Source organism: Streptococcus infantis (genome assembly GCF_047460405.1).
GTDB classification, from domain to species: domain Bacteria; phylum Bacillota; class Bacilli; order Lactobacillales; family Streptococcaceae; genus Streptococcus; species Streptococcus infantis_Q.
The window spans coordinates 1-49,815 of sequence record NZ_JASHGH010000017.1 but is presented as its reverse complement, the minus strand read 5'-3'; the positions used below and the strand labels follow the sequence as shown (position 1 = coordinate 49,815).

At 39.9% G+C, this 49,815-nt stretch carries 47 protein-coding genes, 2 pseudogenes and 1 riboswitch; of the genes and pseudogenes, 17 read left to right on the top strand and 32 right to left on the bottom strand.

Annotated features, from left to right (window positions below):
- The first annotated feature begins 246 nt into the window (after nucleotides 1-246).
- Complete coding sequence (locus tag QM928_RS08400) at nucleotides 247-1,059, top strand: Cof-type HAD-IIB family hydrolase (protein ID WP_414295000.1); 813 nt, start codon at nucleotides 247-249, stop codon at nucleotides 1,057-1,059.
- 128 nt (nucleotides 1,060-1,187) lie between these two features.
- Here the strand turns inward: QM928_RS08400 and QM928_RS08395 are convergent, their stop codons facing one another.
- From QM928_RS08395 to uvrA, 10 genes are all read right to left on the bottom strand, one after another.
- Nucleotides 1,188-1,625, bottom strand: coding sequence for an SP_0198 family lipoprotein (locus tag QM928_RS08395; protein WP_414294999.1), 438 nt, complete (start codon nucleotides 1,623-1,625; stop codon nucleotides 1,188-1,190).
- 95 nt (nucleotides 1,626-1,720) lie between these two features.
- Nucleotides 1,721-2,962, bottom strand: coding sequence for a bifunctional folylpolyglutamate synthase/dihydrofolate synthase (locus QM928_RS08390; protein ID WP_371607902.1), 1,242 nt, complete (start codon nucleotides 2,960-2,962; stop codon nucleotides 1,721-1,723).
- A gap of 554 nt (nucleotides 2,963-3,516) precedes the next feature.
- Entirely contained in the window at nucleotides 3,517-3,822 is a 306-nt protein-coding gene (locus tag QM928_RS08385; RefSeq protein ID WP_000017624.1) for a DUF1292 domain-containing protein, read from the bottom strand.
- Between the two features lie 15 nt (nucleotides 3,823-3,837).
- Nucleotides 3,838-4,257, bottom strand: coding sequence for a Holliday junction resolvase RuvX (gene ruvX / locus QM928_RS08380; protein WP_281335272.1), 420 nt, complete (start codon nucleotides 4,255-4,257; stop codon nucleotides 3,838-3,840).
- 3 nt (nucleotides 4,258-4,260) lie between these two features.
- Nucleotides 4,261-4,527 (bottom strand): IreB family regulatory phosphoprotein, encoded by a 267-nt coding sequence (locus QM928_RS08375; protein WP_000507060.1) that lies wholly within the window; start codon nucleotides 4,525-4,527, stop codon nucleotides 4,261-4,263.
- Between the two features lie 96 nt (nucleotides 4,528-4,623).
- Nucleotides 4,624-5,196: an SP0191 family lipoprotein gene (locus QM928_RS08370; protein ID WP_281335271.1), complete on the bottom strand. Its 573-nt coding sequence runs from the start codon at nucleotides 5,194-5,196 to the stop codon at nucleotides 4,624-4,626.
- A 66-nt stretch (nucleotides 5,197-5,262) separates the two neighbouring features.
- Nucleotides 5,263-5,661 (bottom strand): transcriptional regulator Spx, encoded by a 399-nt coding sequence (spx, locus tag QM928_RS08365; RefSeq protein ID WP_000591164.1) that lies wholly within the window; start codon nucleotides 5,659-5,661, stop codon nucleotides 5,263-5,265.
- A 135-nt stretch (nucleotides 5,662-5,796) separates the two neighbouring features.
- The gene (mgtA, locus tag QM928_RS08360; protein WP_414294998.1) at nucleotides 5,797-8,457 is read right to left on the bottom strand and encodes a magnesium-translocating P-type ATPase; all 2,661 of its coding nucleotides are present in this window, start codon (nucleotides 8,455-8,457) and stop codon (nucleotides 5,797-5,799) included.
- Between the two features lie 188 nt (nucleotides 8,458-8,645).
- Nucleotides 8,646-8,799, bottom strand: a riboswitch (M-box (ykoK) riboswitch).
- A 53-nt stretch (nucleotides 8,800-8,852) separates the two neighbouring features.
- A complete protein-coding gene (locus tag QM928_RS08355) occupies nucleotides 8,853-9,914 on the bottom strand; it encodes a M24 family metallopeptidase (RefSeq protein WP_414294997.1) in 1,062 nt (353 codons plus the stop codon).
- Complete coding sequence (gene uvrA, locus QM928_RS08350) at nucleotides 9,907-12,738, bottom strand: excinuclease ABC subunit UvrA (RefSeq protein ID WP_414294996.1); 2,832 nt, start codon at nucleotides 12,736-12,738, stop codon at nucleotides 9,907-9,909. Before uvrA ends, QM928_RS08355 begins: the two co-directional genes overlap by 8 nt.
- 710 nt (nucleotides 12,739-13,448) lie before the next feature.
- Here uvrA and QM928_RS08345 point away from each other — a divergent pair.
- Together QM928_RS08345 and QM928_RS08340 are read left to right on the top strand one after the other, a co-directional pair.
- On the top strand, nucleotides 13,449-13,985 hold the full coding sequence (locus QM928_RS08345; RefSeq protein WP_414294995.1) for a Panacea domain-containing protein: 537 nt from the start codon (nucleotides 13,449-13,451) through the stop codon (nucleotides 13,983-13,985).
- On the top strand, nucleotides 13,964-14,812 hold the full coding sequence (locus tag QM928_RS08340; protein ID WP_414294994.1) for a hypothetical protein: 849 nt from the start codon (nucleotides 13,964-13,966) through the stop codon (nucleotides 14,810-14,812). The genes QM928_RS08345 and QM928_RS08340 overlap by 22 nt, the downstream gene beginning before the upstream one ends.
- A gap of 353 nt (nucleotides 14,813-15,165) precedes the next feature.
- On the opposite strand, the gene QM928_RS08335 is transcribed toward QM928_RS08340, so the two are convergent.
- A complete protein-coding gene (locus QM928_RS08335) occupies nucleotides 15,166-15,576 on the bottom strand; it encodes a DUF1492 domain-containing protein (RefSeq protein WP_414294993.1) in 411 nt (136 codons plus the stop codon).
- 47 nt (nucleotides 15,577-15,623) lie between these two features.
- On the opposite strand from QM928_RS08335, the pseudogene QM928_RS08330 reads away from it, so the two are divergent.
- From QM928_RS08330 to QM928_RS08300, 7 genes and pseudogenes are all read left to right on the top strand, one after another.
- Nucleotides 15,624-16,054: pseudogene (locus QM928_RS08330) on the top strand (helix-turn-helix domain-containing protein); the annotation flags it as partial.
- 208 nt (nucleotides 16,055-16,262) lie between these two features.
- A complete protein-coding gene (locus QM928_RS08325) occupies nucleotides 16,263-16,550 on the top strand; it encodes a hypothetical protein (RefSeq protein ID WP_414294992.1) in 288 nt (95 codons plus the stop codon).
- A gap of 173 nt (nucleotides 16,551-16,723) precedes the next feature.
- Complete coding sequence (locus QM928_RS08320) at nucleotides 16,724-17,890, top strand: tyrosine-type recombinase/integrase (RefSeq protein WP_414294991.1); 1,167 nt, start codon at nucleotides 16,724-16,726, stop codon at nucleotides 17,888-17,890.
- A gap of 171 nt (nucleotides 17,891-18,061) precedes the next feature.
- A complete protein-coding gene (locus QM928_RS08315) occupies nucleotides 18,062-19,006 on the top strand; it encodes a magnesium transporter CorA family protein (protein WP_000815631.1) in 945 nt (314 codons plus the stop codon).
- A gap of 12 nt (nucleotides 19,007-19,018) precedes the next feature.
- Complete coding sequence (locus QM928_RS08310; RefSeq protein WP_006146142.1) at nucleotides 19,019-19,693, top strand: DUF1129 domain-containing protein; 675 nt, start codon at nucleotides 19,019-19,021, stop codon at nucleotides 19,691-19,693.
- A gap of 199 nt (nucleotides 19,694-19,892) precedes the next feature.
- Entirely contained in the window at nucleotides 19,893-20,156 is a 264-nt protein-coding gene (locus QM928_RS08305) for a SemiSWEET family transporter (RefSeq protein WP_004250486.1), read from the top strand.
- Between the two features lie 148 nt (nucleotides 20,157-20,304).
- Nucleotides 20,305-21,336 carry a S66 family peptidase gene (locus QM928_RS08300; RefSeq protein ID WP_414294990.1) on the top strand — a complete coding sequence of 344 codons (1,032 nt, stop codon included), beginning with the start codon at nucleotides 20,305-20,307 and terminating at the stop codon, nucleotides 21,334-21,336.
- A gap of 58 nt (nucleotides 21,337-21,394) precedes the next feature.
- On the opposite strand, the gene QM928_RS08295 is transcribed toward QM928_RS08300, so the two are convergent.
- The 3 genes from QM928_RS08295 to mutL form a co-directional block, all read right to left on the bottom strand.
- Complete coding sequence (locus QM928_RS08295) at nucleotides 21,395-21,961, bottom strand: DNA-3-methyladenine glycosylase I (RefSeq protein WP_414294989.1); 567 nt, start codon at nucleotides 21,959-21,961, stop codon at nucleotides 21,395-21,397.
- 9 nt (nucleotides 21,962-21,970) lie between these two features.
- Nucleotides 21,971-22,564 carry a Holliday junction branch migration protein RuvA gene (gene ruvA / locus QM928_RS08290; protein ID WP_414294988.1) on the bottom strand — a complete coding sequence of 198 codons (594 nt, stop codon included), beginning with the start codon at nucleotides 22,562-22,564 and terminating at the stop codon, nucleotides 21,971-21,973.
- 120 nt (nucleotides 22,565-22,684) lie between these two features.
- Entirely contained in the window at nucleotides 22,685-24,634 is a 1,950-nt protein-coding gene (gene mutL / locus QM928_RS08285) for a DNA mismatch repair endonuclease MutL (protein ID WP_414294987.1), read from the bottom strand.
- Between the two features lie 183 nt (nucleotides 24,635-24,817).
- On the opposite strand from mutL, the gene tyrS reads away from it, so the two are divergent.
- Nucleotides 24,818-26,074 (top strand): tyrosine--tRNA ligase, encoded by a 1,257-nt coding sequence (gene tyrS, locus QM928_RS08280; RefSeq protein WP_414294986.1) that lies wholly within the window; start codon nucleotides 24,818-24,820, stop codon nucleotides 26,072-26,074.
- 77 nt (nucleotides 26,075-26,151) lie between these two features.
- Here tyrS and QM928_RS08275 read toward each other — a convergent pair whose 3' ends face one another.
- Nucleotides 26,152-28,212, bottom strand: a complete 2,061-nt coding sequence (locus QM928_RS08275; protein WP_414294985.1) for a heavy metal translocating P-type ATPase — start codon at nucleotides 28,210-28,212, stop codon at nucleotides 26,152-26,154.
- Between the two features lies 1 nt (nucleotide 28,213).
- A complete protein-coding gene (locus tag QM928_RS08270; RefSeq protein ID WP_000910910.1) occupies nucleotides 28,214-28,492 on the bottom strand; it encodes a DUF6110 family protein in 279 nt (92 codons plus the stop codon).
- A 150-nt stretch (nucleotides 28,493-28,642) separates the two neighbouring features.
- Between QM928_RS08270 and QM928_RS08265 the strand changes: the two genes are divergently transcribed.
- Entirely contained in the window at nucleotides 28,643-29,491 is an 849-nt protein-coding gene (locus QM928_RS08265) for a putative RNA methyltransferase (RefSeq protein WP_414294984.1), read from the top strand.
- 108 nt (nucleotides 29,492-29,599) lie between these two features.
- Here QM928_RS08265 and QM928_RS08260 read toward each other — a convergent pair whose 3' ends face one another.
- From QM928_RS08260 to malQ, 3 genes are all read right to left on the bottom strand, one after another.
- Nucleotides 29,600-29,806, bottom strand: a complete 207-nt coding sequence (locus tag QM928_RS08260) for a hypothetical protein (protein WP_414294983.1) — start codon at nucleotides 29,804-29,806, stop codon at nucleotides 29,600-29,602.
- Nucleotides 29,807-30,066: 260 nt separating this feature from the next.
- On the bottom strand, nucleotides 30,067-32,325 hold the full coding sequence (gene glgP / locus QM928_RS08255; RefSeq protein WP_414273096.1) for a glycogen/starch/alpha-glucan family phosphorylase: 2,259 nt from the start codon (nucleotides 32,323-32,325) through the stop codon (nucleotides 30,067-30,069).
- A gap of 25 nt (nucleotides 32,326-32,350) precedes the next feature.
- Nucleotides 32,351-33,868, bottom strand: coding sequence for a 4-alpha-glucanotransferase (gene malQ / locus QM928_RS08250; RefSeq protein ID WP_075232328.1), 1,518 nt, complete (start codon nucleotides 33,866-33,868; stop codon nucleotides 32,351-32,353).
- 417 nt (nucleotides 33,869-34,285) lie between these two features.
- Here malQ and QM928_RS08245 point away from each other — a divergent pair, with 417 nt between their 5' ends.
- From QM928_RS08245 to QM928_RS08225, 5 genes are all read left to right on the top strand, one after another.
- Nucleotides 34,286-35,554 (top strand): extracellular solute-binding protein, encoded by a 1,269-nt coding sequence (locus tag QM928_RS08245; protein WP_075232327.1) that lies wholly within the window; start codon nucleotides 34,286-34,288, stop codon nucleotides 35,552-35,554.
- 96 nt (nucleotides 35,555-35,650) lie between these two features.
- A complete protein-coding gene (locus tag QM928_RS08240) occupies nucleotides 35,651-36,940 on the top strand; it encodes a carbohydrate ABC transporter permease (RefSeq protein ID WP_282434658.1) in 1,290 nt (429 codons plus the stop codon).
- A gap of 1 nt (nucleotide 36,941) precedes the next feature.
- Complete coding sequence (locus QM928_RS08235; protein ID WP_045613887.1) at nucleotides 36,942-37,784, top strand: sugar ABC transporter permease; 843 nt, start codon at nucleotides 36,942-36,944, stop codon at nucleotides 37,782-37,784.
- 204 nt (nucleotides 37,785-37,988) lie between these two features.
- The gene (locus QM928_RS08230; RefSeq protein ID WP_414273095.1) at nucleotides 37,989-38,789 is read left to right on the top strand and encodes a DUF1189 domain-containing protein; all 801 of its coding nucleotides are present in this window, start codon (nucleotides 37,989-37,991) and stop codon (nucleotides 38,787-38,789) included.
- 9 nt (nucleotides 38,790-38,798) lie between these two features.
- Nucleotides 38,799-39,785, top strand: coding sequence for a LacI family DNA-binding transcriptional regulator (locus QM928_RS08225; protein WP_414294982.1), 987 nt, complete (start codon nucleotides 38,799-38,801; stop codon nucleotides 39,783-39,785).
- Between the two features lie 123 nt (nucleotides 39,786-39,908).
- On the opposite strand, the gene QM928_RS08220 is transcribed toward QM928_RS08225, so the two are convergent.
- From QM928_RS08220 to QM928_RS08160, 13 genes and pseudogenes are all read right to left on the bottom strand, one after another.
- Complete coding sequence (locus QM928_RS08220) at nucleotides 39,909-40,850, bottom strand: YitT family protein (protein WP_414294981.1); 942 nt, start codon at nucleotides 40,848-40,850, stop codon at nucleotides 39,909-39,911.
- On the bottom strand, nucleotides 40,828-42,591 hold the full coding sequence (aspS, locus tag QM928_RS08215) for an aspartate--tRNA ligase (protein ID WP_414294980.1): 1,764 nt from the start codon (nucleotides 42,589-42,591) through the stop codon (nucleotides 40,828-40,830). Before aspS ends, QM928_RS08220 begins: the two co-directional genes overlap by 23 nt.
- A gap of 132 nt (nucleotides 42,592-42,723) precedes the next feature.
- Entirely contained in the window at nucleotides 42,724-42,954 is a 231-nt protein-coding gene (locus QM928_RS08210) for a hypothetical protein (protein ID WP_075229654.1), read from the bottom strand.
- Nucleotides 42,955-42,972: 18 nt separating this feature from the next.
- Nucleotides 42,973-43,614 (bottom strand): lysostaphin resistance A-like protein, encoded by a 642-nt coding sequence (locus QM928_RS08205; protein ID WP_414294979.1) that lies wholly within the window; start codon nucleotides 43,612-43,614, stop codon nucleotides 42,973-42,975.
- A gap of 9 nt (nucleotides 43,615-43,623) precedes the next feature.
- Nucleotides 43,624-44,337: a DUF3169 family protein gene (locus QM928_RS08200; RefSeq protein ID WP_414294978.1), complete on the bottom strand. Its 714-nt coding sequence runs from the start codon at nucleotides 44,335-44,337 to the stop codon at nucleotides 43,624-43,626.
- Between the two features lie 55 nt (nucleotides 44,338-44,392).
- A complete protein-coding gene (locus QM928_RS08195) occupies nucleotides 44,393-45,130 on the bottom strand; it encodes a DUF3169 family protein (RefSeq protein WP_414285451.1) in 738 nt (245 codons plus the stop codon).
- A gap of 12 nt (nucleotides 45,131-45,142) precedes the next feature.
- Entirely contained in the window at nucleotides 45,143-45,493 is a 351-nt protein-coding gene (locus tag QM928_RS08190; RefSeq protein WP_295498334.1) for a PspC domain-containing protein, read from the bottom strand.
- Nucleotides 45,490-45,693, bottom strand: coding sequence for a hypothetical protein (locus QM928_RS08185; protein WP_414294977.1), 204 nt, complete (start codon nucleotides 45,691-45,693; stop codon nucleotides 45,490-45,492). The genes QM928_RS08190 and QM928_RS08185 overlap by 4 nt, the downstream gene beginning before the upstream one ends.
- The gene (locus tag QM928_RS08180) at nucleotides 45,693-45,899 is read right to left on the bottom strand and encodes a helix-turn-helix transcriptional regulator (protein WP_049508780.1); all 207 of its coding nucleotides are present in this window, start codon (nucleotides 45,897-45,899) and stop codon (nucleotides 45,693-45,695) included. The genes QM928_RS08185 and QM928_RS08180 overlap by 1 nt, the downstream gene beginning before the upstream one ends.
- 9 nt (nucleotides 45,900-45,908) lie before the next feature.
- Nucleotides 45,909-46,373 (bottom strand): hypothetical protein, encoded by a 465-nt coding sequence (locus QM928_RS08175; protein WP_414295001.1) that lies wholly within the window; start codon nucleotides 46,371-46,373, stop codon nucleotides 45,909-45,911.
- Nucleotides 46,373-47,653: a histidine--tRNA ligase gene (gene hisS, locus QM928_RS08170; protein WP_371559629.1), complete on the bottom strand. Its 1,281-nt coding sequence runs from the start codon at nucleotides 47,651-47,653 to the stop codon at nucleotides 46,373-46,375. Before hisS ends, QM928_RS08175 begins: the two co-directional genes overlap by 1 nt.
- Nucleotides 47,654-47,733: 80 nt before the next feature.
- Nucleotides 47,734-48,981, bottom strand: coding sequence for a transporter (locus QM928_RS08165; RefSeq protein ID WP_315640296.1), 1,248 nt, complete (start codon nucleotides 48,979-48,981; stop codon nucleotides 47,734-47,736).
- 188 nt (nucleotides 48,982-49,169) lie between these two features.
- A pseudogene (locus tag QM928_RS08160) lies at nucleotides 49,170-49,688 on the bottom strand (Rgg/GadR/MutR family transcriptional regulator); the annotation flags it as partial.
- Nucleotides 49,689-49,815: the final 127 nt, after the last annotated feature.

Sequence of the window (49,815 nt, the reverse complement as noted above, 5' to 3'; positions counted from 1 at the left end):
CCCTTATATATCAAGAAAAAGAAAACCAGTGGAAGTTAGTCTAAGACGAATTTCCACTGATTTCACGCGTTTTTCTCATACTAAAAGCTAGGTTGTAGGAAACTGGAAGTTAGTTTTAGAAGTTACCAAAAATTAAAAAACACTAATAGATATTGTTCTCCCGCATTTCACTTAGAGTCAGCTTTTCTCTCCGCTTTTTGATATAATAGAAAACATCTTATCTGAAACTAGATTCGGGAGGATCTTATGACCCAAAAAATGATTGCCGTCGACTTGGACGGAACCTTACTTAATGGCGAAAGCAAATTATCGGATTTTACCAAGGATACTATCAAACAAATATCTAAAAAGGGCCACCATGTCGTGATTGCAACAGGTCGCCCTTATCGTATGGCTAAAGATTTTTATGACCAGCTTGAACTTGAAACGCCTATGATCAATTTCAATGGTTCACTCACTCACTTGCCTGGTAAGGTTTGGGAGCATGAAAAATGCCTGACTGTTGATAAAAAGTATCTCTTAGATATGGTTCAACGAAAAGAGGAAATCGAGGCCGACTTTATCGCAGGTGAATACCGTAAAAAGTTTTACATTACAGCTCCAGACAAGGACATTGCCGACCCTAGGCTATTTGGTGTTGAAAACTTCAGACCTGAAAATCAGTTTAATTCTGAACTTGTCACCAAGGATCCTAACTGCATTTTATTGCAGACTCGCGCAAGTGACAAATATGCCCTAGCAGAAGAGATGAATCAGTTTTACAAGCACCAACTCAATATTAACACTTGGGGTGGTCCTTTAAACATCCTCGAATGTACTCCCAAAGGAGTTCACAAGGCCTTTGCCCTTGAATATCTTCTCACGGTCATGAATATAGACAAACAGAATTTGATTGCCTTTGGTGACGAACACAATGACCAAGAGATGCTTTCTTTTGCAGGTAAAGGCTATGCCATGAAAAATGCTAATCCTGCTCTGTTACCTTTCGCAGACGAGCAATTACCATTGACCAATGAAGAAGATGGCGTCGCTCAGTTTTTACAAGAACGATTTCTTTAATTTCACTCATTCTATACTTTTGTGGTAGACATTAGCTACCTTAAAAGTATGGAATTTTTTTGAGCTCAAAGTCAACGAAAAAGGATTTGAATCCGTCTTTTACAGATCCAAATCCCTACAAATGATGTCTATTTCTTTAAAACGATACGATCTGAAGCCTCGCGGTCCATGTCATCGATAATAATCTGTTTCTCTTCTGCCACATAAATCTTGATATCGTCTCCAATAAAGACTCTCTGATTTTCTGGTTCGAAGGTCACCTTCTTAACCTCTTGATCTCCGTCCGCTTCAACTTCTGTCCACGTTCCGGTATTTCCAGTGACTATAAGAGTAATGCTATCACCCTCGTCTTGCCCCTTGTAGGTCCCATCTATATTAGTAGTTGTGTCAGTCTTTGCACTAGTAGTAGAACTAGAAGCACTGGTTTCTGATACTTGACTAGTGCTCGCTTCAGAGCTAGTGCTTGCTTGGGATGAAGGTGTCGACTTAGTTGTTGACGAGCAAGCAACTAAAAGACTAAGACTTGCTACAGTAGCAAGAGAAAGTGTAAATATTTTTAGTGACATAATGTCTCCTTTCTTTCAGGAGATAAAGGCAGAAAAACTGCAGAACTATTCTACTTATACTATATCAAATAAAGGAAACAAGGTCTATCAAGCAACTATGTTTTTATAAGGTAGGCACGAACTTCAGATATAAAATAGAGGGAACCTGTAACAAACAGTATGTCTTTCTCCCCTGCAGACTTTTCAAAATCATCTATAAAGTCTCGATAGGAAGCAACTCTATGATAGCCGCTCAAATCCTGCTCCTCCAAAGATCCCTGATAGTCAAAACTCGTCACATAGAGAGCTGTATCAGGTAAATGATCTGTCAGATAAGCAAGCATGCCACTGTAATCTTTACGCTTTAAAGCTCCAAAAAGGATTTGGGGATGATAACCTTGCTGAATTTTTTCCTGGATAAATTCAACCAATCGTTCTAAAGCCGGTAGATTATGGGCACCATCTAGATAAATGTGCTCCGTAACAGCTTCTAGACGCCCAGCCCATCTGGTTGTTTTCAAAGCACACCGGACAACTTCCTCATTGATCTTTTCACCTCTCGCTGCCATAAACAACAGAAATGCCTGCAAAGCTAAAGCAGCATTCTCCTCTTGATAAGCTCCTTCCAAACCCAGTTTTAGTCGGGTCAAATCCGCTAGAGAAGAAGAAGAAAAATGTCCTGATTTGAAAGAAAAATCTCGGTCAGCTTGATAGAGAGTGACATCTAAATCTTCTGCTATCTTTTGACAAACGAGCTGGGCTTCAGGAGCTAAGTTTGCAATCACTGATACCTTTCCTGGCTTAAAAATCCCTGCCTTCTGTTCTGCGATTTCTTCCAGACTATTGCCCAAGGTCTCCTGATGATCTAGGCCGATTGATGTAATAACTGCGATCTCTCCAGTCACCACATTGGTCGTGTCAAGCAAGCCACCAATTCCAACTTCCAATAGAACTAGGTCCACCTCTTGTTCTTTAAAATAAAGCAAAGCAATCACAGTTAACAATTCAAAAAAAGATAGCTGATCGTGGGTTTCTAGAAGTCTTTGCTCCATTTCCTTAACTTGATTTGCTAAACGGATAAAGTCTACGTCCGATATGGGTTGACCATTGATACAAATCCGATCATGAATGCTAACAATGTGAGGGGAAGTAAAGGTTCCCACATTCTTACCATGAGAAACAAAGAGCTCTCTCATAAAGGCAATGGTTGAACCTTTTCCATTTGTCCCTGTCACATGGATAATAGGATAGGCTTGCTCAGGATTTCCCAGCAAGTTTACCGCACTCTGCATCCGCCCCAAACCTGATCTAAAATTCAAACCGATTCGACTATGAAGCCATTTTTCTACTTCAAACACGCTTAATCTCCTTAATCCTTAACAAAAAAGCGAAGATTCTCTTCGCTTTTTACTTCATTAGCTAGTATTTAATTCTAGTGTGGGAGAAAAATGTCCCCCGGACGTTCCAACTCTCTCCAGTTTCTAGGAGTTGGGCTAAAAACGTTCCCCGAAATTACCAGTTCTCTCTTATTTTAAGGAACTGGGCTGATACAGTCTCCCAGACTGCCTGCGTTTCCAATTTCTAGCGCGGGGCTAAAAACCATCCCCGAACTCGCCAGCTCTCTCTTGTTTCAAGGAGCTGGGCTGATACAGTCTCCCAGACTTACTTACGGTCTTTATTTTTAGCGTAAGGATAAAAATGTTCACTGGACTGCCTGCGTTTCTAATTTCTAGAAGCAGGGGTAAAAACATCCACTGGATGTTCCTGCGTTTCTAATTTCTAGCGCAGGGCTGATACAGTCTCCCAGACTTACTTACGATCTTTATTTTTAGCGTAAGGGTAAAAATGTTCCCCAGACTACCAGCTCTCTCTTAATTCAAGGAGCTGGGCTAAAAACATCCCCCGGATGTTTTTACTCCTCCATAAAGCTGTTGAAGACTTCTTCAATCATGTTCCATTCATCTTCTGAATCTTCAGGGATTGGTTGCAATTCACCTTCTGTTCCATCTTCATTTTCGATGAATGAGTATGCTTGGATTTCAACTTCACCGTTTTCATCTTCTTCTGCATTAACTGGTACAAGAAGAACATAGTTTTTACCGAATTCTTCTTTTCCGTCAATAGTCAAAAGGATTTCAAATAAAGTTTCGTTTCCTTGCTCATCTACAAGTGTAATAAGTTCACGTTCTTCGTGATCGTGGTTGTGATCGTGTGACATAGTTTCTCCTCTGTCTTAAAATTTTCTATCTAAATAATTTTGCAAAATCAATTGAGCGGCTAATTTATCAATAACTTTTTTACGCTTATTGCGACTAATATCCGCTTGCTCAATCAACATACGCTCTGCAGCGACCGTAGTTAGGCGTTCATCTTGATACTCTACCGGTAGACCAAAGAGTTCTTCTAGTTTGTCTCCATAGGCTTGACTGGCTTCCACGCGCGGTCCGCTGGTATTGTTCATGTTTTTAGGCAAACCAACAACAAAACGGTCTACCTTATAAGTATCAACCAGTTCCTTGAGGCGTTCAAAACCAAACTCTCCCTGTTCTTCATTGATTTGGATGATTTCAAGCCCTTGAGCCGTAAATCCAAGTGGATCACTAATCGCTACGCCTACCGTTTTTGAACCAACGTCCAATCCCATAATTCTCATAGATTATAGATCGACTCCTTGTCCTTTTAGGTAGTAGCGGACCAATTCTTCAACGATTTCATCTCGCTCATACTTACGGATTTGATTTCGTGCATTGTTATAACGAGGAACGTAAGCTGGGTCTCCACTGAGAACATAGCCCACGATCTGGTTAATAGGGTTATAGCCCTTTTCATTCAAAGAAGCATAGACATCTGTCAATGTTTCACTGATTTCTTTTTTATTGGAATCGTCCAATTTAAAACGTACGGTTTCTTCAGTAAATCCCATTCTAACACCCTCTTTCCTTAGAATAGTACTATTATAGCACATTCGCGGTCGTTCTACAAATCACACAGTCTGATTCTGCTGATTTTCTCTGACTTTTTACTGGACTGTTGCCCCATTTGCAACACGATTAGAAATATAGTCCTCTGGTTCGTTTTTCAATAGATTTTCCAGTCCAACATTCTTCAAGTATTCGTTTTCACTGGCTTTTTTAATATCCATCGTTTGGAAATCATAGCTAGTCTTGGTTTCCATTTCTTTCTCATTTAAAAGAGTCGTTTCGATGGTAAAGCCTGAAATTTTTCGAGCTGCTTGCACAGACTCATCCTTATCCTCAGCTTCTTTAAGAGCTTTTTTAGCTTCATCTAATCCACGTTCAGAAATATACGTTTTTAAATCTTCTGATACAGGACGCTTTTGCTGAATGGTCAAGCTTAAAAATTGATTGCCTTTGTAAGTAATGATTTGAGTTTGCTGTGCTCCACTCTCATCAGCTGGCAAAACTAAGGTCTTAGTAACAACTGTATTCTTAGTTGCATTTTCTAATACGGGCAAGGTAGACTGTAGAGCTTCCTGAGAACTCTCAGTAGTTGAAGCTGCTGTTTCTTTTTTCTGACCACATCCAACGAGCAAAAATAGTGCTGCGAATGTTCCAATGACTAACTTTTTCATAAATCCTCACATGTTATCCAATTTAAATATTAGAGAAGGCCAGGAGTCGCTCCCAGCCTTGATGTTTTATAGAGCCGCACGTAAACGCGCTTCTGCATTTTCCACATTACGGACAGAGCGTGGCAAAAAGGCACGGATATCGTCTTCTTTATAGCCGACTTGTAGGCGTTTCTCATCTACAAGAATCGGACTTTTCAAGATACGTGGTGTTTCCATAATCAGGTTGAGCACTTCATTCACACTCAAATCTTCGATATCAACACCAAGGGCCTTTGCATAACGATTTTTTGATGATACGATACTTGCAATTCCATTGTCTGTTTTTGTCAAAATATCAAGTAGTTCTTCTCTCGAAATTCCTTCCTTACCGAGGTTTTGTTCTTTATAACTTAACTGGTGGGCATTGAGCCAGGTCTTCGCTTTTTTACAGCTAGTACAACTTGAGACTGTATAAATTTTGATCATGTACCTACCCCTTTCGCTACATGTTACTATCAGTTTAAACTATTATACCATAAAAAACATCGGACTTGCGACCTATTTTTAAAAAATTTTAACTTTTTTGGCAATTTTTGAACTTTTTTCTTGACAAAATACGAACTATAACCATTCTTTATACTTCTTAATGTAAAATTTCTTAATAACTGTAACGCTAAACATATACAAGAAAATAATACAGATTAAGAATAAGAAGTAAGGAAGCCCTAAGGGTGCTAGACGAAGGATATTTACTAGCGGTCCATAAGGTAGACTGGTTACGAAAAAGGCTGCAACCAGTGTCATCAAAATCACAAGCCAAGCTGGTCTGCTTTGTACAAAAGGAACTTTTGCTGTACGAAGCATATGGATAACCATAGTTTGAGACCACATAGATTCGATGAACCATCCTGTTTGGAACAAGATAATAAACTGAAGGGCAGATTCTGACCCATGAACATAGTGATGACCTGTTACCAAAGGAACAATGATAAAGTAGAGGAAGATAAAGGTCAAAATATCAAAGACAGATGAGATTGGACCCATCCAAACCATAAATCGCGTAATGGATTTTGCTTCCCATGTATGGGGTTGTTTGAGGAAGTCTTGATCCACATTATCAAATGGCAATGCCACACAGGACAAATCATAGACTAGGTTTAGGACAATGAGATGAACAGGAGCCATTGGTAAAAATGGCAAGAATATACTCGCAACCAGTAGTGAGAAGATATTTCCAAAGTTTGAACTAACGGTCATCTTGATGTACTTGGTCATGTTGGCGTAGACCTTACGGCCCTCAACGATACCAGTTTCAAGGACCATGAGATCCTTGTCCAGCAAAATAACATCCGCTGTTTCCTTGGCGATATCGACTGCTGTATCAACGGAAATTCCGACATCTGCCACCTTCATGGATGGAGCGTCATTAATACCGTCACCCATATAACCAACACCGTGACCATTTTTCTTCAATTGTAGAATAATTCGAGCTTTTTGGTCAGGAGACAATTTGGCAAAGACTGTTACTTTTTCAACCACTTCTGCCAATTCTTGGTCTGTCATTTGATCAATGTCAGCACCTAAGAGCATATGTTCAACGTCCAATCCAACCTTTTCGCAGATAGCTTGGGTTACTTTTTCGTTATCTCCAGTTAAAATTTTTGTTCTGACACCATGTTCAAGTAGGGCTTGGATAGCGGGTGCTGCAGATGGTTTTGGTGGATCCAAAAAGGCAAGGTAACCTGTAAGGATCATGTCACTTTCATCAGTCACAGCATAGGCATAATCTTCACGTAGACCTGACTTGTAACCAACACCTAATACACGTAAACCTTGACGGTTTAATTGACCAACTTCTGCCAGTACTTCTTGACGAATGTCTTCAGTAAGAGGAATCATTTCTCCTCGGTATTCTACATATGTTGAAATGTTCAACATTTCTTCCAAAGCGCCTTTGGTCACCATACTAACAACATTGCTGTCATCTTTGACGATAACACTCATGCGTCTACGCTCAAAATCAAAAGGCAGTTCATCTATTTTTTGGAAAATTTTATCCAAATTTTGTAGAATAGCATGTTCTTTGGCTTCTTTTTCTGTTCTACTGATAATGGCACGGTCCATCAAGTTTTTCAAACCTGTTTGAAAATGTGAATTTAGATAAGCTCTTCTTAAGACCGCCATATCCAAATCACCATGGATATCCAAGGGATATTCTAAGACAATCTCATCTTGCGTTAGAGTTCCAGTTTTATCCGTACAAAGGATATCGATTGCTCCTAAGTCTTGGATAGCATTGAGTTTTTTGATAACTACCTTTTCCTTGGCCATGATAATGGAACCTTTTGCTAAGCTGGCTGTGATAATCATCGGAAGCATTTCTGGTGTCAGTCCGACACCGACGCTCAAGGCAAATACTCCAGCCTCTAGCCAGTCTCCATCGGTCAATCCATTTGCGAAAAACACGATTGGAACCATGACAAGCATCAAGCGGATCAAGAGCCAAGAAATGCTGTTCATTTCACGTTCAAAAGAAGTTGGCTCATCATAGGTGTTGAGAGTTTGTTCGATGGCTCCCATCATGGTGTCATCCCCAACCGCTAGAACCATAGCCGTAGCACTTCCTGAGATAACGTTTGTCCCCATGAATGCCAAAGATTCTGCTTCTAAGAGGCTATCTACATTTTGACCAGTGGCTTTATTTAAAGCTAGCTTTTCAACTGCATCACTTTCTCCAGTCAAGCCTGACTGTTGAACGAAAAAGTCGCGGGATTCGAACAAGATGACATCTGCTGGAATCATGTCTCCCGCACTCAATTTCACGAGGTCTCCCACAACCAGCTCATCGATTGGTAACTCTTTCTCGTGACCATCACGAATAACAGTTGCAGTGTTGACAATCATTTTTGAAAGATTGGTTGTCGCCTTGTCGCTCCGCAACTCTTGGACAAAACGGATGCCTCCTGAAATCAAAACCAAGACAACGATAATAATAGAGGTCGTAGGGTCCTCTTGGCCAGGTTTGGCAAGCCAAACGTTTGTAACGAGAGAGATAAAGGCAATCACAAGCAAAATGATTGTGAAAGGATTTATAATGGACTCATAAATCTTCTTAAAGATGGAATCCTCTTGACCCTTGGTAATGGTGTTTTCACCATACAAGTCACGGTTTTCTTCGACTTGTTCTTGGTCTAAGCCTTTTAGACTTGTATGGTAAAAAGCTAGACTATCTTTTAATGGGGTTTGAATAGCTGCTGCTAGTCTTTCTTTTGTAGTTTTCATTGGTTTCTCCTATCTGTATGAATGATAATTTCATACACAGGAACCAATCGCTTTATAAGGACAAAACGACACAAATCAGCGATTGGCTGTGTATGCGCGGTTCTGGATGATCGTCAATTTGCATCGTTTGTCTCCTTTCTTCTAAAACAGCAGAAAGTCCTGCCATAAAATGGCAGGACTAAAAAACTTATTATCTGTTTTCGTTCAAGCTTTAACTCCATAGGGCGATGTAATGAGCTTAGTCTTGACCTTCGCGACCAGGACTGTTGACCAACGAGTAGTGTCTCCACTGCTTTGCGGTAGTCATCCGTATCCCTATGGTAGCCTCACCTACCGTTTCCGCCTTTCAGTATAAACCTTTAACTAGTAAAAGTCAACGATTTATCTCATTTTTCTTAGATTACGATTAATTCTTTTGGAGCAAGGGTTAATAACTCACAACCTGTATCTGTAATCAAGATATCATCTTCGATACGAACCCCGTATTTACCTTCAATATAAATACCTGGTTCATCAGTCAAGACCATACCAGTTTTGATAACTTCTTTGGAAGTTTGGCTAAAGTAAGGTTCTTCGTGAATATCAAGTCCGATACCATGCCCGATACCGTGAGTAAAATATTCTCCATAGCCTGCTTCCACAATGATATCACGAGGGATTTTATCAAAATCACGGAAACCTAAGCCAGCCTTAGCTTGGTCTATCAGAGCTTGGTTGGCCTTCAAAACCGTATTGTAAATCTCTGCTTGCTCGTCACTGACATGACCGAGATAAATGGTCCGGGTCATATCGCTGACATAGTGGTCATAAAGGCAACCGAAGTCCATGGTAATAGCTTCTCCCAGCTCCACTGGTTTGTGCATAGGATGGGCATGGGGTTTGGAAGAGTTGATACCGCTAGCTAGAATAGTGTCAAAAGACAAGCCAGATGCTCCCAACTCACGCATGCGGAAGTCAAGGAAGTTGGCAATTTCAATTTCTGTCTTCCCTGGCTTGATAAAGTCAAGAGCATCGTGGAAAGCTTGGTCAGAGATAGAGCATGCCTTGCGAATAGTCGCAATTTCTGTCTCGTCCTTAATCATACGAAGGGCTTCAACAAACTGAGTTTGAGGGAGCAATTCCAGACCTTCAAAGGCGGTTTGCATGCGATGGTAATAAGAAACTGAAATCTCATCTTCAAACCCGATACGAGAAAGGCCCATATCTTTTGCAATCTTTGCGATAGTTGCCAACTCATCACGTTCTGCAAAAATCTCAAAGCCGGTAACTTCTTGCTTAGCAGCGATAATATAGCGGGCATCTGTTACCAAGACTTGACGGTCACGACTGATAAAGACTGTCCCATTTGAACCCCAAAATCCTGTCAAATAGTAGACATTTTTAAGGTTATTGATAATGATTCCATCTAGTTCTTTTTCTTGCATTTTATCTAAAAATGCTTGTACACGTTTATTCATGATGTAACTTTCCTTTCAAATACTGTCCTGTGTAGCTGGCTTCATTGGCCGCTACTTCTTCTGGAGTTCCTGTTGCGATGATGGTTCCACCACCGACACCACCTTCAGGCCCCAAGTCAATAATATGGTCTGCTGTCTTGATAACGTCTAAATTGTGCTCAATGACGAGAACTGTATTGCCATCGTCTACAAAGCGAGCCAAGACTGTAAGCAAGCGAGCGATATCCTCTGTATGGAGTCCTGTCGTCGGCTCATCCAGAATGTAGAAAGATTTTCCTGTCGATCGTTTGTGAAGTTCACTAGCCAACTTCATACGCTGGGCTTCTCCCCCAGAAAGTGTCGTAGCTGGTTGTCCTAAGGTCACATAACCTAGACCAACATCTTTGATTGTCTGGAGTTTACGTTGAATCTTTGGAATGTGTTGGAAAAACTCCACCGCATCGTTGACAGTCATGTCCAAGACCTGCGAGATATTTTTTTCCTTGTAGTGAACTTCCAGGGTCTCACTGTTGTAGCGGGTTCCGTGGCAGACTTCACAAGCCACATAAACATCTGGCAAGAAGTGCATCTCAATCTTGATAATCCCGTCACCCGAGCAAGCCTCACAGCGACCACCCTTGACGTTAAAACTAAAACGACCCTTCTTATAGCCACGAATCTTGGCCTCATTTGTCTGAGCGAAGAGGTCACGAATATCGTCAAATACACCTGTATAGGTAGCAGGATTGGACCTTGGTGTTCTTCCAATAGGACTCTGGTCAATATCTATCAGACGGTCGATATGCTCGATTCCTGTAATAGTCTTAAACTTCCCAGGTTTGTCTGAATTGCGATTTAGTTTTTGAGCAATGGCTTTTTTGAGAATACTGTTAATGAGGGTCGACTTCCCTGAACCAGAGACTCCTGTCACCGCAATGAACTTTCCGAGAGGGAAGCGAGCAGTGATATTTTGTAGGTTGTTTTCACGCACTCCCGTCACTTCGATAAAACGACCATTACCGACACGACGCTCTTCTGGCACTGGAATGACACGTTTGCCTGACAAGTACTGACCTGTGATAGACTTGCTGTTGCGAGCCACTTGCTTGGGCGTTCCTGCGGCAACAATCTCTCCACCAAAGACCCCTGCACCAGGACCGACGTCGATTAGATAATCTGCCTCTCGCATAGTATCTTCATCGTGTTCCACCACAATGAGAGTATTCCCTAAATCTCTCATTTTTTTCAGACTGGCAATCAGGCGATCATTGTCCCTCTGGTGAAGACCGATAGACGGCTCATCTAAGATATAGAGGACTCCTGAGAGATTGGAACCAATCTGAGTCGCCAAGCGAATACGTTGGCTCTCCCCTCCTGATAATGTTCCTGCAGAACGAGAAAGGGTCAGATAGTTAAGACCCACGTTATTAAGGAAGGTCAAACGGTCCTTGATTTCCTTGAGAATTGGACGAGCAATAATCGCTTCATTTTCAGACAAGGTCAGCTGGCTCACCAAGGCCAAGTGGTCTGCGATAGACAGGTCTGAAATTTCTCCGATATGTGGGCCTTGCTCGCCACCCACACGGACAGACAAGGCCTGGTCATTGAGACGATAACCGTGACAGGTTCCGCAAGTCAGCTCATTCATGTAGAGGCGCATTTGTGTGCGGGTGTAGTCGCTATTGGTTTCATGGTAACGTCGCTTAATATTCCCTATAATACCTTCAAAAGGAATATCGATGTCACGAACTCCGCCGAATTCATTTTCATAATGGAAATGGAATTCCTTACCATCTGAACCATAGAAAATGAGATTCTTATCCTCCTCTGACAAGGCCTCAAAAGGCGTATCCATGTCCACTCCGAAGGCTGTCATAGCTTGTTCTAGCATATTTGGATAATAGTTAGAAGAGATAGGATTCCAAGGCGCTAAGGCTCCCTCACGAAGAGTCTTGCTAGCATCTGGTACGACTAAGTCCGTATCAACCTCTAGCTTGATCCCCAAACCATCACACTCATTACAAGAGCCAAAAGGTGCATTGAAGGAGAAGAGACGAGGTTCTAGCTCTGGAACCGTAAAGCCACATACTGGACAAGCGTAGTGTTCTGAGAAGAGCAACTCAGAGTCACCCATGGTATCGATAATGACATATCCTTCAGCAATACGGAGGGCTGCTTCAATCGAATCGAAGAGACGACTACGGATACCTTCTTTGATAATGATACGGTCTACCACCACATCGATGTTGTGTTGCTTATTCTTTTCAAGGTCAGGAATTTCGGTCACATCATAGACAACCCCATCGACACGGACACGAACATATCCATCCTTTTGAATCTTTTCAATCAACGTCTTGTGTTGCCCTTTTTTCTTACGAATGACAGGCGCTAAAATCTGCAAGCGCTGGCGTTCTGGCAATTCCAAGACCTTGTCTACGATCTGTTCGACAGACGAAGCCTTGATAGCCCCATGTCCATTTATACAGTAGGGTGTTCCCACACGCGCATAGAGGAGACGTAGGTAGTCGTTGATTTCCGTCGTAGTTCCTACAGTTGAGCGAGGGTTTTTACTAGTCGTTTTCTGGTCAATGGAAATGGCAGGGCTGAGACCATCGATAGAGTCCACATCTGGTTTTTCCATATTGCCCAAAAACTGACGAGCATAGGCTGATAAGCTCTCTACATAGCGGCGTTGCCCCTCTGCATAAAGGGTATCAAAGGCCAAGCTAGATTTTCCAGATCCAGATAGTCCCGTCACCACAACTAGCTTGTCACGTGGAATTTCCACGTCGATATTTTTTAAATTATGGGCGCGTGCCCCATGGATGACAATCTTATCTTGCATGTTACTTCTTTCTAGTCCATTGTTGCTTTCCATTATACCAAAAAAAGTGAAATTCTATTACCAAAAAAGCCTATTTTGTAGTATAATTAAAAACTTATTTTTTTATGTTTCCTTAGTGTCCCCTAACCCTTATATCACGCGCTTTTTAACAAAAAATACTAACATTACTATTTACTACTTACTCCCCCAAAGTACGCAAAAAGGGGAGCAAAAAAGCCCCACAAAAGGGCTGGGATTTAATGAGTTCAGCAGGCAAGAAACTAGCACGATCAAACGTGCTTTTTTTATTATTTCATATTCTCTAGGAGGGATAACAGCTAAAGTTTTATCTGTCTCCATTCTAGTAATAAGCATCTTTCAAAAATACTTTTGAATCTGATGAAGTTTTCTATGATTATACCGCTAGAGGATTTGGCAGATATCTAGTAGACTTGGTAAACAACTCACTTACTAAGTATAATCAGCAGAACGACATCAAATCAATTTGAAAAGATCGGTATTATTCTTAACATCATTGCTAATAATCTCAATATAGTTGCCTACTCCTCAACTAAAAAATAATATAAGAAGTAAAGCCATAATATAAGATAAAATCTCTTAGGAAAATCCGGGTGTATATATTCTACAATATATTGTGTTCATTTTTCAAGCTATCTCAAAATGTAGTGATTGACACATATGGTATAATAGAATAAAAGGAGGTATGGGTGATGGAAAACGCATTATTTGTGGCAAATTATATAATTGAATATTCAAATAACAAAAATTATGAAATCAATAATTTAAAATTGCAGAAATTATTATACTTCGTAAATGTAAGACATATCGTTGAAAATGATGTCGAACTATTTTCAGAAAAAATGGAAAAGTGGAAGTATGGCCCTGTTGTTCCTAGCGTATATCATGAATATAAAAGATTTGGGGCATTTACTATACCAAGTAGTGATATAGTAAATGAGTACATTGAATTTAGTACCGATTCTTTTGCCAATCTCACAGATATTAAAATAGAAGAATACAATAGAAATAAGATTAGCAATACTTATATTATTGAAGACACTGTTGATAAACTTTCAAATTTAAGTGCTTTTCAACTTGTAGATATTACTCATACCCATGATCCATGGAAAAAAGACGAAAATGACATCATGCATGGTATTCAAGGTATCAAATATACTAATGAAGAAATTAAAACTTACTTTACTAATCACCCAGAGGCTAAACTATGGGAAACACAGCAATATTAATAAAAATATTATTAGGTAAAAATTTATCGGAACTAGGAGATGATGATAAACAAAAAGTTTTAGAAGTATTTCGACAAATGTTCTCTGATAGTGCTCTCACAATACCTTATAATGATATTGCAGACTTTGTATATAAAAATGAGAACAGTGATGAGGATAATGAGGTTTTAAACGAAAACATCCGCCTTATTTTAGATGGAAGTCCTAATGAAACAAAAGAAATTTTGTCAAAAAATTTAGATAAAATCAAGACGAATTACTCTCTCTCTCAAGTTCAAAGAGAATATATATTAAGAAATTCAAAGCAAGCCCAAGATACTGTATCGGAATTACATCATTTTGTAAAGGAATTTCGTCCTTTAATTACAGAAGTTGAAGAGCAAATTAAAGCTTCAAAGGAATCGATGAACAAGATGAATTTAGATATAGCCGATATAACAACTAGGATTACAGAAGTTAGAGATATGAAATCTGGAATCTATACTGACTTCATTGCTATTTTAGGAGTGTTTTCTGCATTTGTATTCGTTATGTTCGGTGGTATTGAAATATCGAGAGCAGTATTTGATGTTGGCGATGATCTTCAAACAATGGATCTATCAAAAATCATTACAGTATCTAGTTTAATGATGATTGCGATTTTAACTTTGATGTATTCGTTATTACTTTGGATTGCCCGAATTACAGGTAAAGAATTCGGGAACTGTATGTCATGTGATAAAGGGTGCAAACACAAATGGAAACATCTTTTTATGAGACATTCTTTTTATTTCTGCTTATTAATTCTTTTGGGTATCTCAGCTTTTATTGCTTCTACTTTTTTCTAAAACTTCTTTGAAATTTTCCATCTCCCCTTGAAACAGATTATTCTGCGGTAGGAGGTAGGACACCTCTATTTATTTTTTAAGTCAAAATGAGTTATAATTAAATTAATAAAGGAACTGGTTTGGCACCCAATGGCCTATTTTAGGTCGGCGCCTAAGTCAGTTCCTTTTACTGTTTCGATTACCCCAAAGGATAGGCCTTTAATATTCTTGCGTCAGTTAGTTTTTTAGGTTATAATCTAAGCAATGAGAGTTACTACCTCCTACATTAAACGCTTCGGCTGTGGGGGGTGTGTACTCTCTTTTTTCTTTCAAAAATATCTATGATTTCATCACCTACTACCAAGAAAATATGATCATCTCACTTCTGCTAAGTTTTTTATAGCTGCCTGCTTTATTCGATATACTGTTACATCCGATTTATTTATTTTCTCAGCCACTTCCCAAATTTCAAGACTGTTTAAGTAATAAAATCTTAAGACTGATCTCTCCATAGGATTGGCTAATCTATCAATCAAGCTAGACAGTACCATTTTTTCCTCTGTAAACCTCTCAATTCTCTGTAGTATATCTTCTTTTATCTTTAGAACACTAATAAGGGTATTTTCTGTACTATTTACCTTGCTTGTTTGTACTCTAGTAGTGCTTGGTTGCTGACTTTTGATGATCCCACTCTCCATGGCTTCCAATTCCAAATACGAGCTTTCTATTTCTTTACTTATCCATTTCACGCCTTCTAGCTTTTCTTTTACCTGCTCTGGTGTCATGCCTTGGCCTCCTGTATGATATAATAATAGTGTTGGAATTATAGCTGAGGTGTGAAAACGGAGAAAGACAAATCAAGCCCGAAAAGGCTCAGCAACTTGCTGACTATTTTGGTGTTAGCGTTGGTTATCTATTGGGATATGATACAGACAACATTTCAGAAGTTGCTATCAATTTCAATAACTATGTCATCGAACGATGGATCAAAAAAGCGTTTGTTGGATTTTTAGACTTTATTCTCTGTATGATATTGTTTTATCTGATAAACAAATAGATATGATTTTCAAGCAGTTACAAGATTTATCTGAACTAAATATTAGATATAAGAATACCGAAACAGATAACAGGCGACTCAATTCAATGTACTCTGTAAATTCGAATTACACACCAACAAAAGTATTACTAGAGATAACCAATGAACTATATAAAGGTGATACGATAGAAAAACAATTTGAACAATATAAAAAAATTATTGACTAATTTTCTTCTGTGATTATAACTGTATAAACCAACAAAACTAAATTTTGTATATGGCTTTATTTAATAACAAAACTAAGCAATAACATTTTTCTTTTAGGGAGTCCGAAAAGTCCAATTATAATAACAAGGGCGCGTGATTTCTCTATTAGATTAAATATGTAAGCCCTTATCCAACAAAAACCGATATTTAATAAAAGGAATTCTCCTCATGAAAAGCACAAGAAAAAAGAAACTTTCTTTGAAGAAAAAGAAATTTAGAATATTTATATCATTTATAATTTATTCTCTATACCTTTTGCTTCTTGCTCACGCTGCATTAAAAAATGAGTATCTTAAGATTATTCTTGAAACAATTCTAAGCCCACTTATGATTGGATTTATTCTTGCATTTATGGATATTTTAAGAAGAGATTATGACGAGTATTATAGTAACCTTGCTGATGATTATGAAAAAGAAAGAGAAAGAAAGCGACTAAACAAAAACAAATCTTTTTAAGGCTTATAGAAAGCCCTACACGCGCTTTCTATAAGCAGATATATAAATTTACTGTCTAACTCCTTAAAATTGAATACAGGGCAATCTGTGAAGCCCTAGCATGATTTAAACCACACTCTAAAACCTTTTTAATAATAGCTTGCCTGCTGATGTATTTTAGAAAGGTATAAATCATGAAAATAACTGAAGTTACAAAAAAAGACGGTAGTAAAGTCTACCGTGCTAGTGTTTACCTAGGAGTTGACCAAGTAACGGGAAAAAAAGTTAAAACCAAAGTAACAGGTCGGACACAAAAGGAAGTTAAGCAGAAAACTACTCAAGAAAAAATAGATTTTCAGAAAGCAGGATCTACTAGACAAAAAGCTAGTACCATAACAGTCTATCAAGACTTAGCCAATCTCTGGTGGGAAAGTTATAAGAATACTGTTAAGCCAAACACTCAAGGCAATGTTAGAAAGTTGCTTGATAATCATGTATTGCCTATTTTCGGGGTTTATAAGCTCGATAAGCTCACTACTCCACTTATCCAGTCAATTATCAATAAACTTGCTGACAAGGCCAATAAGGGCGAAAAGGGGGCTTTCTTGCACTATGACATGATACACGCGCTTAATAAACGTATCTTACAGTATGGTGTAACTATGCAGGCGATACCGTCCAATCCTGCGCGTGATGTTATTTTACCTCGTAACACTCAGAAAGCAAAGCGACAAAAAGTAAAACACTTTGATAATGAAGAATTAAAGAAGTTTCTTGTTTATCTCGATAATTTAGATAGCAATAGATATCGTTATTACTATGAGACAACGCTCTATAAGTTCCTATTGGCTACTGGTTGTCGCATCAATGAAGCTTTAGCCCTTTCCTGGTCTGATATTGACTTAGACGGTGCCATTGTACACATCACCAAAACACTAAATCGGGATCTAGAAATCAATAGCCCAAAATCTAAGGCTAGTTATCGGGATATAGATATAGATTTAGCTACTATCGACATGCTGAAGCAGTACAAACTACGACAAACTAAAGAGGCCTGGAAGATAGGGCAACGTGAAAGCGTGGTATTCTCGGATTTCATTCATGAATATCCTTGCAGTTCAAAACTTAAAAGAAGATTGCTAACACATTTTAAGCGTGCTGATGTTCCTAACATTGGCTTTCACGGATTCCGTCATACTCACGCTAGTTTATTGCTTAACTCTGGCATTCCTTACAAAGAACTTCAGCACCGTTTAGGTCATTCTACTTTATCCATGACTATGGACATTTATAGCCACCTCTCAAAAGAGAACGCAAAAAAAGCAGTCTCATTCTACGAAACTGCACTAAAAGCACTATAAGGGGAGCAAAAAGGGGAGCAAATTCCAAAATCAACTTTTTAAGACAAAGTAAAAAGCCAATAACAACGGTACTTTTGTAAGATTTTATTTGAAAAAAGCCGATTTTGTAGTATAATAGTACGGTGCTAAAAATCACTTAAACACAGAATAGATTAGGAAAGGATCGGAGATATGAAACAAGTCTTTCTCTCAACAACAACTGAATTTAAAGAGATCGATACGCTCCAGCCGGGCACTTGGATCAATCTCGTCAATCCTACTCAAAGCGAATCGATGGAAATCGCCTCAGCCTTTGATATTGATATCGCCGATCTCCGTGCACCGCTCGATGCCGAAGAAATGTCTCGTATCACCATCGAAGATGAATACACCTTGATTATCGTAGACGTCCCAATAACAGAGGAAAGAAATAACCAGACCTACTATGTGACTATTCCCTTGGGGATTATCATCACAGAAGAGGCTATCATCACTACCTGCTTGGAGCCTCTACCACTTCTTGATGTCTTTATCAATCGTAGGCTTCGAAATTTCTATACCTTCATGCGTTCGCGCTTCATCTTCCAAATCCTATACCGCAATGCGGAGATTTACCTAACTGCCCTCCGTTCGATTGAACGTAAGAGTGAGCAGATCGAGAGTCAACTTCACAAATCTACTCGAAACGAAGAATTGATCGAACTCATGGAGTTGGAGAAGACCATCGTCTACTTCAAAGCCTCTCTGAAGACAAACGAGCGCGTGATTAAAAAATTGACCAGCGCAACTAGCAATATCAAGAAATACCTTGAAGATGAAGACTTACTGGAAGATACCTTGATTGAAACGCAACAGGCCATCGAGATGGCGGACATCTATGGAAACGTCCTTCACTCTATGACAGAGACCTTTGCTTCTATCATTTCAAATAACCAGAACAATATCATGAAAACCTTGGCACTTGTGACTATCGTTATGTCCATCCCGACCATGATTTTCTCAGCTTACGGAATGAACTTTAAGGACAATGAAATCCCTTTAAACGGAGAACCGCACGCTTTCTGGCTCATCGTCTTTATCGCCTTTGCTATGAGTGTTTCTCTCACTCTTTACCTCATCCATAAAAAATGGTTCTAAACAGGAGTTATTATGTCACAGATTGATTTAAAAGAATTAACAAAGAAAAACCAGGAATTTATCCATATTGCAACCCAGCAATTTCTCAAGGACGGAAAAACAGATGCTGAAATCAAGGCTATCCTTGAAGAAGTCATTCCTCATATCCTTGAGGAGCAACCAAAAGGAGTGACAGCACGTTCTATCTACGGAGCACCAACTCACTGGGCTCATAGTTTCAGCGAAAAAGAGCAGTACGAAAAAGAACATCCAAAAGAAAACGACGATCCAAAATTGATGATGTTGGATTCAGCCCTTTTCATCACAGGACTATTTGCAGTAGTTAGCGCCTTGATGAGCTTCTTCTCAAACCAACCTGTGGCCTACGGCTTGGTAACACTTATCAGTGTAGGGGCCTTTGGTGGAGTCGCCTTTTACCTGCTCTACCACTTCATCTACCGCTACTACGGACCAGATACTGACCGTAGCCAACGCCCTCCATTCTGGAAATCACTTTTGGTTATGTTAGCAACCATGTTTGCCTGGGTTTTCATCCTCTTCTTGAGTAACTTCCTTCCACAAGCCATCAACATCAGCTTACCACCTCTTGTTTTGTTGGTGATTGGAGGAGCTCTCCTTGCCCTACGTTTCTACCTCAAAAAACGGTTCAACATTAAGAGCGCAAGTGCAGGACCAGCTAGATATTAAGATAAACAATAAAAGTAGTGTGTTTTGTAGACAGACTACTTTTTTGTAGTTCCAAATCATTTTTTGATTCTCTAAAGAAAAGTAGACGCAACGTCTAAAAAGATTCTAATGTAAAGTCCTCCCTTAGAATCCCAAGGTTTTACCCTTGAATCCAAGCTGTTTTTCTGTTATACTAATAAAGTAATAAGGAGAAATATATATGACTAAACAGAGAATTAATCAAATTGTCGGTTCAATTGGTGCCTTTATCGGGATTATTGTATTTATAGCCTACATCCCCCAAATTTTTGCCAATTTACAAGGGAACAAAGCTCAACCTTTCCAACCTTTATCAGCAGCAGTCTCTTGCTTAATCTGGGTCATTTACGGATGGACAAAAGAGCCTAAGAAAGATTGGATTCTAATCATTCCAAACTCGGCTGGGGTTATCCTTGGCGGACTGACCTTCCTTACTGCTCTATAAGAATGCAACTACTACAAAAGCAACCACACAATTGGTTGCTTTTTTACTACTTTCTTGATCTAAAAGCCTTCTTCTGACTCTAATTCTTGTTGTTTCCCCTCTTCTTTTGTGATACAATAGCATCAATTTATTTCTAGGAGGATGAGATATGGTTTCTACTATTGGTATTGTTAGTTTGTCTAGTGGCATTATTGGAGAAGACTTTGTCAAACACGAAGTGGACTTGGGTGTCCAACGTCTCAAGGACTTGGGACTCAATCCTATCTTTTTACCCCATTCGCTAAAAGGCTTAGACTTTATCAAGGACCATCCTGAAGCCCGTGCGGAAGATTTGATGCAGGCCTTTTCTGATAATAGCATCGACATGATCTTATGCGCCATCGGTGGAGACGATACCTATCGTTTATTGCCCCATCTTTTTGAAAATGACCAGCTAGAAAAGGTTATCAAGCAAAAGATTTTTCTTGGCTTCTCGGATACGACCATGAACCATCTCATGTTGCATAAACTAGGAATCAAGACTTTTTACGGCCAATCATTTCTAGCAGACATTTGTGAGTTAGACAAAGAAATGTTGGACTATAGCCTTCACTACTTTAAAGAATTGATTGAGACTGGTAGAATCTCGGAAATCCGCCCTAGTAACGTTTGGTATGAGGAACGGACTGATTTTAGTCCCAAGGCTCTGGGAACAGCTCGTGTCAGTCATGCAAATACTGGTTTTGACTTGTTGCAAGGAAGTGCTCAGTTTGAGGGAGAAATTCTCGGCGGTTGTCTTGAATCTCTCTATGATATCTTTGACAACTCTCGATACGCAGACAGCACGGAGCTCTGCCAAAAGTACAAACTCTTCCCTGACTTGTCAGACTGGGAAGGAAAGATCCTACTGCTAGAAACAAGCGAAGAAAAGCCTAAGCCTGAAGACTTCCAAAAGATGTTGCGGACTTTAAAGGAAACTGGTATATTCGAGGTCATCAGTGGACTCTTGGTCGGAAAACCTATGGATGAAACTTTCTATGACGACTATAAAGAGGCACTATTGGATATCATTGATAGCAATATCCCGATTGTCTATAATCTAAATGTTGGTCATGCAACTCCAAGAGCCATTGTTCCCTTCGGAGTCCAAGCCTATGTAGATGCAAAGGAGCAAATCATTCGCTTTGACTATAACAAATAAAGCTGAGATAGAATTCTCAGCTTTCTTCTATATTCTCAGATGTTCTAGACATCTAACGTCACTTATTTCCACTTTTCCATTCACAATCATTCTCATGGTCATCAACTAGCCCTGCAGCTTGTAGAAAGGATAAAACAGCGACTGGTCCTGTGAACTTGAAGCCAAGTTTTTTGAGTTCCTTGGATATTTTTTCAGACAAAGGCGTTTTGGCTGGTGCTTGACTGTAGTCCGGGATATCATTAACGATGATTTTCCCATCTACAAAAGACCAGAGATAAGCATCAAAAGAGCCATACTCTTTCTGAACTTGTAGAAAGGCCTGGGCGTTGGCACGCGTCGCAAAAATCTTAGCTCGATTTCGGATGATCGCTACATTGTCCATTAAATCTTCCAATTCTTCATCAGTCATGTCTGCAACACGTTGAAGGCAATAACCATGAAAAGCTTGACGGAAGGCTTGACGTTTATTGAGCACTGTTTCCCAAGAAAGACCAGCCTGATAGGTCTCCATACAGAGCAACTCAAAAAGTGCTCGGTCATCATGGAGGGCCTGGCCCCATTCCTCATCGTGGTAGGCTACATATAGAGGGTTGTTCATTTTAACCCAGCCACAGCGTTTGGGCATAGGAACCTCCTATTTTACCAACATCTTAAGGGCAGACTTGATATAATTCTCTGCTGTATCAGTCGTTCCTTCAAAGAATTTCTTGATTTTCTTGAGCTCGGTCGCCTTGTAGCCCAATGCCAACATGGCTTCCATGGCTTCTTCCAATTCTTGGTTGTCACTACTAGATGGAATTGTAGCCTTAGCAGGGAGATCGTCTCCTGCCACAACCACCTTACCTTCTAGGTCCAAGACCATCTGTTGGGCTGTTTTCTTACCGATTTTAGGGAATTTAGTCAAGTAGGTGATGTTCTTGGTTTCGATGGCTTGAACCAGGCCAGCATTGTCATCTGCTGCAATGATAGCCAGAGCTGATACAGGACCAATGCCCGACACCGAAATCAAGCTGAGAAAGAGTTTTTTCTCGTCTTCTGAACGGAAACCGTAAAGGAGATGAGCATCTTCGCGAACGACTTGATGCACATAGATTTGCGCTTCTTGATTGACTTGTCCTGAGTAAGCATAGGGATTGGCTACATGCAAGATATAACCGATACCGTTGGTTTCAAGAACGATATATTTGGCAGTGATTTTGGTAATGATTCCTTTTAAATATTCGTACATAATTTTCCCTTCAATTTATACTCAATGAAAATCAAAGAGTAAACTAGGAAGCTAACCGTAGGCATAACTTGAGTTAGGCAAGGTAAGGCTGACGCAGTTTAAAGAGATTTTCGAAGAGTATTAGTATTTTCCTAGTTCTCGTAGACTGGTGTGATTTTCCTGAATACGACGGAACATCTTTTCCATGTCCGACTTGGTAAAGTGAACCAAAACAGGACGTCCGTGTGGACAGTTATAGGGGTTGTCACATTGGGAAAGTTGGTATAGAAGCTGTCTAGCTGAATGGTCATCGATACGATGATTGGCTTTGATTGAGCGTTTGCAGGACATCATAATGGCTAACTCTGCTCGGTATTTCTTGATAGAAACCTCCTTAGTCAAGAGCAACATATCGCACATCTCATAGATTCCTGACTCGATTTCCTCCTCTGCCATCCAAATCGGATGTTCCCGTAGGATAAATTGATTTTCCCCATACTCTGCTAGAAAGACACCAACTTCCTCTAAAAGAGACATTCTTTCCTTGAGACGAAGGACATCATCTGCAGGGAATTCAAAGATGTAAGGTACTAGGAGTTGCTGCTGACTCTGGTCAACATTACCAATGCTTTCACGGTACTCCTCGTACTTAACCCGCTCTTGGGCTGCGTGTTGGTCTATGATGTAGAGCCCATCTCGACCTTGGGCAAAGAGATAGGTTCCGTGCATTTGCCCGAAAAATTCCAACTCTGGGAAGCTCGAAGATTCTTCTCGTTCTAGCTTGTCATAAGCCTTATCCAAACTAGCCATATCTAACTCTGGATGATCTAGTTGGTCGTAGCTGACCGATTTTCTCTCTGCAAAATGCAGTTTAGCTGGCTTGGTCAACTGATCCAATGTTTCCTTAGCAAACAGGTTCAAATCCTGTTTCTCTTCTGTCAAGTTTACCTGATGGTCTGCCACCTCAGCTTGAGTAGGTCTAGTTTGTTCCGTTTTTTCATAGTAAAGCGTATTTTCTCTCAGCGGCAAGGTGGTTTGCTCTACTTTTTCACGATTACGAACCGTAGACTTAGCAAGATTTTCCAAAGCATCTGGAATCAAGGTCTGTTCCTTTAGACTCTTTGCGATAGCTTCTGAAACCAGCGCCATCAGTTCTCTTTCCTTGGAAATCCGCACTTCTTGCTTGGTTGGATGCACATTGACATCTGCTAGATACGGATCGATCTGGATGTGAATGACAGCCAGCGGAAAACGCCCCACCATGAGCTTGCTACCGTAACCATCTAAAATAGCACGATTGAGCAGGAAATTTTTGATATAACGGCCATTGATAAAAAGACTGATGTAGTTACGATTAGCCCGTGTCAATTCAGGCAATGAGACAAAACCTGAAATCTCAAAGTCTAGGTCCGAATTCTCAATCTCAACCATCTTTTTGGCACTAGCTAAACCATAGATTCCAGCAATGGCTTGACGCAGTTGACCCGTACCAGCTGTTCGTGTCATTTCCTTGCCATCGCTAATCAGGCTAAAGGAAATCTCAGGATGAGCAAAGCCTAGACGATTGACGATATCGATGATATGAGACAACTCTGCCTGCTGGCTCTTCATATACTTGAGACGGGCTGGTGTGTTGAAAAAGAGATCCTCCACACAAACCTTGGTCCCAACAGGACTGGTCGCAGGCACAACTTCTTCTACTTCTCCCCCACGAGCCACTAACTTGGTCCCGTGACTTGCTCCATCCACCGCAGTCAACAAAGTTAAAACACTGACAGATGCGATCGAAGGCAGAGCTTCACCACGAAAACCGAGGGTCCGAATCCGAAAAAGATCCGCTTGATTCTTAATCTTACTGGTAGCATGACGGCGGAGAGCCAACTCTACCTCATCGTGGGCAATCCCGTGACCATTATCTGTGATTTGGATTTTCTTAAGACCAGCTTCTTCAATCTCAACGATAATCTGGCTTGAGCCAGCGTCGATAGCATTTTCAACCAACTCTTTAACTACACTGGCAGGACGTTCGATCACTTCTCCTGCTGCAATCTGGTTGGCCAAGACTTCTGGCAATTCAATAATATGAGACATCTTTCAGCCCCTTTCTTAACGATTTTTATCTATTTCTCTGAAAATAAGCTAGTGCTATTATACCATATTTCACTCGTTTTCAAAAAAGTCCAAGTAGCAACTTTCTTCCCGATTTTACTAGGTTATTTGCCAAGTTTGTGGTAAAATAGGTAGAAACAATATTTTATAAAGGAGAAAAGACACATGCACATTTTTGATGAGCTAAAAGAGCGTGGTTTGATTTTTCAAACGACTGATGAAGAAGCTTTGCGTAAAGCCCTAGAAGAAGGTCAAGTTTCTTATTATACTGGCTACGATCCAACTGCTGACAGCCTTCACCTAGGCCACCTTGTCGCAATCTTGACAAGTCGTCGCTTGCAGCTAGCAGGTCACAAACCTTATGCGCTCGTTGGCGGTGCTACAGGTCTCATCGGAGATCCGTCCTTCAAAGATGCTGAACGTAGTCTCCAAACAAAAGACACAGTAAATGGCTGGGTCAAGTCTATCCAAGGACAACTTTCTCGTTTTCTTGACTTTGAAAATGGCGAAAATAAAGCTGTCATGGTCAACAACTACGACTGGTTTGGCAGCATCAGCTTCATTGACTTCCTCCGTGATATCGGAAAATACTTCACTGTCAACTACATGATGAGTAAGGAGTCTGTAAAAAAACGGATAGAAACAGGAATTTCTTACACTGAGTTTGCCTACCAAATCATGCAAGGTTACGACTTCTTCGTCCTTAACCAAGACCACAACGTGACGCTACAAATCGGTGGTTCTGACCAATGGGGAAATATGACAGCTGGTACTGAGTTGATGCGCCGTAAGGCAGACAAAACTGGTCATGTAATTACTGTTCCACTCATCACAGACGCAACTGGTAAGAAATTTGGTAAATCTGAAGGTAACGCTGTTTGGCTCAACCCTGAAAAGACTTCTCCATACGAAATGTACCAATTCTGGATGAACGTTATGGACGCTGACGCTGTACGCTTCTTGAAGATCTTTACTTTCTTGTCACTTGATGAGATTGAAGATATCCGCAAACAGTTTGAAGCAGCGCCACACGAACGCTTGGCTCAAAAAGTTTTGGCTCGTGAAATTGTGACTCTTGTTCACGGAGAAGAAGCTTACAAAGAAGCCCTTAACATCACTGAACAACTCTTTGTAGGAAATATCAAAAACCTTTCTGTCAAAGAACTCAAACAAGGACTTCGTGGCGTGCCAAACTACCAAGTACAGGCAGACGAAAATCACAACATCGTTGAACTTCTCGTATCTTCTGGCGTGGTTAACTCAAAACGCCAAGCCCGTGAAGACGTACAAAACGGAGCTATCTACGTTAACGGCGACCGCATCCAAGACCTTGACTATGTCTTGAGTGACGCAGATAAGTTAGAGAACGAACTCACTGTTATCCGCCGCGGGAAGAAAAAATACTTTGTATTGACTTACTAAACTATTCAACATTTATCTATAAACAAAGGAGTTACCCTCGAGAAAGGTAACTCCTTTTTGCTGTGAATAGTTCCCACCTATCCCTTAATAGACAGGCTACGCAGTACAATGCGTAAGGTTGTTAGATTATGTAGGATAGAGAGGTTTGAAGGACTGAGCCAATTAAACAAGCCAAAGCCAATCAAACTACTATTTACGACAACGGTATCTTGAATATTCTTCTTGATAAGTGTTTGCAAAGATGATGATAGCCAATCCAACTCTTGGAAGAAATCCAAACGATTATCTAACAATAAGATATCACTCATCTGCTTAGAAATATCTGCACTCTCATTCATCACCACACCGATATCTGATAGGGTTAGAGCCGCTGAGTCATTCAAGCCATCTCCAACCATCAAAATAGTGTGACCTGCTTTCTGCAGTTCCTCTACTAACTCAAATTTCCCATCAGGTTTCAAGTCTGTATAGACATGATCAAAGGGCAAATCTTTGACTAATTCCTCTGTTCTAACCAAGGTGTCCCCTGTTGCCAGAATCAATTTTTTCCCTTGTGCCTTAAGTTTCTCCAAGGCTGCTTTTGCTTCTTTTCTCAAAGGAGTATGAATGCAGAACATTCCAATCAATTCATTCTGATAAGCCAAGAATAAGAGATTGTAGTGACTCTTGTACTCTTCAATTAAGGCATTTTGTTCCAAACTGATATGAATCTGCTCATCCTGCATCAAGACATAATTTCCAATAAGAACTGGTTGACCATCGATATGGGACTTAATTCCCTTGCTTGCGATATATTGGAGTTTCCCATGCATTTCCTCATGTTCAATCCCCTCTATCTCAGCTTGCTTGACGATGGCATTAGCAATAGGATGATAAATGTGTTCCTCAAGGCAGGCACTGATTCTGAGAATATCTTCCTCACTATAGTCCCCAAAAGGTAACACCTTTTCAACTATAGGATAACTAGTTGTGATTGTTCCCGTCTTATCAAACAAGAAAGTATCAACTTCCAGGTATTTCTCCAGAACATCTCCATCCTTAATCACCATTTCACGGTTCAACCCCTCCTTGATAGCTGTCAAATAAGCTACAGGAGTAGAGATTTTCAAAGCGCAGGAGAAATCGACCAATAAGAAAGAAATGGCCTTCGAAAAAGAACCTGTCAATAGGTAAGTCAGCCCAGCCCCCAAGAAATTATATTTGACGACCTTGTCCGCCATCTTGATGAAATAGCGTTGTTTCGTTTTCTTGTTTTCTTCAGATTTCTTCATCAACTCAATCAGCTGTAAAATACGGCTGTTCATCTGATTATCGGTTACACGAATGCGTAACTCTCCAGTTTCTAATACTGTATTTGCACAAACCGAATCAAACTCTCTTTTTTCAACTGGAAAACTTTCTCCCGTCAAGGAGCTTTCGTTGACCATACCTAAACCTGAAACTACTTGTCCATCAAACAGAATTTCATTTCCTTGAGATAGGACCAAGACATCTCCTATTTGAACATCGGAACTCTTGATACTAACGACCATATCCCCCTGTACTAAGAATACGTCGCTCTCTTTTGCAAGAAGGCTTTGTTCTAAATCTGTTGCAGTTTTTTTCAAGGACCACTGATCTAAATGATTCCCCAAATCAAGCATAAACATGATATTGCTAGCTGTCTTGGATTGGTTCATAAACAAGGACAATAAAATCGCCGAACAGTCCAAGACCTCCATCGTTAGTTCCTTACGCGCTAGTGTTTGATAGGCTTCTCTAATATAACCCAAAGCCTGATAACAAGTCCATATATAGCGAATAGGATACGGCACAAAACTACGAAAAATCATACGCTTAATCGCTGCACCTGAAACAATAGAATAAGCACTCTCTTCTCTACGAATGGGAAGAGTCATCAACTCAGAAACTTTCCCTTTATCAATTCTTTTTAAAAAGGCTTCTGCATTGTCTAATACAGAGAAGCCTTCTTTTATGCGTAGAGTAAAGTGCTGTTGATCCATGTAAAACTGGATAGACTCAATCCCCTTTTCATCTCTCACCAAGGAACGAAGATAGTCTTGAATATCCAAGGTGAGTGAAAAAGAAGATGATAGTCGGATATGTTGGTATCCTCTATGTAGCACTTTAAAAGACATACTATTCCCCTATAAGGCTATCTAATTGCTCTTCTTTTTTCTCTTGCTCATACAAATATTTGGCATCTTGCAAGACATCGTCTCCATGTTGTTTCACAACAGAAACAGATGCATCTAGCCCGTCTTTCAACTTGTAAGCCTTAGCCAAAGCTTTAGAATAACCTTTTTTAGCTTCCTTACTTGCTAAGATTTTCAAACCAAGGGTACCAAATGCGACACCACCTAAAAAGAGTGATGATTTTTTCGCAACTTTTGCAACGGTTAATACTTCTTTTAACATACTTATTTCCTCCTAGATATTATTATATAGCAATTTAGATATAAAAGCAATTTAATTTTGGTACTTTAAAAAGTAATTATACTACTATTTAATTCTATTACAAATCATCCTAAAGTTGCTTTCATTTGCCTCTTTTGATACACTTAAACTATGAATACAAATCTCAAACCTAAACTCCAGCGTTTTGCTTCTGCGACTGCCTTTGCCTGCCCTATCTGTCGAGAAAATCTGACTCTGGTAGAGACTAGTCTCAAGTGCTGCAACCGTCATTCTTTTGACTTGGCGAAATTCGGCTATGTCAATCTGGCACCTCAAATCAAGCAATCTGCCAACTACGACAAGGAAAACTTTCAAAATCGCCAACAAATCCTAGAAGCTGGCTTTTACCAAGCTATTTTAGATGCTGTATCTGACTTGTTAGCAAATTCAGAAACTAGCACCACAATCTTAGATATCGGTTGTGGCGAAGGTTTCTATTCTCGCAAGCTCCAAGAAAGTCATCCTGACAAAACCTTCTATGCCTTTGATATTTCCAAAGATTCCGTTCAAATCGCTGCCAAGAGCGAACCCAACTGGGCAGTAAATTGGTTCGTTGGTGACCTGGCTCGTCTTCCTATAAAAGACGCTAGCATGGATATCCTGCTTGATATCTTTTCGCCTGCCAACTATGGAGAATTTCGTCGCGTTTTATCCCAAAACGGTATCTTAATTAAGGTCATCCCGACTGAAAACCACCTCAAAGAAATCCGCCAAACCGTACAGGATCAGCTGACAAAGAAGGATTATTCCAACCAAGAAATTAAGGAACATTTCCAGGAACATTTCATCATCCAATCTATCCAGACTGCTTCCCTGACCAAATCCATCACAGCAGAGCAAAGGCAAGCCCTGCTTAGCATGACACCCCTCCTCTTTCACGTTGACCAAAGCAAGATTGACTGGAGCCAACTGACAGAGATCACCATCGAAGCAGAGATTCTGGTCGGAAATGCACTGTAAATAAATTTTTGAGATATTACAAAACCCGCACCTCTTCTTGAAATGCGGGTTTAAAACACGATTTTTAACTGTCTTTCCGAAAAGTATAAAAAATTATGACCTCTCCATTTATTTTCGATTCGAAATGACAAATTTATCAATAAATAGCAAGTGATATAAGGCAAGTGATACCCCATAACAACATCCATGAAAAGAGATTTCTTGATGAGTAAGTGGAAACGAAGAACTATTACCCGTCAAGAGACATGCTAAAATAACAAAAAGAATCCAAAATAAATCAGTCCATTTATATTTTGAAAAATATTTTTTCCACATAAGAACATCCTCCTTCTTTACTACAATACTATTATAATACTGTTTGTAAACGAATACAAGAAAATTGAGATGATTTCTAGGTAAATTCTGAGGATTAAAGGTAGTAAAACCAGCCTTCTCAGTGTTCTCTAGGTCTGATTTTTAAGTCTAGAAATGATTGACAAATTATTTTTTCTTTTGTCAAATCCATAACATTCAAAAAAGCGAATTTCAATTGAAACTCGCTTTTTTACAAAATGTATTAGTATAAATCTTATATCTTAGTTCAAGTGCCAGATATCTTCGTTGTACTGAGCGATTGTACGGTCAGATGAGAAGAATCCTGCTTTAGCAATGTTGACGATCACTTTATCCAACCATGCGTCACGGTTTTCGTAGTCAGCAAGCATTTGCTCTTTGACTTTGATGTAGTCTTCCAAGTCAAGAAGAGTCATGAACCAGTCTTTGTTGATCAATTCATTGTAAAGACGTTCCAAGCGTTCAATCTTACCAACTGCAAGAACAGCGTCGCTCACGATAAAGTCAACCAATGGTTTGATCGCTTTACGAGCGTAGAATTCGCTTGATTTGTAAGCTGATTTTGCGTAAAGGTCGATAACAGTTTCTGAATCTTCACCGAAGATGTAGATATTTTCGTCTCCAACCAACTCAGCGATTTCCACGTTAGCTCCGTCCATAGTACCAAGAGTCAAAGCTCCGTTCAACATGAATTTCATGTTACCAGTACCTGAAGCTTCTTTAGAAGCAAGTGAGATTTGTTCTGAGATATCACATGCTGGGATAAGGAAGCTTGCTGCAGTAACGTTGTAGTTTTCAACCATAACTACTTGCAAGTGTGGAGCTACTGCTGGATCATTAGCAATAACTTCTGACATGCAAAGGATTAAGTGAATGATGTCTTGAGCGATTGTGTAGGCTGGAGCTGCTTTACCACCAAAGAAGATTGTGATTGGGCGAGCAGGGATGTTACCAGCTTTGATGTCAAGGTATTTGTGAATCACGTACAAAGCGTTCATTTGTTGGCGTTTGTACTCGTGAAGACGTTTGATTTGGATATCAAAGATAGAGTTTGGATTGATTTCCACACCTTGGTGTTCTTTCAAGTGACGAGCCAATTTACGTTTGTTGTGAGCCTTGATGCTTTCCAATTTTTCTTTGACAGCTGCTTTGTCTTCATAAGACAAAAGTTTTTCAAGCTCATCTGCTTCATGGTGCCAACCTTCTCCAAGAATCTCATCCAAGTAGTGAGACAATCTTGGGTTAGCATGCATGAGCCAACGACGGAAAGTGATACCGTTTGTTTTGTTGTTGAATTTTTCTGGGTAAAGGTCGTAAAAGGCTTTCAACTCAGAGTTCTTCAAGATTTCAGTGTGGAGTGCCGCTACCCCGTTAACACTGTATCCGTAGTGGATATCCATGTGAGCCATGTGAACACGTCCGCTCTCATCGATAATTTGAACAGCTGGGTCTTTGTATTCTGCTTTAACTCGACGGTCCAATTCTTTGATGATTGGTACCAAGTGAGGAACCACTTCTTCCAAGAATTCAAGAGGCCATTTTTCAAGGGCTTCAGCAAGGATTGTGTGGTTAGTGTAGGCAGTCATGCTACGAACGATAGAGATTGCTTCATCAAGCTCGATACCACGTGCTGTCAAAAGACGGATCAATTCAGGGATAACCATTGATGGGTGAGTATCGTTGATTTGGACAACTGCGTAGTCAGCAAGGTCATGCAAGTTGCTTCCTTTTTCAATTGCTTCGTCGATGATCAATTGCGCACCGTTTGAAACCATGAAGTATTGTTGGAAGATACGGAGCAATTCACCTTGACGGTCACTATCATCTGGGTAAAGGAAGAGAGTCAAGTTGCGAGCGATATCTGTCTTGTCAAAGTTGATACCATCTTTAATGATAGAAGAATCAACTGAATCCAAGTCAAACAAACGCAAGCGGTTTTTAGTTGCTGTCTCATAACCAGTAACATCAATATCATAAAGAGTTGATGTCAAAGTAAAGTCTGCAAATGGTACTTGGTAGCTACGGCTTGAGCGAACCAACCAGTTTTGCTCTGTCAACCATGCATTTGGAATTGTTTCTTGTTGGTTGTTTTTAAGAACTTGTTGGAAAAGACCAAAGTGGTAGTTAAGACCAACACCGTCACCGTTCAAACCAAGAGTAGCAATTGAGTCGATAAAGCAGGCAGCCAAACGTCCCAAACCACCATTACCAAGAGATGGTTCCAATTCAACTTCTTCAACTTCAATCAAGTCTTTACCTGCAGCTGCAAGTTCTTTTTTAACATCGTCGTAAAGACCAAGGTTGATCAAGTTGTTTGACAAGAGTTTACCAATCAAGAACTCAGCTGAGATGTAGTAAACTTTTTTCTTACCAGTGTTCACTGGTTTTTGGCTGCTTGCAAGCTTGCTGTAGTTAAGAAGAGCAAGGTAGAGCTCTTCATTGCTACATTCTGCGATAGATTTATTGTAACGATTTTGTACAAATTCTTGTAGTGATAACATGTTTAGTTGTCTCCTGATTATTGTCTTATTTCTTTAATTCTACCAAATTTTCATTGATACGGCGATAAATTGTAGTCAAGTCAAGCAAAGTTTCTTCGACAGCAGGAGTCAATTGTTCCTCTGTCATACGCCATGACCAGTTTCCACCAAGAGTAGATGGGAAGTTCATACGAGCTGAACCATCCAACTCTAGCAAATCTTGCATAGTGGCAATCGTCATGAAACTTACTGATGCGAAGGCTGTACGAAGCATAGCATGCACCACTGTTTCGTACTCTTTACGGTTTGTGTAGCGAGCCATATACTCACGAGTTGGATCATCAATCTCATCACGGTACCAACCAAGAACAGTGTTGTTATCGTGTGTTCCTGTATACATAACTGAGTTTGCTGGTGCCAAGTGTGGGCTGTCGATACTTTCGTGTTCTGGATTGAAAGCAAATTGAAGGACTTTCATTCCTGGGAATCCAGTGCGCTCACGAAGCTCGATGACTTCATCAGTCATGAATCCAAGGTCTTCTGCGATGATGTTCAAGTCACCAAGTTCTTCTTTAACAGCTGCAAAGAGTTTGTAATCAGGTCCTTTCACCCATTTACCAGGTGCCGCTGTTTCAGAACCCGCAGGAATTTCCCAGTAAGACTCAAATCCACGGAAGTGGTCGATACGCACGATGTCGTAAATCTTAAAGCTTTCACGCAAGCGTTCAATCCACCATTTGTAACCATCGCGATCCATTGCTTCCCAGTCATAGATTGGGTTACCCCAAAGCTGACCAGTCGCAGAAAACTCATCTGGTGGGCATCCTGCGATGCAAGTTGCTTTCCCGTTTTCATCTGTTTTAAAGAGGTGTGGATTTGCCCACATATCGCTTGAATCTTCCGCTACATAGATTGGCATATCACCGACAATCTCGATGTGGTTTTCGTTAGCGTATGCTTTCAATTTCAACCATTGTTTGAAGAAAAGGTATTGGGTTACGCGGTGGTAAACAAGCTTGTCAGCTAATTTCTCACGGTAGCTTTCAAGAGTTGAAGCTTTACGAGCACGGGCATCTGCATCTGGCCATTCTGTCCAAGCAAGATTATCAAAATGCTCCTTGATAGCCATATACTCTGCAAATAGTTCAAGCCATGATTGATTTTCTTGAGCAAATTTTTCGAAGTCTTTGACATCTCCGACTTCAAGGAAACGTTTGACAGCTTTCTCTAGAAGTGGACGACGTGCATAGTAGATTTTAGCGTAGTCAACTTCAGTTGGGTTGCTACCAAAGTCCACACCTTCAAGATCACTTGCTTCCAACAGACCTTGCTCCACCAAGATATCAAGATCGATAAAGTGAGTATTACCTGCAAAAGCTGAGAATGATTGGTAAGGAGAATCTCCATAGCTAGTTGTTCCCAATGGAAGGATTTGCCAGTAGCGTTGCTTAGTGCGAACCAAGAAGTCAACGAAATCATAGGCGCTTTGACCAAATGATCCGATTCCGTAAGCCCCTGGAAGTGATGAGATGTGCATCAACACACCACTTTGACGTTTTTTCATAATAGCACCTCAAGTGTTTGTAGTTAAATATTTCATTTTTACAAGCGCAAACGTTTGCGCCAAGTAAAGTATAACCCATTTCAAAAAGAAATGCAAGCGTTTCAACAAAAAACTTTTCAATTTATTTACTTTATAGCTTTTTTAAAAAACTATATTCTTATTTTTTCACCTCTACAAAAACATCTACAAACTATGCAAACGTTTCCCTTAAATTATTCTTGAATTGAAATTTATATGATTTCATCCTTTCCTTCCTATTATATAACCAATTTTAGAGATTAACCAGTTACAAGCTTTTTAAATTTTTTTCAAAAAACGCTTGCAACCGTTTTCTGTTTGTGCTATACTAAGTTCATAAGAGAAAACGTTTGCGTTTCCTTGAAATCAAAATTTGTTATTCTTTAGGAGGAATACACTATGTCAACTAAATTCATGAAGAGCGCAGCTGTACTTGGTACTGCTACTCTTGCTAGCTTACTTTTAGTAGCTTGTGGAAGCAAAACTGCTGATAAAACTGCTGACTCTGGTTCATCAGAAGCGAAAGAAATTACTTTCTACGTTGAAGATCAATATAAAGCTTTTGCAGAATCAGCTGCCAAAGCTTACGAAAAAGAAGCTGGTGTAAAAGTTACTATTAAAACAGGGGACCAATTAGGTGGACTTGACAATCTTTCACTTGATAACCAATCAGGTAAAGCTGCTGACGTCATGATGGCACCATACGACCGTGTAGGTAGCCTTGGTACTGACGGACAACTTTCAGAAGTTACTTTGAGTGACGGTGCTAAAACAGACGATACTACTAAATCTCTTGTAACTGTTGGTGGTAAAGTTTATGGGGCTCCAGCCGTTATCGAGTCACTTGTTATGTACTATAACAAAGACTTAGTGAAAGAAGCTCCTAAGACATTTGCTGACTTGGAAGAACTTGCTAAAGATAGCAAATATGCCTTCGCTGGTGAAGACGGAAAAACTACTGCTTTCCTAGCTGACTGGACTAACTTCTACTACGCATATGGACTTCTTGCTGGTAACGGTGCCTACGTGTTTGGACAAAACGGTAAAGACCCTAAAGATATTGGTCTTGCTAACGATGGTGCTATTGCAGGTATCAACTATGCTAAAACTTGGTATGACAAATGGCCTAAAGGTATGCAAGATACTGAAGGTGCTGGAAACTTGATCCAAACTCAATTCCAAGAAGGTAAAACAGCTGCTATCATTGATGGACCTTGGAAAGCTCAAGCATTCAAAGATGCTAAAGTAAACTACGGTGTTGCAACTATCCCAACTCTTCCAAACGGTAAAAACTACGCAGCCTTTGGTGGTGGTAAAGCTTGGATCATCCCATCAAGCACTAAGAACCTTGAAGGAGCTCAAAAATTCGTAGACTTCCTTGTTTCAACTGACCAACAAAAAGCATTCTACGATGCAACAAACGAAATCCCAGCTAACACTGAAGCTCGTACTTACGCTGAAGGTAAAAACGATGAGTTGACTACTGCTGTTATCAAACAGTTCAAGAACGCTCAACCAATGCCAAACATCTCTCAAATGTCAACAGTTTGGGACCCAGCTAAAACAATGCTCTTTGACGCTGTAAGCGGTAAGAAAGATGCTAAAACAGCTGCAAATGATGCTGTAACATTGATTAAAGAAACAATCCAACAAAAATTTGGTAACTAATTGATTGATTCAAGGGGGATTTAAAACTTATCCCCCTTGATTTTTAGATATTAACAGAACTCAGCTTGACGTTCACATCTTATGAAAGGAGTACTCATGGAACAACAACCAAGAAAAGCAGCCTTGCTTTCATTGATTCCTGGGTTGGGGCAAATCTATAACAAACAAAAAGCCAAAGGTTTTATCTTCCTTGCTGTAACATTAGCTTTTGTCCTCTATTTTATAGTACTTGCAGCACCTGAATTGAGCAACTTGATCACACTCGGTGAAAAACCTGGCCGTGACAACTCTCTCTTTATGTTGATTCGTGGTGCATTTCACTCTATTTTTGTAATTGTTTATCTAGCATTTTATATTCTCAATATTAAAGATGCTCATACCATTGCAAAACGTATCAATAATGGCATTCCTGTCCCATTGACACTTAAGGATATGATTAAAGGTATCTATGAAAATGGATTCCCATACTTGCTCATTATCCCATCTTACGTTGCCATGACATTTGCCATCATCTTCCCAGTTATTGTAACCTTGATGATCGCCTTTACTAACTATGATTTCCAACATTTACCACCTAATAAATTGTTGGACTGGGTTGGATTGACCAACTTCACAAATATCTGGAGCTTGAGTACCTTCCGTTCAGCCTTTGGTGCCGTTCTTTCTTGGACTATTATCTGGGCTTTGTCTGCATCAACTTTACAGATTGTAATCGGTATCTTCACAGCTATTATTGCTAACCAACCATTCATCAAAGGAAAACGTATCTTTGGTGTTATCTTCCTTCTGCCTTGGGCAGTTCCAGCCTTCATCACTATCTTGACATTCTCAAACATGTTTAACGATAGTGTTGGTGCTATCAATACTCAAGTTTTACCACTTTTTGCTAAAGTTCTTCCATTCCTCGATGGGGCACTCATCCCTTGGAAAACAGACCCTACTTGGACTAAGGTTGCCTTGATTATGATGCAAGGTTGGCTTGGATTCCCTTATATCTATGTCCTTACTCTCGGTATCCTACAGTCTATTCCAAACGACTTGTATGAAGCAGCTTATATCGACGGTGCAAACGCTTGGCAAAAATTCCGCAACATTACTTTCCCAATGATTTTGGCTGTTGCGGCACCTACTTTGATTAGCCAATACACCTTCAACTTCAACAACTTCTCTATCATGTACCTCTTCAATGGTGGTGGTCCTGGTAGTGTCGGTGGTGGAGCTGGTTCAACCGATATCTTGATCTCATGGATTTACCGTTTGACAACAGGTACAGCTCCACAATACTCTATGGCGGCAGCTGTTACCTTGATTATTTCAATCATCGTCATCTCTATTTCTATGATTGCCTTCAAGAAACTACACGCATTTGATATGGAGGACGTCTAAGATGAATAACTCAATCAAACTAAAACGTAGACTGACTCAAACCCTCACTTACCTCTACTTGATCGGACTTTCAATCGTCATTATCTATCCTCTTTTAATCACGATTATGTCTGCCTTCAAGGCTGGTAACGTTGTGGCCTTTAAACTCGACAGCAATGTCAACTTTAGTCTTGATAACTTCAAAGGGCTCTTTACAGAAACCTTGTACGGTACCTGGTACCTTAATACTTTGATCATCGCTTTGATCACTATGGTCGTTCAGACAAGTATTATCGTGCTTGCTGGTTATGCTTACAGCCGTTACAACTTCTTGGCTCGTAAACAAAGTTTGGTCTTCTTCTTGATTATCCAAATGGTGCCAACAATGGCCGCTTTGACTGCCTTCTTCGTTATGGCCCTCATGTTAAATGCCCTTAACCATAGCTGGTTCCTCATCTTCCTATATGTAGGTGGTGGTATCCCTATGAACGCTTGGTTGATGAAAGGTTACTTTGACACCGTGCCAATGTCTCTCGATGAATCTGCAAAACTGGATGGTGCAGGACACTTCCGCCGCTTCTGGCAAATCGTTCTCCCTCTCGTTCGCCCAATGGTTGCGGTACAAGCACTCTGGGCCTTCATGGGACCTTTCGGAGACTACATCCTCTCTAGTTTCTTGCTTCGTGAGAAAGAATACTTTACAGTTGCCGTTGGTCTCCAAACCTTCGTCAACAATGCGAAGAACTTGAAGATTGCCTACTTCTCAGCAGGTGCTATCCTCATCGCTCTTCCAATCTGTACACTCTTCTTCTTCTTGCAAAAGAACTTCGTTTCAGGACTTACAAGCGGTGGCGACAAGGGGTAATATACCCCCGCCACCCTTTTTCATTTTTGAACTAATGCTGATATAGTCTGGTGAGAAACAAGAGATTATTGAGAATACCCTCATTGTTAGTTGATAAATTTTATTAATAGTCTACTTTCAACAAGGATTCGTATCCCCTGCTTGAAATAAAACACATTTCTCTATATAATACTCGTATAGAAAAATGCCTATAGAAAGAGATTTATGTTACCATATCCGTTTTCTTATTTTAATAGTATTTGGGGATTCCGTAAGCCCCTCTCTCATCGTTTTGGTCTAAATTGGTTTCAACTGATTTTTACCAGTATTTTCTTGATTAGCTTGTCTATGGTTCCTATTGCCATCCAGAACAACTCTCAGGACACCTATCCTTTAGAAACCTTCATCGATGATGTCTATGCTCCTCTGACGGACGATGTCGTACAAGATTTAGCTGCAAATACTCAGATTAATAACGGGAAGCTAAGCTATACGGGTTCAACTCCTCATCAAGTTTCTGTTCAAATCGGAGACGCTTCTAGTGCAAACTTTCCTGAGGAACTACTTCTTAACTTTGAACCTGAGCAACTCGTCATCAGTAAGCAAGGAAAAGAATTGACTAGTATTCGCTATCATGCGATCACGACCGAGAGCTTCCAGAGCAAGGAAAGCTTAACACAAGCCATTTCTAAAGACTGGTATCAACAGAATCGTGTCTATGTTAGTCTCTTTCTTGTGTTAGGTTCTAGCTTCCTCTTTGGACTTAATTTTTTCATCGTTTCTCTAGGTTCTAGCCTCTTGCTCTACTTTACGAAAAAATCACGTCTCTTTTCATTTAAAAGCTATAAAGAGTGCTATCATTTCATTTTGAACTGTTTAGGATTACCAACCTTACTTGCCATGATTCTCGGTCTCCTAGGCCAAAATATGGCAACTTTAATTACTGTTCAAAACATTTTATTTGTTCTATACCTGGTCACTATCTTTTACAAAACGCATTTCCGTGATCCAGACTACCATAAGTAGGAGATTATTATGCCTGTTACGATTAAAGACGTGGCCAAGGCTGCAGGGGTTTCACCCTCAACCGTAACCCGTGTTATTCAAAATAAATCAACCATTAGCGATGAGACTAAAAAACGAGTTCGAAAGACAATGAAAGAGCTCAATTATCATCCTAACCTCAATGCCCGAAGCTTGGTTAGTAGTTATACGCAGGTCATTGGTTTAGTTCTTCCAGACGACTCCGATGCCTTCTATCAAAATCCTTTCTTTCCTTCTGTCCTACGTGGTATTGCACAAGTTGCTTCAGAAAATCACTATGCCATCCAGATTGCAACCGGAAAAGATGAAAAAGAACGCTTAAATGCAATTTCACAGATGGTCTATGGAAAGCGTGTAGACGGTCTTATCTTCTTGTATGCCCAAGAAAATGACCCCTTGGTAAAATTAGTCTCAGAAGAGCAATTTCCTTTCCTCATCCTTGGAAAATCCTTATCCCCTTTTATTCCACTTGTTGACAACGATAATATTCAAGCTGGTTTTGATGCAACCGAATACTTCATTAAGAAAGGATGTAATCGAATCGCTTTCATCGGTGGAGCCAAGAAACTCTACGTTACGCAGGATCGTCTGACAGGTTACGAGCTAGCTCTAAAACAACACCAACTTCCTCTCGATACTAATCTGACTTACTTTGCTACTGAATTTCTTGAAGATAATGGTTATCGCTTTAGTAGACTTCTCTTCAAACACAATCCAAATATTGACGCTATTATTACCATTGATAGTCTCCTTGCTGCAGGGGTCTGTGATTACATCGCAAAACACCAACTGGATGTCCCTGTCCTCAGCTTCGACTCAGTCAATCCCAAGCTTAACTTGGCGGCCTATGTCGATATCAATAGTTTGGAGCTTGGTCGTGTCTCCTTTGAAACTATTCTCCAGATCATCAATGATGCTAAAAACAACAAACAAATTTGTTACCGCCAGTTGATTGCCCACAAAATCATTGAAAAATAAAAAAGCCCAACTCTGACAATGTGTTCAAGAGTTGGGTTTTTCGTTCTATTCATTGTTATAAATAACTATTAGTAAACTAGAGCAAGGTATCACTAATGGAATTTGAACTTGTCATAAAAAATTTTAGTTTTCGACTTCGACAAATCGTCCGAGGATATGGACATTTTCCGAAACAGAAACAAAGGCCGTCGGATCCACTTGTTTCATAATCAGTTTAAAATCATTGAACTCTGCACGAGTGATAACCGTAATCAAAACAGCCTTACGCTGGTGATTATAAGTTCCTTCCGCATCATGAATGATAGTCGCTCCACGGTGTAATTTATGGTGGATTTTTTCAATCACTGCATCGGGATTATTGGTCACAATCGTCGCCTGCATCCGTTTTTGTTTGGTGAAAACTGCATCTGTCACACGACTGGAGACAAAGATGGTAATCATGGAATAAAGGGCATATTTCCAGCCAAAGGTCAAACCTGCAATCAACATGATAGTCCCATTTACTAGGAAGGAAATGCTCCCAACGTTACGACCTGTCTTCTTGCGAATAGTCAGACTGACAATATCTGTTCCACCACTGGAGATGTTATGGCGTAAAGCAAAGCCGATTCCTAGTCCCATGACGACTCCCCCAAAAAGGGCATTGATGATTGGATCCTCTGTCAAGACCACTACTGGCACAAACTGGATAAAGAGCGAGCTCATGGATACCGTGATAAAGGTAAAAATCGTAAACTTATGTCCAATTTGGTACCAGGCTAAAATCATCAGCGGGATATTGATAGCGTAAAATGCTACCGAAATTGGGAAATAAAAGCCAAACCAGTGATTACTAAGCGCAGAAATGATCTGAGCCAAACCTGTTGCTCCACTTGAATAAACATGTCCTGGTTGGAAAAAGAAATTGACCGCTACTGCTGATAAAAAGCCATAGACCAGAGAAGCTGAAATCTTCTCATCATATTTTTCCTTTGAAATGCTTTGTAACACACGCAGCATCTTTATCTGATAAGCAAAGCGGCGCAGATAGTAGCGCCACCGCTTAGTTCGCTTCGTTTGTTTCATCTTGTTCTACTTGTAGATTGAGTTCTTCTAGTTGTTTAAGGGCTACTGTTGATGGGGCTTGCGTCATTGGGTCGCTAGCCTTGTTGTTCTTAGGAAAGGCGATAACTTCGCGGATATTTTCTTCTCCTGCTAAGAGCATTACAAAACGATCAAGCCCAATAGCCAAGCCACCATGTGGAGGGAAACCATAGTCCATAGCTTCCAAAAGGAAACCAAACTGGTCATTGGCTTCTTCAGCTGAGAAGCCAAGAGCTTTGAACATACGTTCTTGAAGTTCTTTTTGGTTGATACGAAGACTACCACCACCAAGTTCATAACCATTCAAGACGATATCATAAGCAATAGCACGGACATTAGCCAATTCACCTTCGAGTTCATGAGCAGTTTCTGCTTGAGGAAGGGTAAATGGATGGTGGGCACTCATGTAACGGCCTTCTTCTTCAGACCATTCAAACATTGGCCAGTCAACAACCCAAAGGAAGTTGAACTTGTCAGTATCAATCAATCCTAGTTCTTTAGCAATACGTCCACGAAGGGCACCAAGTGTTGCATTGGCTACTTCAAGCGTATCTGCCACGAAGAGAACTAAGTCCTTATCTTCAAGACCAAGTGCTGCTGTCAAGTCTGCTTGAATACCAGTCAAGAATTTAGCAACTGGACCGTTTAAGTCCCCATCAACAACCTTGACCCAAGCAAGACCTTTTGCACCATACTGCTTGGCTACTTCTGTCATCTTGTCGATGTCTTTACGTGAGTAGTTATCTGCAGCACCTTTGACTACGATGGCTTTAACGGCAGGAGCTTCTGAGAAGACTTTGAAATCTACACCCTTGACAATATCTGTCAAGTCTTGGAGCAACATCTCAAAACGAGTGTCAGGTTTATCAGAACCATAAAGTGCCATGGCATCATCATACTTCATACGAGGGAATGGCAGCGTCACTTCGATTCCTTTTGTTTCCTTCATCACGCGCGCAATCAAGCCTTCTGTGATGTCTTGAATTTCTTGCTCAGTAAGGAATGAAGTTTCCAAGTCGACCTGAGTAAATTCAGGCTGACGGTCACCACGCAAATCCTCGTCACGGAAACATTTGACGATTTGGTAGTAACGGTCAAATCCCGCATTCATCAACAATTGTTTTGTAATCTGTGGACTTTGAGGAAGTGCGTAAAAATGCCCTTTATTGACACGTGATGGCACCAAATAGTCACGTGCCCCTTCTGGTGTTGACTTAGAAAGGAATGGCGTTTCCACATCGATAAATTCCAACTCATCCAAGTAGTTACGGATAGAATGTGTTACTTTGGCACGAAGTTTAAGATTTTCCAACATTTCTGGACGACGAAGGTCAAGGTAGCGGTAACGTAGACGTGTATCGTCATTTGCCTCAATCCCATCCTTAATCTCAAATGGTGTTGTTTTGGCTGTATTAAGCACAGTAAGAGCTGTTACATTCAGCTCAACTGCTCCAGTCGCCAACTTATCATTTGCTTGCTCACGTGCTACAACATGCCCAGTAACCTCAATGACAAACTCACTACGAAGGCTTTCAGCCGTTGCCATAACTTCTGCAGAAACTTTCTCAGGATTAATGACTAACTGCATGATTCCTTCACGGTCACGAAGGTCGATAAAGATAAGACCTCCTAGGTCACGACGGCGAGCAACCCATCCTTTCAAGGTAATTTCTTGTCCAATGTGCTCTGCACGAACACGGCCAGCATACATACTACGTTTCATGATTTCTCTCCTCTATTATTCTTTTACTATTTTACCATAAAAGCGCAGGCTCTTCATGAAAATCAGCAGAAAAGTTTGAGAGAATCCATTTTAAAAAGAAAAAATCCAGCGAAGTCTTCACTGGATCCAATTTTATTTGCTATTTCCTTCTTTTTTACCTTTTTCAGCGATTTCTGCTGCCTTTTTGGGCAAAACAATCTCTGTCACATAAGCCGTCGCAAATCGTATAACTCCTGCAAGAGGAGCAAAAAATACTGCTAGATTGTTATAAAAGAAATCCCCTTTAAAGACATAGCCAAGTGCCCCCACGATAAAGAAGAGAACTACGGTCTGAACCACTGCTAATAATATTACTCGTTTCATGACTTCCTCCTGAGTCTATTATAGCATGAGAATCATTAAAAATCCGATTAAATTATTTAAAGCATGTAAAGCAATGCTGTATGCCAAACCACCTTTGCTGACATAAGCTAAGCCCAAGCTCAAACCTAGGGAACCATACACTAGGAATTGTTGAGGAGTGCCAGGGAAATGAACAAGTGCAAAAATGATAGTACTTACAAGAAGAAAGAGCACTGTCTGCTTGACGTTATCCTGCTGAGGGAAGACATAACGAGCTAATATACCTCTAAAGGTCAACTCTTCTGTCAGGGGTGCAAAGACAACAATCATGAAGAAAGAGAAGAGAGGTTGATTATGAGTCAATTGTTCTGCTGTCTGTTGACTGACAGATGGATCATTTGGTAAGAAAGTTTGTGCAACAATGATAAGGACCCATACCAAGGCAGGCAACCAGATGTATTTGTTAAGGGCCGTTTTTTCTATCGTAACAGTTCCTGTCTTATACCACTTGTATGTTAAGAAGGTAAAAGCTCCTGCTAATAGAATATAAAGCGGAAGAACACCGATTATAGGTGCACCTGAACCAAGAGCAATCAGAGGTAAAGTCTGAATAAAACCGTAGATAAACAAAAATGATAAGAAAGCAAGAACAAACCAGCCGATGTTTTTAAGTAATTTCATAAAAGACTCCTATTTAAAATAACGTTTTGTTTTTCGTAATTGTGTAATAGTTATGTAAAGATGGATGACGACTAAAAGAACTAAGGCAACCACTTGTATTTCTCGTAAAACAACTGATAATACTATCAATAAAAAATAGAGCAATGGCAGTAAAATCTGATTCAACCTAAACAGAGTTAAATAGGCACTTTCCATCTCTGCCTGCTTTTCTCCCTCATCATAACTGTTAAGATAGGCTAAAATATCTTTTGGAGTGTAATAAACAGACAGTTTATAGTGTCGAACGATAAAAATAGTTCGCAGCAAGTAATTGGCAACAATAATGTATAAGCATAATAGAATAAGAGCAGGAAGAATTAGCAAGGTATTCTTAAATATCGGAGAAATCAGTATGATCCCACTAGTCATCATTGCTATCATCAAAACATTGGAAGAAACTGAACCATAATCCAAGTAACGATAAGCTCTTACATAGGTCTGGTCACTATCTTCTTCCTCTGTCGCCCTTTGATAAAGAGTATAAATTTCGCGACTTTTACCAAGATAATACATGGCTAAAACGAAGGAAAGTCCTCCAATAACAAGAGCGATTCCATAAATAGTAGGTAAGACTTGTTCCATTTGAATCTGTTCAACTATCCCTCTAAGAGTGTAGGCAAAGGCTACTACAAAAGCACTTAACATACACATTACTACTCTCAACCATCTACGATTATTATTCATTTTCTGACCTCTATCTAAACTAGTCAATAACCTTAAGTAGTTTCAGTGATCTTTCCTATTTGAAATAACGTTTCACCATAGGTAACTGCATCACATTGATATAAATATGGATTGCTCCGACAAACAAGAAGGCTAGTAACTGAATCTCTCCTGTCAGTAAAGAAAAGAGAGCAATCAGAAAGTACAAAGCTGGCAAGACATACTGATGTAATTGGAATAAAATCCGAAAACTCTGTTCCAAATTAGCCTGGCGCTCCCCTTCATCGCAAGAATTGACATAACCTAAGATATCCTTTGGCATAGAGAAAAATACCATATCAAACTGGCGAACAATCGCAATGGTTTTATAAAAATATTTTTGAGCATTAAAAGTCAACACTAATGCCAAAAAAGAAAGAGATAAGGTTAGATTGCTTCTATTTAGTATAACCACTTCACTTGCTGAAATGAAGAGAGCCAATAAAATCGCTACACTTGCACTATTAAAAGCAATACTTCCAAACTCAAGATTCCGATACATTTGCACATAATAGCTTTCATTCAGATCATCATCCATTTCCTCTTGATACAAGGAGTGAAATTTTCTGCTTTTCTTTAAGAAATTGAAAGTTAAAAGAATGCTAATGAAACCTATCAGTAAACAAATAGCTGATATCCAGGGTATCAAGACTTTTACATCTAAAATAACTTCGTAGGATTCGGCACGTGCCTTAAACATCCCTACAAAACCGCCCAAGAACCCTCCAAAGACAACAGCTGCTAAAAATAATAATAATCCACGTTTCTTTTTCATTTTCATCCCCCTCTAAACTAATCCAACTAACCACTGACCAAAGACTTTACCTGATTCATAAATTGCTGTCAAGCCCTCTGTTCCAAGTGATACTAAAATTAAACAAACAGCAAACAAGAGAATAGCTTGGTTCCTTGCTTTTTTCGCCCCTTCTCCTAAAGGATCTCTCCCAAGCCAGCCTGCTAGATAAGCATATAGGATGACTGTTAAAATCCCAAACTCTGTTGACCAAAGAAACAGCAAAATGGCTACCAAACGGATGACGTTAGTCTTGATATTAAAATAATTTCCTAAACCTGCACAGACACCTGCAAGTTCTTTTTGTTCTGTATCTACTTGAAATCCTGCTAAAAACTCTTTCATAATTTTTCTCCTTTTACGATCTCTTTAAACTTTATCTTTCTCTCTACCCATCTAAAGACCAATAGTAGAACTAAATTTATACAGAAGAGATATTTACTTTCAACGATAGTAAACCAACCAAATAGGATTCCAATCATGGCCAAAAGATTAACGATAAACACAACTATACATAGATAATAAATCCCTTTATACTTGTTCATCACTCATCCTCCTCCAAGCGAAAGACTGACTCGACAGGCTCATGGAATATCTGAGCAATCTTCAGGGCAATGACGATGGATGGCGTGTACTCATCTCGCTCCAGTAGACTAATGGTCTGCCTAGACACGCCAGCTAGTTTGGCCAGCTCTGTTTGATTCAGACCATCGCGAGCCCGAAGCTCTTTTAGACGATTTTTTAGTTGCATGTCACACACCTACTTTCCGTCAAATTCAACGGTTTGGATATCCTCAATGCGTTGTAGTTTGAATTTTTCTTTTCCTTTTTTATTTACACGGCGTAGCTTGACCCACTCCTCATCAACATCTACAACTTCCCAATTGTCTGTCCCAAAAACTTGTCCAAAGATTGTTGGTTTTTTCCCAATCAATTCTTTTAATAATCTTGACATTTCTTTATTTCCTTTCAGTTTTTGCTCAATTCTTTTGATTTTATTCTCTAGTTTCTTGACCCTTTGGGTATGATAGAGATAAAACATAAACACAAGAGGTACAAATCCTAATGCCCACATAATTGTTCCTTTCTCCTTTTCTCTTAACTTGATTATATTGTAACACATCTTTTTCTTTTTGACAAACATATTTGTCAAAAAGTTTATGATTTTTGTCATTTTGCAAAAGAAAACGGTCAGGAGTAAAATCCTGACCAGTTTATGTGTTATTAAAATCCTAGTTTTTCAAAGGTTTCTGAGAAATTTTGACTGATAGCACCAAGCGAAACTTGAACTTCTTCTCGAGTTTGGTTATTCTTAACTGCCACTTGTCCGCTTTCGACTTCACTCTCTCCTAGGGTGATGAGGGTCTTAGCCGCAAAGACATCAGCTGACTTGAACTGAGCTTTGAGCTTACGGTTGAGGTAATCACGCTCTGCTTTGAATCCTTGTTGGCGAAGAGCCTGTACTAATTCCAAAGCCTTGACATTTGCCCCTTCGCCCAAAACTGCGATATAAACATCTAGGGCGTTTTCGATAGGAAGTGCTACACCTTGTTTTTCAAGGACTAAAAGAAGACGCTCAACACCAAGTCCAAAACCAAATCCAGCAGTCTCAGGACCGCCGAAGTAAGCAACCAAGCCATCATAGCGACCACCTGCACAGACTGTCAATTCATTGCCCTCGATTTCTGTGATAAACTCAAAAATCGTGTGGTTATAGTAGTCCAAACCACGCACCATGTTGGTATCGATGATATAATCTACTCCGAGATTTTCCAACATCTGACGAACAGCATCAAAGTGAGCTTGACTTTCTTCATCAAGGAAATCCAAGATAGATGGTGCACTCTCCACTGCCACCTTGTCTTCTTTCTCCTTAGAGTCCAAGACACGAAGAGGATTTTCCTCCAAGCGACGTTGGCTATCCTTAGACAAGGTCTCCTTGAGCGGTGTCAAGTAGTCAATCAAGGCCTGACGGTAAGCCGCACGGCTCTCAGGATTTCCAAGAGTGTTGAGGTGCAATTTAACACCTTGTATGCCAATTTCTTTCAAGAAGTGGGCTGCCATAGCGATAGTTTCTACATCGGTAGCTGGATTGCTAGAGCCAAAGCACTCCACACCAATCTGGTGGAATTGGCGTAAACGACCTGCTTGTGGGCGCTCATAGCGGAACATTGGCCCCATGTAGTAGAACTTACTTGGTTTTTGAACTTCTGGTGCGAAGAGTTTGTTTTCTACATAAGAACGAACGACTGGAGCAGTTCCTTCTGGACGGAGGGTAATATGACGGTCTCCCTTGTCGTAAAAGTCATACATTTCCTTGGTTACGATATCAGTTGTGTCTCCAACAGAACGACTGATGACTTCGTAGTGCTCAAAAATAGGAGTACGCACTTCTGCGTAGTTGTAGCGTTTGAAGATTTCACGCGCAAAGCCTTCAACGTACTGCCATTTGGCAGACTCAGCAGGTAAAATATCCTGCGTTCCTTTTGGTTTTTGTAATTTCATAGGGAATCCTCTTTATAACTTAATAGTCCTATTTTACCATAAATGAGGGGATTGGGACAGTGTGAAAAGAAGACTAACACCTAAATTTCATGTTTGAGATTAAGACTAGCTAGGAGAATCGCAAGCAAGGAAAGCCCAACAAACAGAGCCCATGTTAACTGTATATCCCATACTGCCACCAGTGAAAAACAGGCTGTCCCCACTGGTATAGATAGAGTAAACAACAAACCTAAAAAATTACTGGTACGAGAGAGAACCTCTGGAGCAAGATTTTTCATGAGCAGAGCACTAATCTTTGGAGAAATTTTCCCAGAAACATACATGGTAAAAAAGACGAAAAGCATCCCGAGCAAGACTTGGTTTAACAAATTAGATAGACCAACTAGACTGGCTCCTAATGTAACCCACATCATCAATCTAGGTAGAGATTGCTTCCCAAAATAATCATTGCCCGTAAGGCTACTGATGATAACTGCTAATAAGGTAATCAATTGTAAGATAAACAAGGCATCCTTGTAGGAAAAATTCAGTAAGGAATGATTTAAAAGGAAGATGTTATAGATACCACCTAAGGCACCACCCAAAGCATTGATAATCAAGATAGCAAAGAGCATAAAACCAAAGTTTTTCTGTCCACTTTTAAGAAAAACGAGGCGTAAGTTTCGGTAAATCGTTAAAAATTGATCTTTGATAGAAAGTTTCTCATTTTTCAGTGATTTACTATCAACAAGTGGAGTTGATAAGCCTAATTCAGCCCTTCCTAAAAAGAGAACGAGAGCTGACACTAGGAAAAATATGGCATTGATTACCGCTACGAGCGAAAAGTTCTGTGTTGACACCCCTAATAGCCAAACTCCAAAAGCTTGGCCGCCAATCGCAGAGATGTAGGTAATAAACTGAGAAAAGGAATAGGCCTCCATCAGATCTGACTCTGCTACCTTTTCTTTAACGAGAGGCATTCGCAAGCCACCCGCAAAATCACTGGCTACATCACTAATGACATTGATGAGGCAAAGGGTCGAAAAGGCAAAGAAACTAGCTTGCTGAACAACTAGGGCTGCTAGAAAAAATAAAACCGCCTGAAATAAACCGACATAGGTCATCCATTTGACCTTGTCCTTGGTATAATCTGCACGAATTCCTACAAAAACTGTAAAAAGAGTTGGAAGCATCATCACAACATTCGCCATAGCAACGGCAACAGAAGCCTCTGGCAAAGTCGAGGCATAGACCACGAATACTAAATTAAAAATGGAAGCACCAAAAGCATTGAAAAAGCGTGATAAGCTCAAAACTCTGTATGCTTGATTTCTTAGTAATAGTTTCATATAGATTCCTTTCTTTCTCACATTCTACTTTTATGGTAGTTCTAGTATAGCATCAAGAATCCCTCGAGAATACTTTTTTGAATATATGCAACAAACTAAACGAATAACGAAAACGCTAGAATTTTCTACTACTAATAAGTATCTTCACAGTCCTATCGTTTCAAGTTATTTTATCTAGTTGCAGATATTCAACACTCCATGGCACTTCTATAATAGTCAGCAGATCTGCTACAACCAATCATCTCAAAAATACGAATAGCATCCTCCATCTTTCTCTGCCCTTCCTCTACTCTTCCTTGCTTACTATCAAGCAAACCTTCTGCCCATAGGTAGACTATTCGAAAATAGGTTTCATTTTCTTCAAAGAAGTTCTTTTCAATTTGTTTTTTAAAATAGAGGGCATTGGTAAAATCATCAACTTCAATACAGGCCATAAAAGCATTGAGGAGCAAGGTATGCATCATATTTCGATTTTTCCCAACTCCTTGCAAGAAATCTGACTTCCGCAACATTTCTCGAGAGTACTTTGTAAAAAGCTGGACTGATAAAAGCGGAGAGCAGGAAGAAAAGAACAACAGTTCATAGTGTCCCCAAATTTCGACAGAAAATAGATAATCATGTAGGACTCTTTCTTCCTCAGCGGTCAATGTAACCATCTCATCAATGGCTTTCATATAGGATTTTATTAAAATAGCATTGAGAATGTGTGAACTGCACCCCAAAAGTTAGACATAAAAATCTAACTTTTGGGGTGTTTTTATTATGAAATTAACTTATGAAGATAAAGTTCAAATATATGAATTAAGAAAGAAAGGAGAGAGCTTTAGACAACTT

What these genes read in the sequence shown, in the direction of transcription:
- QM928_RS08225 (WP_414294982.1), top strand. Translation starts at nt 38,799, where the DNA reads ATGCCTGTTACGATTAAAGACGTGGCCAAGGCTGCAGGGGTTTCACCC.
- tyrS (WP_414294986.1), top strand. Translation starts at nt 24,818, where the DNA reads ATGCACATTTTTGATGAGCTAAAAGAGCGTGGTTTGATTTTTCAAACG.
- QM928_RS08305 (WP_004250486.1), top strand. Translation starts at nt 19,893, where the DNA reads ATGACTAAACAGAGAATTAATCAAATTGTCGGTTCAATTGGTGCCTTT.
- QM928_RS08180 (WP_049508780.1), bottom strand. Translation starts at nt 45,899, where the DNA reads ATGCAACTAAAAAATCGTCTAAAAGAGCTTCGGGCTCGCGATGGTCTG.
- QM928_RS08235 (WP_045613887.1), top strand. Translation starts at nt 36,942, where the DNA reads ATGAATAACTCAATCAAACTAAAACGTAGACTGACTCAAACCCTCACT.
- hisS (WP_371559629.1), bottom strand. Translation starts at nt 47,653, where the DNA reads ATGAAATTACAAAAACCAAAAGGAACGCAGGATATTTTACCTGCTGAG.
- QM928_RS08335 (WP_414294993.1), bottom strand. Translation starts at nt 15,576, where the DNA reads ATGACACCAGAGCAGGTAAAAGAAAAGCTAGAAGGCGTGAAATGGATA.
- QM928_RS08375 (WP_000507060.1), bottom strand. Translation starts at nt 4,527, where the DNA reads ATGGGATTTACTGAAGAAACCGTACGTTTTAAATTGGACGATTCCAAT.
- QM928_RS08400 (WP_414295000.1), top strand. Translation starts at nt 247, where the DNA reads ATGACCCAAAAAATGATTGCCGTCGACTTGGACGGAACCTTACTTAAT.
- QM928_RS08260 (WP_414294983.1), bottom strand. Translation starts at nt 29,806, where the DNA reads ATGTGGAAAAAATATTTTTCAAAATATAAATGGACTGATTTATTTTGG.
- QM928_RS08340 (WP_414294994.1), top strand. Translation starts at nt 13,964, where the DNA reads ATGGGAAACACAGCAATATTAATAAAAATATTATTAGGTAAAAATTTA.
- spx (WP_000591164.1), bottom strand. Translation starts at nt 5,661, where the DNA reads ATGATCAAAATTTATACAGTCTCAAGTTGTACTAGCTGTAAAAAAGCG.
- QM928_RS08300 (WP_414294990.1), top strand. Translation starts at nt 20,305, where the DNA reads ATGGTTTCTACTATTGGTATTGTTAGTTTGTCTAGTGGCATTATTGGA.
- QM928_RS08325 (WP_414294992.1), top strand. Translation starts at nt 16,263, where the DNA reads ATGAAAAGCACAAGAAAAAAGAAACTTTCTTTGAAGAAAAAGAAATTT.
- QM928_RS08270 (WP_000910910.1), bottom strand. Translation starts at nt 28,492, where the DNA reads ATGTTAAAAGAAGTATTAACCGTTGCAAAAGTTGCGAAAAAATCATCA.
- mutL (WP_414294987.1), bottom strand. Translation starts at nt 24,634, where the DNA reads ATGTCTCATATTATTGAATTGCCAGAAGTCTTGGCCAACCAGATTGCA.
- QM928_RS08310 (WP_006146142.1), top strand. Translation starts at nt 19,019, where the DNA reads ATGTCACAGATTGATTTAAAAGAATTAACAAAGAAAAACCAGGAATTT.
- QM928_RS08165 (WP_315640296.1), bottom strand. Translation starts at nt 48,981, where the DNA reads ATGAAACTATTACTAAGAAATCAAGCATACAGAGTTTTGAGCTTATCA.
- QM928_RS08195 (WP_414285451.1), bottom strand. Translation starts at nt 45,130, where the DNA reads ATGAAAAAGAAACGTGGATTATTATTATTTTTAGCAGCTGTTGTCTTT.
- QM928_RS08220 (WP_414294981.1), bottom strand. Translation starts at nt 40,850, where the DNA reads ATGAAACAAACGAAGCGAACTAAGCGGTGGCGCTACTATCTGCGCCGC.
- QM928_RS08315 (WP_000815631.1), top strand. Translation starts at nt 18,062, where the DNA reads ATGAAACAAGTCTTTCTCTCAACAACAACTGAATTTAAAGAGATCGAT.
- QM928_RS08355 (WP_414294997.1), bottom strand. Translation starts at nt 9,914, where the DNA reads ATGAATAAACGTGTACAAGCATTTTTAGATAAAATGCAAGAAAAAGAA.
- QM928_RS08275 (WP_414294985.1), bottom strand. Translation starts at nt 28,212, where the DNA reads ATGTCTTTTAAAGTGCTACATAGAGGATACCAACATATCCGACTATCA.
- QM928_RS08245 (WP_075232327.1), top strand. Translation starts at nt 34,286, where the DNA reads ATGTCAACTAAATTCATGAAGAGCGCAGCTGTACTTGGTACTGCTACT.
- QM928_RS08370 (WP_281335271.1), bottom strand. Translation starts at nt 5,196, where the DNA reads ATGAAAAAGTTAGTCATTGGAACATTCGCAGCACTATTTTTGCTCGTT.
- QM928_RS08185 (WP_414294977.1), bottom strand. Translation starts at nt 45,693, where the DNA reads ATGAACAAGTATAAAGGGATTTATTATCTATGTATAGTTGTGTTTATC.
- QM928_RS08205 (WP_414294979.1), bottom strand. Translation starts at nt 43,614, where the DNA reads ATGAAATTACTTAAAAACATCGGCTGGTTTGTTCTTGCTTTCTTATCA.
- uvrA (WP_414294996.1), bottom strand. Translation starts at nt 12,738, where the DNA reads ATGCAAGATAAGATTGTCATCCATGGGGCACGCGCCCATAATTTAAAA.
- QM928_RS08320 (WP_414294991.1), top strand. Translation starts at nt 16,724, where the DNA reads ATGAAAATAACTGAAGTTACAAAAAAAGACGGTAGTAAAGTCTACCGT.
- aspS (WP_414294980.1), bottom strand. Translation starts at nt 42,591, where the DNA reads ATGAAACGTAGTATGTATGCTGGCCGTGTTCGTGCAGAGCACATTGGA.
- QM928_RS08230 (WP_414273095.1), top strand. Translation starts at nt 37,989, where the DNA reads ATGTTACCATATCCGTTTTCTTATTTTAATAGTATTTGGGGATTCCGT.
- QM928_RS08240 (WP_282434658.1), top strand. Translation starts at nt 35,651, where the DNA reads ATGGAACAACAACCAAGAAAAGCAGCCTTGCTTTCATTGATTCCTGGG.
- QM928_RS08395 (WP_414294999.1), bottom strand. Translation starts at nt 1,625, where the DNA reads ATGTCACTAAAAATATTTACACTTTCTCTTGCTACTGTAGCAAGTCTT.
- glgP (WP_414273096.1), bottom strand. Translation starts at nt 32,325, where the DNA reads ATGTTATCACTACAAGAATTTGTACAAAATCGTTACAATAAATCTATC.
- QM928_RS08265 (WP_414294984.1), top strand. Translation starts at nt 28,643, where the DNA reads ATGAATACAAATCTCAAACCTAAACTCCAGCGTTTTGCTTCTGCGACT.
- QM928_RS08210 (WP_075229654.1), bottom strand. Translation starts at nt 42,954, where the DNA reads ATGAAACGAGTAATATTATTAGCAGTGGTTCAGACCGTAGTTCTCTTC.
- mgtA (WP_414294998.1), bottom strand. Translation starts at nt 8,457, where the DNA reads ATGAAAACTACAAAAGAAAGACTAGCAGCAGCTATTCAAACCCCATTA.
- malQ (WP_075232328.1), bottom strand. Translation starts at nt 33,868, where the DNA reads ATGAAAAAACGTCAAAGTGGTGTGTTGATGCACATCTCATCACTTCCA.
- QM928_RS08385 (WP_000017624.1), bottom strand. Translation starts at nt 3,822, where the DNA reads ATGTCACACGATCACAACCACGATCACGAAGAACGTGAACTTATTACA.
- ruvA (WP_414294988.1), bottom strand. Translation starts at nt 22,564, where the DNA reads ATGTACGAATATTTAAAAGGAATCATTACCAAAATCACTGCCAAATAT.
- QM928_RS08345 (WP_414294995.1), top strand. Translation starts at nt 13,449, where the DNA reads ATGGAAAACGCATTATTTGTGGCAAATTATATAATTGAATATTCAAAT.
- QM928_RS08295 (WP_414294989.1), bottom strand. Translation starts at nt 21,961, where the DNA reads ATGCCCAAACGCTGTGGCTGGGTTAAAATGAACAACCCTCTATATGTA.
- ruvX (WP_281335272.1), bottom strand. Translation starts at nt 4,257, where the DNA reads ATGAGAATTATGGGATTGGACGTTGGTTCAAAAACGGTAGGCGTAGCG.
- QM928_RS08200 (WP_414294978.1), bottom strand. Translation starts at nt 44,337, where the DNA reads ATGAATAATAATCGTAGATGGTTGAGAGTAGTAATGTGTATGTTAAGT.
- QM928_RS08190 (WP_295498334.1), bottom strand. Translation starts at nt 45,493, where the DNA reads ATGAAAGAGTTTTTAGCAGGATTTCAAGTAGATACAGAACAAAAAGAA.